The sequence below is a fragment of the Megasphaera sp. NM10 genome, from assembly GCF_000417505.1.
Lineage (GTDB): Bacteria > Bacillota > Negativicutes > Veillonellales > Megasphaeraceae > Megasphaera > Megasphaera intestinihominis.
Genome location: NZ_APHY01000013.1, coordinates 1 through 55,390, shown reverse-complemented (window position 1 = coordinate 55,390; position 55,390 = coordinate 1). Strand labels below are relative to the sequence as shown.

The following is a 55,390-nucleotide window of genomic DNA, read 5'->3' as shown; positions in this document are numbered from 1 at the left end:
GGCACGGCTACACGCTGAACGACCACGGCCGCGGCGGGAACAGAGGAATGTCCGGTGGCATGAGCCTGGGCGGCCTTATCCGACGAGAACGGAGGGACCTCGATTGAAGAAGAAAACCAAGACGGCGCAGTTAGAGGATAAAGTGCGAAATATCGCACAAAGTAAAAAGACGCTCGTCGAAAAGTACAACGCCTATCTACAGCTGAAAGACTCGCAGACGCTCTTAAAACGGCCGCCTAAGGATTTCAAGAGGGGTAAATGGCTGTTCCGGGCTTTATGCGAAAACGTTGTAGACCGTTACCTCGCAGCGCCGGCGGACGCCAAACCGAAGTTCCAGGGCGAATACATCCGTCAGTTGGACCGGGAATTACAGCTTTTCCGGGAACGCTACAACACGGTATTCGATACGCACATTTACGAATACGAGGTATATGAGTTCACCAGCAATTACCGAAGGGCCCGAATTATCAAGCGCTATAACGAATTGCATCCAGACCTTGCGGAAGCGGACGCCCTGCTTCGAAGCCTTACAATTCTACGAAAGACGGGCATCCGAAATGACGCCCTGGAAAAGCGATTCGACGAAGTTACGAACGGCGGTGACGCGATGATCATCGCGAACCTGCCATTCATGGAAGAAATCTATGAACGCTTTTATGGAGACGGCTGATGAAAGACGATGAACGAAACCAAGTAAAAAGCCTGATGTGGCATTTCCTCGAAATGGGAGGCCAGGAGGCGAACATCCCGGCACTGAAGGACGCCGTCATGAAGCTCTGCCAGGCGGTCAGGCAAAACACCGCAGGCCAGCGGGGCAAGAACGGCGACGTCAACTGGGACGAACTTTGGATTTACCAGATGACGGTCATCTGCGAAGCGACCGCCCTGGTATTATCCGGGAAACTTGATGAGCTGGAAGAAGGTGACACACATGATCGATAAGACGAAGGTGATGGCGTACCGCATCATCCTCGGCGGCTGCCTGCTCTGCTGGGCGGTCGTCGGGGCCATCATTGTCGTATTTACGCTTAAATAAGGAGATGAGCTACATGACAACAACCTATAAAGACTCAGAGCTGTACAAAGTTTGCTGTGATTTCTTGGTCTGCGACGGCCTGGCCTATTTCAAGGCGATGGAGGAGAACGACTCCTGCAAGCGGCTGCTGCACAGTCGGTACTTTGCCGAACAGAACATGGCAAAAAGCGTCTTGGCGACTCTGCCGGATTTGACGTTCAGCCAGGCGTGCGACATCGTCAATGCGCTGGATGATAAGATTCTCGACAGCCTGCTTCTCGATGTGTACTGCTACACGAATAAGAGCGGCGAAACATCCGTCACCTGGGCGAAGACCGGTAAAGACGCAAGAGGCTATCTGGACGCACTCACCGGCGGTGATAAAGAGGTTCCGTACCACATGGAACAGATTCCTTGGGCGGACCGAATGTCACTGTACGGCGCAGACAGTGCGCTTTTCAAGGATGCGGCACTCAAGCACGGCTGGAAATATGGCTGCTACTTCTGCGGTGAAATGCAGACGATGGCCGGCGAACCACATATCTTAGACGACGGAACGATTATCTGCAAAGAATGCTACGACAAGCGATACAAAGGAGCTGATGGTGATGAAATTCGATGAAGTAAAGATTGGAATGCTGGTATGCATGAATGACGTGGCTTTTGCCGACGATTTCAGTTCAGGCTACGGCATCGTGACGCGTATCTACGACGACAAGATTAAAGTGGTCTCTGTAAACCCTGTCGTCGAATCATGGACCGGCCCGACGCACCACATCGTCAGCGTCGACGACATCCACCACGTCGACTTCTCGCCGGAACACGTTTCCGGCTGCTACGCACTCAGGGACCTTATCCCGTATGATCCAGAAGTTGGCAGTGCGTTTACGCCGAAGCCTGGCCAGCGCTATTACGCGGTTACGCCAAAAGGCGCTGTAATGGAACGGATGTACACCGACGTTAGTCTTGGCGACCTGCTCAACGTAAAGCTTGGAAACGCGTTTCTGACAAGAGCCGCGGCGACGAAAAACGTGAACACGATGGTAGAAAAGCTCGCGGCGCTCACGGCCCTGGCCGAAACATTGAAACTGGGTGATGACGATGACTAGTCTGCCGCTTAATGACGATCTGGAAATGATGCTTCTTTGTGCGGTCCGCTACGCTATCGGCAGGAGGACCTATATCACCGGCGTTGTCACAAGTTACCTGGCGCCACTGTGTGAAAAGCTCTCGACAAGGACGCTGCTTCTCATGAAAACCGACATCGAAGATGCGGCGAAAACGCCTGGCGGTCTTGGCATGGACGTCGATGAACGTTACTGGACGCGCTTTTTAAACGATATCCGGTTTGAGCTGTCTGAACGAAATGTCGATACGTAAGGAGTTTATCTATGACAGATACTTTAGTTTATTCACGAAAACTCCGCATCGCAACCGGCAGTAAGCGCACGACGAAAGTTTGGCAGAACCGGGAATCGGAGTGGCGCGACATCGTCAAGAGTCTCCAGCGCGTAAGCTACACCGGCGAAACCGTCGCGCAGTACCACGATATGGGAAAGCGCGAAAAAGACGAAAGGAAAGACGTCGGCGGCTTCGTCGGCGGCTACCTGGAGGACGGCCGCAGGCTCACGCAGAAGGTCAAGCTCCGCAGTATGTTGACGCTTGACGCCGACAGTCCGTCGGCCTCGTTTAAGGATGATCTGACGCGTGTCCTCGGGGAAAACGCCTATGCACTGTACTCGACGCACTCATACACGAAGGAAAAGCCGCGGTACCGCGTCGTCGTACCGCTATCAGAAGACGTTGAGCCGGATGCCTACCAGGCCGTCGCGCGGAAAGTTGCGGACGATATCGGGATGCATCACTTCGACCCGACGACCTTCGACACGGCACGGCTGTTTTACTGGCCTTCAGCGCCCACAGGAGGCGATTTCGAGTGTGCGGTGAATGATAAGCCGCTCCTCGAACCAAAACGCGTCCTGGCGGCGTATGTGGATTGGAGGGACTGTACGTCCTGGCCAACCAGTGCCAACGAAACGGCTATCCGGAAGACGGATTTTAAGAAGCTCGGAGAACCGACAGAAAAGCCGGGCCTCATCGGGCTTTTTGCCGGGTGTACACCATCCAGGGAGCCATCGAGAGATATCTCTCTGACGTGTATGAACCGACGGACGACCCCGACCGCTACACCTACGCGGCCGGGACGACGACGGGCGGTCTTGTCATCTACGACGATAAGTTCGCATACAGCCATCACGGCACGGACCCGGTGAGCGGCCTGGACGTCAACGCGTTCGACCTCGTCCGCATCCACCTATTTGGCCTTGAGGACGAAGAGGCGAAAGCAGACACGCCGGTCAATAAGCTGCCGTCCTTCAAGAGCATGACCGAGCTTGCCAAAAACGATGAAAAAGTCCGTCAGGAATGGGACGACGCCGACACGAAAGCGCTCCAGGAATCCTGGGATGACAGCGCGATCACGCCAGAAGGGACGCCGGTAGAAGTCGATAAGTCATGGCTGGCAGAACTCACGCGCGCGAAAAAAGGCGGTTTTGAATCGTCTCCTGAAAACGTGCTGACCATCCTCGGCCACGACATCAACATCAAAGGTCTTCCGGCCTACGACGAATTCAGTCACCGTGTCGTTTCACGCGGCGCACTTCCCTGGCGAAAGGATGCGAAGGATACGATTTGGACGGATGCGGATGACGCGTGCCTGCGGAACTATTTGTTCCGCTATTACAGCATCTCCGGAAAGCAGATGATTGACGATGCGCTCACGGAAACGGTCGTGCACAACGCCTTTCATCCTGTCCGCGATTACCTTGAAAGCCTCGTGTGGGACGGGACGCCGCGCGTCAGAACGCTCTTTACGGACTATCTCGGGGCGGCAAACACGACATACGAACAGGAAGTGACGTGCACATCACTCAAAGCGGCTGTCGCCCGCATCCTGCATCCTGGCATCAAGTTCGATAACTGCACGGTCCTTTACGGCCGGCAGGGCATCGGCAAGTCGACGCTTTTGGCTAAGCTTGGCGGCAGGTGGTTCAACGACTCCATCGCATCGATCCAAAATAAAGACTCCCTGGAACAGCTGCAAGGCTCCTGGCTCATCGAGCTTCAGGAGATGCAGGCCACAAACCGCGCGGGAAACGACCAAATCAAGTCCTTCCTGTCGAAGAGCAGTGATAAATTCCGTGTCGCTTACGGACGACGCACTGAGGAGTACAAGAGGCAGTGCGTGTTCTTTGCAACGACGAACGAAGACATCTGCCTGAAAGACCGCACCGGGGGTCGTCGCTTTTGGATCATCGACTGCACCGGCACGGCTGCCAAATCCGTTTTTGACATCGATGGTTATACACGGGACCAGATTTGGGCGGAGGCCATGGCACTGTATCAGCAGGATGCCAGCTTACGGTTATCGCCGGAATCCGAAGCCAAGGCCCGCGAAATCCAGGAGGCGAAAACAGAAGGATCAGAGCTTGTGGGCATCATCAAGAGCTACCTGAACACACCGGTACCGGCAAACTGGAACAAGATGACCATTGCTGAACGCCATTACTTCGTCGAAAACGGCGAAACCGACGGCGAAGAAGAGACGCAGGAACGGTTCCTAATTGTAAAAACCTGTGCATTGGCCATCTGGTGCGAATGCCTGGGCGGCAACCGGTTGAACTTCAACAACGCGAAAGCGCGGGAAATCAACACGATACTGGCCAACCTTGATGGTTGGGAACGTTATAAAGGTAACAAAAGAGGTGTATTAAAATTCAAAGCTTATGGTGCACAGCGGGCGTACGTACGCATCAAAAAAGACGATAATAAGGCGCCCCAAAAAAGGTAGGCAATTGCCTACCAAAAACCAAAAATGGGAAAAAAACGTATGAAAAATACTCTCATTACTGATTATAAAAAAGGTAGGCAATTATTGGAAAAGGTAGGCAGTTTTTTATGAATTGCCTACCGCCACCATCCGCTTACCTAAGCCATTTATCCCCTAAAGGTAGGTAAGGTAGGCAATTTTTTATTTAATTAATTAGAAAAGGGGAATTAGGCTTATAAGGCCGATTTTAGTAAAATCTTCTTTGAGAATGGTATGAGAAAGTAAAAGCCTAAATGCCATTTTATAAAATGTAAGGGAAAAATTGCCTACTTTGCCTACCAAGGTCTTGGTTCGTAATACGAGGAGTGTGTTTTTTTGAATGGACATTTTAGAAAAAGAGGTCGAAAAGTACCTCGTACAGTATGCACATAAAAATAACATTTTAACGTATAAATTGGTAAGTCCTGGAAATTCCGGGGTGCCGGACCGTATTTTTGTGAATCGCGACGGCACGGTCCGCTTCGTTGAAGTAAAAGCGCCTGGAAAGAAACCGCGGCCGCTTCAGCAGAGCGTGTTTGCAAAGCTTGCAAACCATAATCAGCCGGTCCTTATCATCGACACAAAAGGGGACGCACAGCTTTTCATCGACCAATTCCGGGGTGGCGACGATGCGGTTTAAGCCACACGCGTATCAGCGTAAAGCGATTGAAACGGCACTGGCAACGCCTCGCTGTGGTTTGTTCCTGCCGATGGGCCTTGGTAAGACTGCGGTAACACTAAGCGTCATAAGTAACTTAATCTATGACCGCCTGGAAGTCTCGAAGGTGCTGATCATCGCGCCAAAGAAGGTCGCAGAGTCTACCTGGCAGGACGAAATCGAGAAGTGGGATGACTTTAAAAGCCTGACCTACTCAACGGTCCTGGGCAGTAAGACGCAGCGCGTTAAAGCGCTTCTCCGGAACGTTGATATCTACATCACGAATCGCGAGAACACGGTTTGGCTGATGGAGTTCTTTAATTATCGGCCGCCGTTTGACTTACTCGTCATCGACGAATCGTCGAGCTTTAAGAACTCCCAGGCCAAACGCTTCCGGGCTCTCCGGAAGTGCCGCAGCTGTTTCGACCGGATGATTCTCCTGACTGGGACGCCGTCGCCGAATAACCTGATGGACCTCTGGGCGCAGCTGTATCTCCTCGATGGCGGCGAGCGCCTGGGCCGGACGTTAACGGCATACCGGCATAACTATTTTCGGCCGGATAAAACGAACGGCCTTATCGTCTATAGCTACAAAATCCTTGGCCCGAACGCCGAACAAGAGATCTATCGGCGCATCAGTGACATCTGTATGTCGCTTAAGGGTTCCGTCAACGTGCCGAAGATCATCAACCCGATTCGCATCCCGCTGTCGCCGGCGGAAATGGCACTCTATAAGAAATTTTCGAAAGAGCAGGTTTTAAAGATGGGCGATGAAGAAATTACCGCGCCGAACGCGGCAGCACTCTCGAATAAGCTCTTGCAGCTTTCCGGCGGTGCTATCTACGATGACGATGGCAACACCATCGTCATTCATGACGCAAAGATCCAGCGGCTCCTTGAAATCATCGAGGACAACGCCGGGCATCCGGTCCTGGTCTTTTACCAGTATAAGCATGAACTGGCAAGACTCAAGAAAGCTATCAAGGGCGCAAGAGAGCTAAAGACCTCAGACGACCTTCGGGCCTGGAACCGCGGCGAAATCCCCGTACTGCTGGCGCATCCTGCCAGTGCCGGCTATGGCCTGAACCTCCAGCAGGGCGGTCATATCATCGTCTGGTACAGCCTCACCTGGAGTCTTGAACAGTATCTCCAGGCCAACGCCCGTCTTTGCCGACAGGGCCAGACGGAGACCGTCGTCATCCATCAGCTGATTGCTAAAGGGACCGTCGATGAGGCCGTCGCCCAAGCGCTGAAACGTAAGGAAGCTGGCCAGCAGGCCATGCTGCTTGCGATTCGTAAGACTGTGGAGGAATTACAATGAAACGACATAAAGAACTACTGCCGGAACGGCCCTGCCGCGTAAAGCTGAGTCCGTCCGGCAATCTTATCAAACGCCGCGCCAGTCGCTGTGATGCAGGAAAAGCCCGCGGTGCACGCTTTGAAAAAGAGCACACTGATTATCACCGCGTCGAACTTGATGACGCTATCCGTGAAGCGCGGCGTCTCCGTATCGACTACGGCATCTATATGGCAAAAAAGAAAGCCGGACTTATCTAAGGAGGAGACCCATAACAAAACCAAAGGACTTTCCGGGCTACTACACGCCGGGCGTCGTAAAGACACACAAGATGACAGAAGAAGAAAAGAAGGAATTCGAAGAAGCCCGGAAGCGGCGCCGCAACCGCTTCCCGTGGCGGCAGTCGAAGAAAGCAAAGTCCGACGCGGACTCGTTTACTATTGGCTGTATCTATCAACAAAGAAAGAGGGATGACTAATGTTACTGAGCGGCAACCGCATCAAGCGGGAAATGGCAAAGGGCAGTATCGTAATTACGCCTTTTGAGGACAGGCATATCAATCCGAACAGCGTGAACCTCACGCTGCATAACGAGCTGGTAGTCTACGACGACCAAGTACTGGACATGGCCACAAAAGAACCATCACATAAGGTTGTCATTCCGAAAGAAGGCTATTTGCTTCGGCCAGACAAATTGTATCTTGGCCGTACGAACGAATACACGGAAACGCATGGCTTCGTTCCGATGATTGAAGGCAGGTCTTCCGTCGGTCGCCTCGGCATGATCATCCACGTCACAGCAGGCTTTGGTGACGTCGGCTTTTGTGGCTACTGGACTCTGGAGATCTTTGTGGTGCAGCCGCTGGTGATTTATCCGGACGTCGAGGTTTGCCAAATCTACTATCACGACATCGACCCGGGCGCCGATGAATATCATTCGAGTAAGTACCAGCACAACCACGGCGTCCAGGTAAGCCAGTTGTGGACGGAGTTACAGGATCGTAAGCTGTGGACAGAATTAAAAGACCGTAAGTAGAAAAGGAGCTGATTGATTTGAGCCTTGCAAGAAAGATGAAGCGCGCGGCCAGGGCGCCGCGTATCCCACTAAGCCATGAACCCAGCAGCGGCTACATGTTACAGTCAAGAAGTGCAATAATTGCACCACATCGGCCGACGCTTCATGATAAAGAGCTGATTAACAGAACGTTAGCCAGGTCCGTCGATTACTGGATGACCTGTACGCTGATGGCGCTTCATGATGAATTCGGCTTCGGCGTCGTTCGTCTCCAGCGCGCTTACGATAAGATCTGCGGCATCGCATCGTGCATGCAGGCCGGCACCATCACGCTGACGGACCTCACGCATTTCGTCGGCTGCAACTTCGACGAAGACCGCTACGAAAAGCTTTTCGGGAAAGACAGTAAGATTCCGATTCCGCAAGCCGAAGAACAACTGAAACAACATCTTCCCGTGTCGCTTCCCGAAGGGATGCGTAAAAAGCTTATCGACGCTGCGAACAATCATAATTTGACGTTGAATCAGTACATCTTGAAAGTCCTCAAAGAAGGACTCGCGAAGGAGGGTAAGTAATGGGGGATGCAGAAGCGTATTTAAACAGCGTTCGTGAGCTGAATGTATTGCTGAAGATGAAAGAGCTAGAACGCTCACGTCTTGAAGCAGACATTTGTTCACTGTCTGCAATTGACTACAGTAAGAGTAAGGTATCCGGCGGAGAGCCGGCGGACCTTTCGAATAAGATTGCCAGGCTTGATAAGCTGATCCGCGATGTCGACGCTGACTGGGACCGGCTCATTGACCGGAGAGAAGAAGCAAAGACAATGCTGCTTTTGATGGACGACGAGAAACAGCGGCAGCTACTGACACTGTACTACGTCCGTGACGCCGGCATCGATGACATTGCGGCGGCGATGTGTCTCAGCAGGTCCCAGCTTTTTCGCGAAAAAGATAAAGCGGTCAGAGCTTTTGAGCCGTGCTATGTCAAATATCGAAAAGACAAGGCCCAAAAGTTGGGACTCAATGCGACCAAATGAGAGTCAATGCGACCGAACGAGACTGCGACTAAGTGATATAATATAAACTGTAAGAACTAAGGGAATCAGGTACGCAGGAAACATGGAAAACTCGTCAAGTTTACACCTCCTTATTCTTAGAAAAGTATAACCGCATAAGGGAAAGCCACCAGCCAAGACAGCTCATCCGCCGCTAGTGGCTTTTCTCATGCCGGGATAGCAAGAATAGCGTGTACGCTAGTACGAGACACGAGAGAATTTTAGTAAAACATAAATTATTTGAGAGTTTAAAATTATTAGAAATTAAAAGTTTATTTCATAATAATTTTAGGTTCTTCTGTGAAACAAGCACCGCGCAGGGGTCGGCGCCACCCCGATGATTTTTTAGTTAAAAACTTTTTTGGACATTTGCTTTTCAATAATGGACATTCGTTCAATATGTCCACTACAGGAGGTGGTGGCGGGTGAATGTAACGAAGTGCTGGCGGGATTTGATTATCTCGCAGCGGGAGTTCGCGAAAATCCTGGGGCTGACGCCGCAGCGCGTCTCCCAGCTGGTCCGTGATCAGGAGCTGGTCTGCAACGACGAAGGTAAAATCATGCTCGTGCAGAGCCTGATGTTCTGGCACCGGCAATCGGCGGGGAACGTGGACGGTGGCAAAGGCGTCTCCTACGACGACGAAAAAGCCCTCCACGAAAAAGCGAAACGTGAGATTGCTGAATTGAAGTTAGGGGAGCTCAAAAATGAACTGCATAAAACCTCAGACATCACGTATCTCGTCGGCAACATGGTTGTTGTGTTTCGCCGAACGCTTTTGGCACTGCCTTCCAAAATGGCAACCTCCCTTGCCGGCAAAACGCCGGAAGACATCAATGAGATGTTGACAAAAGAAATCAACCGAGCGTTAAAGGACCTCTCCGAATTCGACGCGGCTAAACTTGAGGATATCGACAGCGGGGATGATGACGATGGTTAAACCAGTCATTCCGCCGAAGACGATACACCTCATGCAGAATATTCTCGCCGAAGTCGCCCCGCCGCCGCTGATGACGGTATCCCAGTGGGCTGACGAATTCCGTCAGATTCCGGCAGAATATGGCGCAGATCCAGGCAAATGGGTATCGAAAAACTACCAGATCCCCATCATGGACGCCTTCACGGCGAAAGGCGTCACGAAAGTCGTGGCGATGCTGGGTGCGCAGCTCGGGAAGTCTGAAATCCTCTTCAACCTCCTCGGCCGCTTCATCCATTTGGACCCCTGTCCGATGTTGATGGTCCAGCCGACTGTTGAAGACTCAAAGGACTTTTCGAAGGAACGTCTTACGCCGACGGTCGCGATGACGCCGGTCCTGGCCGACCGCATCCACGAACAAAAGTCTCGGAATGGCGACAATACCATCCTGAAAAAGCTCTTTCCAGGCGGGTATTTGTCACTTGTCGGCTCTAACGCCCCATCAGGCCTTGCGAAGCGCTCGATTCGTGTCCTAGTTTGCGATGAAGTGGACCGTTTTGCACCGTCAGCTGGCACAGAGGGCGACCCAGTCAACCTGGCTGAAAAGCGTACGTCAAACTTCTGGAACCGCATTATCGGCCTGTTTTCGACGCCAACCGACGTCACCAGCCGCATCATGCGCGAGTATATGCTGGGAAGTCAGGAAGAATGGCGCTATCAGTGTCCAAACTGCGGTGAGTGGCACTGGGTAACTATCTCTGACATGAAATTTGAGTACGATGAGTACGAAAAAGACGGTCAGAAGAGTTACGAAGTCCACGATGTGTGGTGGATTTGCCCTGACTGCGGCTTCAAATACAACGAAGCGCAGGTCAAATCGTTCAAGCAAGGGTACATTTGTTTAAATCCAGGCGTTAAAACGGTTCGATCCTTCCATGTGAACGCCTTTACGTCGCCTTGGGTGCATTGGAACGACATCGTCCGCGAGTATCTCGAAGCCAAAGACGACGAAGAGTCGATGAAAACCTTCGTGAACACGCGTTTGGCGGAAATCTACAATCCCGACAGCGGCATCAAAGACATGGAACCGCTCCTGGCACGGCGTGAAACCTATAAAGCCGAGCTCCCGGACGGTGTTTTGCTCCTTACGGCTGCCGTCGATACGCAGGATGACCGTCTGGAATACGAAATAGCCGGATGGGGACGTGGAGAAGAGCGCTGGGGCATCGAAAAAGGCATCTTGCTTGGCGTTCCGGATGCCAACTCGAACGTCTGGGCCGATTTGGACCGGCTTCTTGCAAGAGAATGGACGTTCGCCGACGGCAGGACGCTTAAAGTGGCCCGGACCTTCATCGATAGCGGCGGTCACTACACCGAAGAAGTTTATCGATACTGTCAGGACCGTCAGTATTTGCAGCGTTTCGCCATTCGAGGCGCTCACGAATTCGGGGTGCCGCTTCTCTATAAGCCGGCAAAGGCTACGAACTTCCCAGGCCTCCTGCTGACGCTCCTCGGCGTCAACGATGGCAAGGAGTATATCCTCCAACGGCTGAAAAACGTCACCGCTGCGGGACCGCAGTACATGCATTTTCCGGATGACGACGAACGAGGCTATGACAGGCGCTATTTCCGTGGTCTTTTAGCTGAAAAGCTAGTCCTAGAAAAGAGTCGCGGCCGCGTCGTCAAAAAGTGGAAGAACGTCGCGCCGGACGGCCGTAATGAACCGATTGACCTTCAGGTCTACAACCTGGCTTGTATGCGCTCGATTCGGCCCGATTGGAATGCCTATGAAGAAGCAATTAACGGGGTACCCGTTGCGGCGCCCCATAAAGTAACACGAAAACAGTATGGCTGTATTCGGAAAGGAGTGGTCGTATGAGCGACACGGTACAGCAGGCCCGCCTGCGGTCGCTCCTGGAAGCGGAAAAGAAAGTACTCACCGCCCAGGAGTGGCAGAACGGGACGATTAAGAACCGTCGGGCTGACTATCAGCAGATCCGCAAGTCGATTGACGAGCTGAGGGCATCCGGTGTGACGCTCCCGGAAGAAACGGCTGCGGGAACCGCAGGTAACGTGGCCGGCTCCCGAACGAAACGGTTCGTCCTACTAGATTGAGAGGTGTGAAATGGGAAAGAAGAAACGTAAGCACAGCAAAATGGCGCGGATGCCGACGGAAAAGAAACTAAATATCACGCGGCAGGCCGTACGCAATTCCGGATACTCGGAAGCCGGTGCCTCTTTCCGCAAAGGCAGCCTCGCCGCCTGGAGTCCTCGTAAATCATCGCCGCAGAGCGATATCGACGCAAATCTTGGCGTTCTACGGGGCCGCTCGTCGGACCTAGCTCTCGGCACTCCGGTTGCGTCGGCGGCCATTAACACCTCCCGCACCAACATCGTCGGTGCCGGCCTTAAGGTGGCACCCAGGCCAAACTATCGACTTCTCGGCCTCAGCGCCGAGCAGGCGGAAGAATGGAGCCGTAACGTAAAAGCCGAGTTTGACCTGTGGGCCTCCAGTACAGAGTGTGATATCTTCGGCCGTAATAATTTTTACGACATGCAGGATATCGCCTATATGGATTATGCCATAGATGGCGATGCCTTCGCACTGTTCAAGTATCGGCCCTCTGGGCCGCTGATGCCATATTCCCTTCGCATCCAGCTGGTAGAAGCAGCCAGGGTGAGCAACCCGTGGGCAATTAGTACCGACGGTATTACGCTTCCCGGCTCTATCGTGATGCATAACAATGATAACGGGAACCGCATCATCAACGGTGTCGAAATCGATGATGACGGCAAGGTCGTTGCCTACTACGTGTCGAACCGTTACAATTACGACCCGGCCAACATGTATAAGTTGCAGACCTGGGCGCGCGTCGAAGCACGCGGCAAACTGTCGGGGATGCCCAATATCCTTCAGATTTGCCACGATGAGCGTGCTGAACAGTATCGCGGTGTACCGAAACTTGCCCCGGTCATCGAAACGATTAAGCAGACCGGGCGCTACACGAATGCCGAATTGACAGCGGCCATCATCAAGGCCTACTTCACCATGTTTATCAAGGAAACGGCGGACCACGAGTCGAGCGACGTTCCGATTTCGGATTTGATGAACGGTACGAATAAGCACCTGCCGGCGCTGGACCCAAACAGTATCGCCATTGGTCCAGGGACGGTCAATATGCTGCCGCAGGGCTATGACGTCGCCGCTGTGGATCCACAACGGTCGCTGTCGACCTTCGAGCCCTTCGTGAAAGAGCTGACGAAGCAAATCGGCGCGTCCCTGGGCATTCCGTACGAAGTCTTAATGAAGAGCTTCAATTCCAGCTACACCGCAAGCCGTGCCGCACTGCTCCAGGCTTGGAGCGAGTTCAAGATGCGGCGGACGTGGTTCTCCCGCGATTTTTGCCAGCCTGTCTATGAGGCATGGCTGACGGAAGCGATTGTCCGCGGCCGCGTTCAGGCGCCGGGCTTTTTCAGCGATCCCGTTAAGCGCGCCGCGTGGTGTAATTCGGAATGGTTCGGCCCGGTCATGGGTGTCCTCGACCCGGTCAAAGAAGCGCAGAGCGCACAGCTTCGTATCCTCTTTGGACTCAGCACCCGTGAAAAAGAAGCGGCTGAAATGACGGGGACCAGCTGGGATGAAAATATTGAGCGTCTGGCGATTGAAAACAGCCGCTTGTCGGCGCACAAACTGCCGACGTATCCGTCGATTAATGGCAACGGACAGACGGCAGCGGATACAGGTCCCGCCGCACCGAATACAGGGCCGGCGAATCCGGCAGAAGGAGGAAATGAACAGTGAAATTCTGGAATTTTGCGTCGAGCGAAACCGAGCCGGATAACGTAGCGCTCCGCATCAGCGGCGACATCGTCGACGATGAACAGGCCTGGCTGTATGAATGGCTCGACCTGCCGTGTGCGTCGCCGAATGCGTTCCGCCAGGAGTTGGCTGACTATGAGGGTAAGAACCTGACGGTCACCATCGACAGCTACGGCGGCAGCGTTTATGCCGGTACCGGCATCTATAACGCGCTGATGGAACACCGCGCGAACGGTGGTCACGTCACAACCGTCGGCGATACGAAAGTCATGAGTGCTGCAACCGTTATTTTTATGGCCGGCGAGGAACGCAAGCTGGCTCCGGGATGCGTTTTTATGGTCCATAATCCGCTTACCGGCGTTAGTGGCTATGCCTCGGACCTGCGGCACACCGCCGACGTTCTTGACGAAATCAAAAACTCTATTTTGAACGCTTATGAACTCAGTACCGGTAAAGACCGTAAAGAGCTGTCGGACCTGATGGACGCAGAAACGTACATGAGCGTACAGACGGCCATCGATAAAGGTTTTGCGACGGGTATGCTCTATACCGACGTACAAAACAGCGCACCGCACTGCGTTGACTTCAATCATCAGCGCTTTGTGAACTTTGCGGTAAACGACGTAAGTGAAATGAAACGTATTTTAGTAAAATACAACAAAGGAGATACGAAAATGGACGATAAGAAAGTAACAGTCGCCGATTTGGAAGCGAATCACGGCGATCAGGTAGCAGAAATCCGTAACGCAGCCATCGCTGGCGAACGTGCTCGCATGAGCGCCCTCGATGCCCTGGACGACGGCTCTGAACAGGTGCATAAAATCGTAATGCACGCCAAAGAAGTTGGCCAGACGGCGGAAGACATTCAGTTCTTCGTCGATACGGCGAAAGAAGCAATCCCCGCTAAGGATCCTGTTAATGCCGGCCAGCAGTTTATGCAGAATCTCATTGACGACAACGTCAACAGCGGCGTCAATGATGTAAAAAGCGGCGCGGTCACCGATAACGGCGCCCAGGACGAGGCAGAACGCAAAGCGTTTCTTGACAAGCTTAATGCTCAGGTAGGAGGTAGAAAATAATGGCTGAATTGGTACAGAACGTAAGCTCGCAGAATTTTGACGGCCTTATCGGCGGCACCTATCCTCATCTTCTGACGGCAGGTGTAACCATTGTTGCCGGTGCTGGTGCTCTTAAGCGCGGTACAGTCCTCGGCAAAGTATCGGCCAGCGGCAAATACACCACGGCAGACAGCTCTAAGACAGACGGTTCGCAGACCGGCTGTGCTATTTTGATTAATGACGTCGACGCTTCCGGCGAAGATGACGTCGTCACCGAAGCTTATGTCGCCGGTATGTTCAACGCCGACAAACTTATCTTTGGCAGCTCCGATACTCGCGCAAAACAGGAAGACAACCTTGTCCTCCACAACATTTACCTTACTGCAAATCACTAGGAGGTTATAGAAAATGGCACTCGACTACACCAATACCTTTGAGCTTCTCCAGGCTATTGACCGTATGTATCGCCCGACTACGCTTTTTCGCGATACGTTCTTTGGCAGTGAACAGACATTTGCCAGCGAATCCGTCTTGATGGATTACCGGAAAGGCTCTCGTAAGATGGCTCCGTTCGTATCTCGTAATGGCGGCGCCGCTAATGTCGCTCGTGACGGCTTTATTACGAAACAGTACACTCCGCCGATGATGGCGCCGGCCCGTGTCACCACGATTGGCGATATCGAAAAACGCGGTTTTGGCGAATCCGTCATCTCGTCCCGTACTCCGGCAGACCGTGAACAGGAACTGGCCGCACGCGATATTTCCGAATTGATGGATATGAACGTACGTCGTATCGAATGGATGGCCGTGCAGACCATGCTGAACGCGGGCTTTACCGTTTCCGGCACGACTGCCGACGGCGCTACCAGCATCATCGACAACGTTTCTTTTGGCGAATTCACGCACAAAAAGACGCTGTCCGGTACCGATATGTGGAGCAACACGGCCGCAGATATTTACGGCTGCCTGAAAGACATGTATGAAACCGTAGCAACCGACAGCGGCTATGCGCCTTCTGTCCTTATCACGACGTCTAAGACTATCAGCTACATGCTGAAAAACGAAGATCTCCTGAAATACCTGCTTCGTCCGTCTGATCAGCTGAAAGTCGCAACGTTTGCACCGCGCATCGAAAGCGAAGCGGTCACGAACGTCGGCGCTTTTCTCGATATGAATGGCCTCCAGGTATACGCATATGACGGCGTGTATGAAGATGAATCCGGTAAACTCCAGAAGTACATTCCGGATGGTTACGTTATCATGGCCCGTAAAAACATCGGTTCTCAGCTCTTTGGTGCTGTTACACAGCTCGAAACGGACGGGGCTTTCCACACCTATGAAGGCGCTTATGTACCGAAGGTCTGGGACGACGTCAACAGCGACACGAAGAAAATCCGTCTCGCTACTCGCTGCGTCGTGAAACCGGACTGCGTCGACGACTGGTACACGCTGAAAGCATACTAAGTACAGTGAGGGTGTCGTGAATCGCGATGCCATTTCCTTTTTGGGAGGACATTATGGATTTACTCGTTAAAAAATTTACACTTCGCTATAACGGCACGGATTACGGTCCAGGCACACTCGTCAAAGGCGTATCGGCTGCGGAAGGCGAAGAAATTCTTCGCGTAGCAGACGGCGACGTTGTCCGCCTTGACACGGTAGCAGACGGCGACGTTGTCCGCCTTGACACGGAAGTGGAAGCAGGCGGTGCAAAACATGCTACCGCTGCGAAAAAGGGCCTGCCTCCGGTCGACCCGAAAGCGACGGTCGGCCGTCGTAAGTAATGAGCCTTGAAGATTGGATGAAGGACGATATCGGTGATTTATTCGATGATGTCAGTGAAGCGGCCGTGTATAAGACGCAAGGCAGGCAGCTGAATATACAGGTTATCGCTGAAATCGGTACGAACGATACATCCCGTAACGCGCATGACAAAAGCCGCAGTTACGGCGATGCGTCCTTTACCGTCCTTGACGATGCGGAAAAAGGCGTCACGGATCCGCACGCGGGTGATGAAATCGTATATCACGGTACAACGTATACGTTTATGAGCATCGAGCAGCATAATCCTGGCGCTGTCTGGCGTCTGCGGTTCCTGATGCACGAATCGGCAATTGACTACGGAAATATGTGGGGGTGATGACCTTGGATATCCGGATTGAATATGACGATATGGCGACGCCGTTTTTGAAATATGTTGCCGAGAATCATCCGAAATGGGTGTCTTCGGCGCTGAAATCTGCGGCATATCAGTCCCAGAAAGCCATTAAAGAGGGTATCCGGTCTCAGGCTCCTGGCGGCCAGGCTTACGCTAAGCACGTGCTGGACGATTGGCATTATGCTAAGCTGGAACGCGCTCTAAACGGCTCAAATAAGAGCAGTTATCCTATTATGGGTAAACTGCGGCAGGCGGTCGGATACGATAAGAGCCAGGCTGACGCTGGCGTTGTTACGGTTGGCTGGCTCAGTCAGTCCGCTGCGCGCTTAGGCGGTAAGCAGCAAGAAGGGTATGAGACGCCGATGACGGAACGGATGCGAAAAGCGTTTTTCGCTGCCGGGATGCACCCGTCAAAGAATAAGCTGATGCTGGACACAAGGTCTCGTCAGACTATGGCACCGATGGTGCCGCGCGTCCATGAAATCGCATCGGCAACGATGCAGCAGAAAATCCTGTCGTACCTTAACGGTAACGGCGCTCGTTCGGCCGCATCCTCCGGCCGAGTTTATCGTGTCTTTAAATAGGAGGCTGTCATGGAATACACATTGCCTTTGCAGACGATAACCGACGCCTGGATGAAGGCCCTGAAAGACAGCGACAGCATCCAGCAGTACTGCAAAGATCATTACGGTAAGGCACCGGTCCTCATCAACGGCGGTAATCCTCGGGAAGCTCCAGACGGAGATTATTGCCCGTATATCGTCGTCATGAACGGCTCGAAAATCGAAGGAGCAGACCAGAGTACACTGTCCTATACAATAGGTGTCGGCTGGGTCGTGAAGAACAACAACCTCACTGTTGATGGTAAAGTCGTGCAGAACGCTTACTATCCGGACGCTAAAGAAATCCAGCTGACAGGGGCTGTCGAGTGCGACGAATTAGGCCAGCTCATCTATGAAACCTTGCAGACATTTGCGTCCGACAGAGACTGGCCGATTTCCCGTGTCGATTATGACGTTACACCATCCGCCACCTATCCTCAGTTTATGGGGACGATGGTTTGTATCACTGAAATTACGCCCTCGATGGGTGAAACATTAACTTATTAGGAGGTTACAAAATGGCAAAACAGGCTAAAGGGATGAAGTCCGTAACGAACCTCATCTTTGAAACAACGTATGGTACGATGCCGTCTACAGGTACCTGGTACCGTCAGCCGATTAATAAAAACGCACTGACTAGCAAGCAGAACCTCATCACCACAAATACGATTACTGGCCGCCGCGATATGACGGAGCCGGGCATCGGTGAAATGGATGCATCTGGTCAGCTGGAGCTGCCGCTTGACGTCCGTAACATCGGCAACATCTTAAAAGGCCTCTTCGGCGCTCCGACAACAACGGCTGGCACGAAAGAAGGTACGTATCAGCACGTCTTTAAGGTCGGCGATGAAATCCCGTCGCTTACCGTCGAAAAAGGTTTTCCGGATATTGGCCTTTTCTTCCAGTACGTCGGTACGAAATTCAATAAATTCTCGCTGACGGCCCAGGTCGGCAACAACGAAACGACTTATACGGTAGATACGATGGCCAGCAATGAAGTGGAAGCCACGAAAACGGCCGCATCCGCACCTACAACGCTGAACTTGACGCGCTTTAATAACGTCAATGCCTCCGTCAAAGAGGGCGGTACTGCGCTTGCTACCTGCCGTAAAATGCAGTTGGATATCAACAACAACTTGGACGGCGACACGTACTGCCTCAACGGTTCCAGTATCCGTCCGTCCATCAATGAAGGTCAGTGCGAAATCACAGGGAATATCGAAACGCTTTTTGAAGATGATGCACAGCTGAAAAAAGCGATGGCCAGCACGGAAACCTCCCTGGAACTTGCTTTTACTCGTGATGATTTCAGTCTGACGTTCACAATCCCGGAAGTCATTCTCGAACGTGCTACACCGAGCATCAGCGGTCCGAAAGGTATTACGCAGACGCTTAACTATCGCGGTTATTATGCGGATGACAAGGGAAACAGCATCATCACGGTCACACTTATCAACGATGTGGCTTCGTACTAAGGAGACTGATGTAGATGGCAGATAAGAAAGTAATGACCAAAGAAGAAATCCAGAAGGAAGCGCAGGCTCGCCATGACCGCATCGTAGCGGACATCATGAAGATGGTCAAAGAAGGCAAGCTTCCGGAAATCCGCTGCCTGACGCGAAAACAGCGCCGGGAATTGGATAAACAGAAATTGAACTATTTGAAAACGGTCTTTCAGACGAAGGAAACCGCTATCGGGATGCAGGAAAAATGCTATGACTGGATCCTCGACAACGTGTATCCGGACTTTGACTTCGATGAACTTCCGAATAACATCTGCTTTTTCTTCGGGGAAGCGGTTTATAACGCAACGTATTCGGATGAATTCAGCGAAAAAAACTGATTGACGTCTGGGACTGGGCAGTCAATAAAGCTGAGTACTGCCAGACGTGTAAAGATCTGAAGAAAGACGACGACTGCGAGTCGTGCGACTATCGGATGCCCGAGCTGTCGCCTCTCAACGTCGTCGCTTATACGTTATGGGCTCATGTCTACACACAGTGGCGCTACGGCAGCGTAGGCGGCATGGGCGGCAGTGTACCGATGCCGATGGGCCTCGATTACAGTGCTGTGAAAGTGGCGGCAGATATGCTTGATATCGACCCATCGCCAGGAGATTTTGTGAAGATCCAGAAGCTGGAACGCTTTGAGTTAAACCGCATGAGGGAGATGATGAGAAATGGCGAACACTGATGTACAAATCAGAATTGTAGGGAAAGACGACGCTACGACCGCGTTTCAAAACGTCGCCCGTGAAGCGGAAACAACCCGGAAACAGGTAGAAGCGTTCGGCAACAGCATGTTGTCGATGCAAAGTGTTATCCGGAATACCGCCGCGTATGCGTCGGCCATCGCCGGCGTTAACGGTATCGCTGACGCGATGCACTCCGCTGTCGACTCGGCCGTCGAGTTTTACACGACGATGCAGACCGGGGCTATCAGCATGTCGGGTACCCTGATGTCCATGGCTCAGATTAACGGGAAAAACATCGAGTGGAATCAGGCGCTCACGATGTCTCGTGCCCTCATGCAGGAATTGTCGGACCAGGCCTTAGTCACAGGGGCCAGCACGAAGGAAATCAGTGAAGTCTTCCGTGCGATGCTCCCGTCGGCGTTAAACGCCAACATGACTATCGAGCAGACGCTAAAATTGGCCGGCGCTTTGACGACAGCCGGTAAAGCTATGGGTATCAGCGGAGATAACCTCTCGCGCGATATCCGTGACGTCATCAACGGTAAGAACGTTGAGCGTACTATCTTAGGCCAGCAGTTAGGTCTTACTAGCGAAGACATCAATCAAGCTAAGTCTTCTGCTGACGGACTTTTTAATTTCCTGAATGAACGTCTTCGCGGCGAAATTGAAGCGAACGGCCACTATCTTGATACACTGGAAGGCCGCTGGAATCACTTTAAAGAAGCCATTTCCCGTATCACTGGCACCGCGCTGACGCCGGCGCTCGAAAGCGCCACGCAGGAACTGAGCACTATCGCCGATAAGCTTGTCCGCGTCGATGTCGGTAAAGGGGAAGTCGTCGGTATCAATGGCGACGCCATTGAAGCGCTTCAGAACGCCACGATTGTCGTGGAACACTTCGGCAGCGGTATCGTTGAGGTCGGTCGTGACATCTCGACTATTCTTTCGCCGGCACTGTCTGCGGCGGTGTCACTCATTGAAGTCGCGGCGCAGCATACGGCAGCACTTACGGAAACGCTTTTGACGCTCTGGGTCGGGCGCAAGCTTAGCTACTACATTACCGATTTCCGGAATGCGATTACCGGCGCTGCAACCGCCCAGACGACTCTCGGCAGAGCGGCCGAAGCGGCCCGGACGCAGATCGTTGCTGAAAACGAAGCTATCGAAGCACAGACGGCGGCACAGCGCAGAGCGGCTCTCTCGAAAGCGCAGAGCAGTATGTCTGCTCTGGCCAGCGCGTCGGCAGGTGTGTCGAATAACGCGGAAACTGCCGCTATCGCTCGTCAGGTAGAGCTTGAGGCTGCCCTCGGCAACCAGATTCGTCAGAATATCGCGCTGGAAGCAGAACGCGCCTCTGCGATGACGATTGCCCGGACATCGTTTGAAGGTGCCCTGGCCGCGATGCAGGCCGGTGAAATGGACCTCGCCGCACAAATCCTTGAAACGACGACTGCCCTCGAAGGTCAGGGTTCCGCTGCCGAAATTATGGCCGCGAGAGCTAACGCCGCCATCGACCTCGTGCGAGCCGGGGAAGCGGACCTTGCCGAACAAATTGTCTCGACAACGCTTGCCAATGAACTCCAGGGTGAAACGAGCCTTACCGCTGGCACCCAGGGCGTCGAAGGCGCAGCTATGGCCAGTGAAGCGCAGACTGCATTGAGAGCCCGTACGGTAGAAACCAACGTCGCAACAGCAGCCACTGGTGCCGCCGCCGCGGCCAGCGGTGAAAAAGTCGTCCGTATGGGCGCCGTTGCAGGCTCCGCTATTAAGAACCTGACAAGCCTTGCCTGGGGCCTTGTTGGCGGCTGGCTCGGCGTTGCCGCCGCTATCGGGATGGCCTTATACAAGCTGTATGAGTACGCCAGTGCAGAACGTGACTGGGAAGAAAACCACAGCTATTGGTATAAGGGTGCTACCTGGGTTGTTGACCGCAACGGTAAAGTCACGCGCCGCGACTCCGGTGCCCCGACCGTTATGGACTGGACCGGTGTCGGCGCCGATTGGGGCGAAGAAGACCCGAACGATGTTGAAGAAGTCCGCAAGATGAATGAAGAGCACCAGAAGGAGCTCGAACAGCAGCAGCGGGAAGAAGAAGAAGCCAAGATGGCCGCCGACATGGAAAAACAGCAGCAGATCATGGCCAATCTCCAGAAGAAGCGGCCGGACCTCTTCGCTGGTGTTACCGGGAAATACGCAGGTGGCGGTGAAGGTGGTGTCGGAGGCGGTGGTGGTTCTGCAGCCAGCGGAGCGACGAAGGCGACGCAGGATGCGGCGAAAGCTCAGCGTGAGGCCGCCCAGGCGGCGCGTGACCAGGCGAACGCCAATAAGGAATACGCGCAGATCATCCAGGAAAACTCCCGGAAGATTGCCCAGGCCAACGAGCGCGTCGAAAACATCATCTCGAACCTGAACGAAAAGATGCTCGAAATGACGGGTACTCAGGCCGAAGTCGAGTTTGAAAAGCTTCACCGTGAAATTCAGCAGACGAATAAAGAACTCGCATCCTCTATCGTCACGCTGAAAACCTTTACGCCAAAAGCAGGGGCTGCCACGACGACGGACGGTACCTTTAGCATCGAAAAGAACTGGAAAGAACAACTTCTTTCCGGTGATGATGCGATTACGACGCTGACAGCACAAAAGCTCCACCTGCTTGCAGAAAAGTATTATGAACTGACCGGTGAACAGCCGACGGTCACTAGTATGCACCGCTACGGCAACGGTAATTCGTGGCACGACAGCGGCCAAGCTTTTGACCTTTCGGATGACAATCTTGAAAATAATCCGGACTTGCGCCACCAACTCGAAGCGTACGGCCGTCAAATCGGCTTGGTACCGCTCGACGAATATGAAACGCAATACGGGCCGAACGGCGAGTATTACGGCTCCTATAACGTCCATTTCAGCGACCACGGGGGCGCAATTCCCGGCGGCTTTGCGCCGCAGCAGACGGCACAGCCGGCCGCGCCGGTACAGCCAACTATCACACAGGATTCGGTTACTATCCCACAGACCGATGTCATTCAAACCATCGAAGAAGTCGCGCAGGAAATGAATTTTCCGTACCTGAAACTTCTTCTCGCTCTTGGTACCTATGAGTCCGGCGACCAACATAACGTCGCCACCATCGGTTCGAACAACTATAATCCGTCGTCTGGTGCCGCTGGTCCTTTCCAGATTATCCCGGGCCAGGATTATCTCGGGGAAGACGGCGAACGTCACGCAATCCCCGATGACTATGCCAGCAGTGTTCGGCAGAACACCATCGCCGCGATTGACATGTTCATGGGTAAACTCCGTGAAAATAATGGTGATATTTGGGCTACCGTTAAGCACTACGGCGAAGGCACAGATGAATATGTAGCCGGCGTACGTGCGATTTATGATTCCATCGGCGGCGACGGAACAAACCTTGCACCGACGTCGACGGCATCGGTCGGCAGTACGATTTATAAGTCGCCGTTCCTGCCGGATGCTTACAAAAAGCTCAGCGAGTACCAAAAACTGAAAATCGCGAAAATCCGTAAGGATGAAGCGGACAGATACGCGAAAGTCCAGTGGGAAATGGGCATTACCGCCGATGAAGCGGGAATTGCCGATGATGGGGATGACCGCGCCTGGGCAATTAAGCGGAAGTATTTAAAGAGCTATGACGAACTGTCCGATAAGGAAACGGATATCTATAAGCAGACCGGCTCCCGGTCGCTCGCTAGTCAGTACACGTCGGTCATGATGCAGAAGGCAAAGCTCGAAGAACTGGCCAGCTTGCGGGATTTGATGAAGACGGAACACGACGAACGTCTGACGCACTACAAGGGCCTTGAGTACTTGCAGGACGAATTTACCGTCAACATCAATAAAGATCAGCAGGCAGAGCTTGAAAGCTTTGTCGAGTACCAGCAAAAGCAGCTCCAGGAAGCAAAGCTTACCAACGAGCAGCGCATTAAGCTGGAACAGGAGCTGGCCAACAACATCAAAGAGCTGCGTGACCTAGAAGCGAAAACTGATTGGGGCGGCGGTCTCGTCAAGCTCGGTCAGAGCATGAAGGAGTACACGCAGGATATCGGCTCGGCCATGGCCAGTGGCTGGAGCTCGATTACGGATACTATCGAAGGTACGTTCGATAATATGTTGACGAAAAACGAATCTTTCGCGGAACGGATGCGCGACATGTACGTCTCGGTGGCCAACACCATCTTGAACACGATGATGAAGATCATCATGCAGGGCCTCATCATGAACACGGTCATGAAAGCCTTCGGCTTTGGTACCGGTGCGATGTCGACGGACCTCATTAGCGGCACCACAGGCAGTCTTCTTGGCTCGCTGAACGTCGGCGGCACCGGCCTTGCCAGCGCTTATTCGTATCATCACTCGCTTACGGGCTTTGCCAGCGGCGGCGTCGTTTCGCCGGGGTACTTTATTGCTGGCGAAGAGGGCAAGGAGCTCGTCGAAATGAGCGGCAATGGTTACGTTCATAACGCCCGCGAAACGGCGGAAATTCTCGGCAATAATAATGAGTCGACCGGCAGCGGCATCGAAAACGTCGAAGTCCGTATCGTCAATCAGTCCGGCCAGCCGGTGAAGTCGACGCAGGCAAACGCGCAGATTGACGGCAAAAAGCTCATCGTCACGACGATGCTGGAAGCCGTCGCCACGGACTATATGGGAAGTCGTACGATGCTGAAAGGAGCGCTGGGATAAATGGCAGATACGCTTACCTGGCCAAGCATTACAGCACCGGCTTACGGTACGACGGAGGACGTAGAGGATACGTCCCTCCGCTCTACCTTTGAAGACGGTACGACGCAGGCCAGACGGAAATTTACGAAGTCACGGAAAACGTGGGTGCTAAAGTGGGATAGTCTTCCTTACAAAGAGTACAACACGCTGATGGACTTTTTGCAGAATAAGACCTATTTTTCGGCGAAACCTTTTATTTTCAAATCCCCGATTGATGAGAAGACGTATACCTGCCGCTTCGTTGAAAAAGAGGCGTTTGAAACGGTTGCCGTGAACATGATGAGCGGCAGTGTAACGATTCGGGAAGATTAGGGGTGATAGGATGCTGTCATTATCGGCGATTGCAAAGTCAGAAAAGAATAAGCTCGACACAGATGGCGTTTTTGTCCTTCTCTTAGAGCTGAACCTTCCAATGAAGGATGTAGATCCTATCCGGGTGTGCCGGAACACTGAGGATATCAGCTGGAACGGCCACACCTGGCAGGCGTTTCCTTTTGAACTTGGGAAAGTCTCTGAGGATAAGAGCGGAAGCATCCCGTCATTTGAAATCCGTATCGACAACACCAGCCAGGCGCTGACATACTATGTCGAAGCGTCAAACGGGGCCAATAACGGGGAAGTCGTCTTTTACATCGTCAACACGAAGGCCCTGACGGAAACGACAGCGGAAGTCGAAGAGCATTACCGCATCACGAAGCTCACGGTAACGGAACATTGGGTAACGGCAACGGTCGGCACGTCCTACAATCCGCATTCCCGCCGTCCGGAAGGGAAGTACGTCAAGAACAGCTGCCGCTACAAAGAGTTCGCAGGGCCTGAGTGCGGCTACACCGGTACCGCGTATACATCATGCAACCGGACACTCTCAGACTGCCGCGCTCGCGGATGCAGTAAGCGCTTCGGCGGTTTCCCGGGTGTTGACCAGGGAGGTATTTACGTATGATTGACTACGAAGACCTTATCGGCATCCCTTTCATTAACCACGGCCGCGACCGTAATGTCGGTTTTGACTGTTACGGCCTTGTCATGGAAGTGTATCGGCGCTTTGGCATCGAACTTCCGGAGTTTACGGCCGACTGGGATGACGAAGATAAGATAAACCGTATCGTGCAGCGGGAAGCCGGTTCTTCTGCCTGGAGACGGGTAACAGCGCCGCTTCCGGTCCCGTGCTTAGTGGCGCTACGCATGGGTACGCCTCCCGGCATTGTGAATCATACGGGCGTGTACCTTGGAAACGGCAAATTCATCCACACACGGGCCAAAATAGGCGTCTGTATCAGCCGCATCGACTCACCTGCCTGGCGTGGCGTTATTGAAGGCTTTTATGAGTACGTAGGGGGCAAGAAATGATTACCGTCGTTTTCGTAAAAAACCCATTTGAACCACAAAAGAACAGAGAAGTACGCACGCTGCCTTACGTAAAAGGGAAAGATGTCAGCTACTATGTGCAGCAGTGTACAAAGGACCTGACGCTGCCGGATATGGTGATTTCCCGCAACAGTTACACCATCAACGGCACCCAGGCGGTACAGGATAAAGACTTTATCGTCTTTTCGCCGGTCGTCGGTAAAGGGCATGGCAAGAATCCGCTGCTGATCATCGCGACCGTCGCTCTGTCCGTTACCGCCATGAGCGTCGGTGGTCTTGTTGCCGCCGGTAGTTTCAGCGGTGCCGCCCTGGCAAGTGCTACGGGTTTTGCCGCGATTGGCGGGTATCTCGCCGCTGCAGCCGTCATGTTTATCGGCGGTTCGCTTATTCAGCGTGCGTTCGGTACCGCGAACACCAGCGGCTTTAAGGATACGTCTGAAAACCCGACCTACTCTTGGACAGGGATTACGACCACGAACGGCCAGAACAACCCGATTCCAATTACCTATGGCACGGTCCGCAGCGGCGGTCAGACCATCGGGAAGTACATTAACAGCGACTCGGATAAGCAGTATCTCAATTGGCTCGTCTGCGCCGGCTACGGCCCTTTGAAAATCTATGACGTGCAGCTGAATGACAACCCGATTGAAAACTATAAGGACGTCAAACTGGATACGCGAGAAGGCCTCAACGTCCAGGACATCATCCCGAACTTTAATGACACCATCAGCACGAAGACGCTTAGTTACGAAATCCTCGACAATGAATGGCGTACCGACCTTGTCACGGGATCTGCGACCCAGGGCCTCATCATCTACGTGGAGTGCTCGAACGGCTTGTACTACGCGAACGATAAAGGCGGTCTCGACGAAACGTATGTCACTATTGAGGCGCAGTATGCCAAAGAAGGTACCGGAGATTGGAAAGAGCTTGCGACAAATGCGAAGATTACCGGCAGTAAGTCTTCGGCTATCCGGAAACAGTACCGTGTCGATAATCTTGAAGCGGGTCAGTACTACGTCCGCGTTAAAGTCGTTTCCCGCGGCTATCCGACCACCTCGACTCGTGCCTGTACCCGCATCTGGTGGACTGGTGTCAGCGGCATCGTTTACGACGATTTTAGTTATCCCGGTATGGCTCTTATCGGCATCCGGGCGATGGCGACGGACCAGCTGTCTGGGTCGCCAACCCTGAAATTCATGAAACAGCGTTCGACTGTCTACGTCTGGAACCCGAATACCAACGCCTATGAAGAAAAGGCGGCGACGAATCCTGCCTGGGCGGCTTATGATATGGTACATCGGGCCAACAAGATTACCGACGCCCGTAACGGCAGCACCGTCTTCGTCCACCACGGCGCCGACGCGTCGTTGATGATGTACAACCAGTTTTCGGAATGGGCTGCATACTGCGACCAGTTCAACCTCAAAATCAATATCGAAATCAACACGTCTGGTGAAATGCTGGACGTCGTAAACCGTTACATCGCCCCGGTCGGCCGCGGCATTGTCGAGCTTTTCGGCACAAAATACGGTTGCGTCTGGGATGGGCCAAAGGAAGCGGTCCAAATGTTTGGTATGGGGAATATCATCTCCGGCACTTTCTCGGAAACATTCCTCCAGACGTCAGACCGTGCCAATGCCGTTGAGCTGACCTTCACAAATGCCCAGAAAGACTACGAACGGGATACAGTCAAAGTCTTTGGACCCACATTTGATACCGACGAATATGATACCACAAGTCAGCTGACGTATGACGGCATTACTGATTACGAACAGGCGTACCGGGAAGCGAAATTCCAGCTCTACTGTAACGCCTACATGGTCCGGACCGTCTCTTTCCAGGCGTCTATTGACGCCATAGCCTGTACAGTCGGGGACGTCATCTACGTCGCGCACGATGTGCCGATGTGGCAGACCAGCGGCCGTATCGCCTCCGTAAACGGCACAACGGTCGTCGTCAACGAGGTCATGAAGTCCTATGACAGTACGAAGACCTATACGTTTGCCTATCGGTCCTCTGCCGATGATACGCGCTATGAAGTCGGCTGTAAGTCGATTGCGGTCGGCGACTCGACAACGACAGTTGTTCTTGCCAGTACGCCGGCGACAGCTCCCGCTGCGGGTGACATCTTTGATATTGCCGAAGTCAGCAAAGGAACGAAGAAATTCGTCGTGCGGTCTATCAGCCGTACCGAAGACCTTGTCCGCGAAATCGAAGCGCTTGAGTATAACGAAAACTGCTTCCTTGAAAACTATACAATCCCGACACCGAACAACAGCGAATCCGACGTCAGCACTGTCCAGAACGTAACCAATCTCGTAGGTCGGCAGTCGCTCTGGAAGGACAGCGCCGGTCAGGTACACTCGAAGATGTATCTTTCCTGGCAATATCCTGCGGACCGGGTATATCAGTACTTCTCCGTATTTGTTTCGACGGACAACAAGAACTTTGTATCTCTCGGGACGGCCATCAGCAAGTACTTTGAAGTTGAAGTCAACGTCGATACGACGTACTACGTTAAAGTCTTTACAGTCAACCAGTTCCAGAAGTCGTCGGGGACGATGATTACTGTCGCTCCTGGTGCCGTTCAATCGGCGACGACGCCGACGGAAATCGTTGTAAATCCTGTATACCGGAAACTCCTCGACGGGACAGATTGCTATGATCTGCGCGTAACCTGGGGGCCGAGTGGCCTTTCCGGGCGTGTTTATTACAAGCCAAATCATGCACCGATTGAAAATCTTACTATCAAAGACGGCGTATCTGCCGACGAGCTCGGCTATTACAGCTCGTGGATTTACGCTGGCGAAGGCGTCAACAAACTCATGATTCCGCAGTGTGTATCCGGTGATACATATCGTATTGCAATTTGCACGGCCAACGCGCTCGGAGAATACGTACTGCCAGACAACGCGCCACACGTCGACCAGCTCTGCGCGCCAAGAACGACTATCCCGAACACACCGAGCAACCTGTCTATTGTTTTTAACAAGAGCCGGTGTACCGTCTCTTGGAGCGCGGTCACGAACGCAGATATCGCGTACTACGAAGTACGTACGGATTTACACGCGGGGACGAAAGACGATGCGCTTTTACTCCGCACGAATAGTCTCCAGGCCGACGTCAAACTGACGGAACGTACCGGTAACGTGTACGTCTATGCCTGCGGCACGGACGGCAAGTATAGCGCCGCTGCATCTGTCATTTACTCGAAGGCAGCGCCGAAAGCGCCGTCTCCGCCTACGGTTACAGATAAACTGGGTGGTATGAGTATCGTCGCCGTGGCACTTCCGGATGATTGTGTTGGCATGAACATCTACATCAATGACCTTTGCGTCTATTCCGTCAATAACGTCGTGACCTACACCTGCGCGGCGGGTATTTATGATGTTAGTGTCGCGTATGTTGATTACTTCGGCGAAGGTGAACGTTCGGCGACCACTCGATGCACCGTCAAAGAGCTCGTCGATACGTCGCTTCTCGCCGATCAGGCAGTGACCCGGCAGAAGGTCGACGCCATCATTGACAAGGCTGTGCAGGATACGCAGACGACGCTGCCGAGTTTGATTCAATCCACACAGGAGGACGTCAATAAAGCACGGTCCGAAGCGACAACGGCCATCAACGGCGTCATCGATGAGCTCAACAAATCGCCGGGCGACAGCAGCTATAAGTCCATCTCAAGCTTGAAGACGACGACAGACAGCATCTCTGCAACCGTCGCCAGCAATAAAACGGCGCAGGACGGCACTAACTCGACGATGCTCAGTAAAATCGAAACGAACGCCTCCGGCATCAGCACGGTCGTGGCTAACCTGAATAAAGCGCCGGGGCAAACGGGCTACACCGCTTTTACGACGCTCCAGCAGACGGCAGACAGCCTTACCGTCACCGTCAACAGTAACAAGTCGGCGCAGGATACGACCAACCAAAATCTGCTGACAAAAATCGAGGCCAACACTTCGGGAATCAATACCGTCGTCGCGAACCTCAACAACACAGATGCCAGTAAAACCGGCTACAAGGCCATCTCAGCGCTGAAACAGCAGTCGGACAGCATCTCCTCCACGGTGTCGTCGAATAAAGCGGCGCAGGACAAAATCAATGCCGCTCAGAACGAGACGAACGCATCGCTGACGTCACAGATTACACAGACGTCGTCGGCGGTCACATCCGTCGTCACGAACCTTAACGATGCGACAAAAGCGAAGACATATTCGGCCATTGCGCAAATGGCTGACAGCATCGCTACGAAAATCTCGCAGGGCGACATGACGAGCTACCTCCAGCAGGACCATACCGGCTTCTACATCAAGGGCAGTCTCATCAACATCGATGGCACGACCAAAATCGGCGATAACGTCATCACAAAGGACATGATTCAATCTAAGGCCGTGACCGCAGAGAAAATGGACGTCGAATCGCTATCGGCAATTACCGCGACGATTGGTACGTTTCAGTCGGCAACTTCCGGACGTCGTGTAGTAATTAAAGACAGTGTTACGGAAGTATACAACGATAAAAACGTTTTGGTTATGAGATGGGGGGTATGGTAGGTGCCTGTTGGTTTTGAGATTTACGACAATAGTGGCGTGAAGATTTTTGATAACCAGCAATTAACTGCGAGAATTATCGGGTCTTTTAAAATAACAAGTGGTGCTGGAAGCAAAAAAGTCAATGTTGATACTGGGTGCCGATTATTTATTTATACATATGAGAACCCGGGTACTAATGCTTATCGCCGGAATGTCTGGATTACAAATGGAAACACCATAAACTGGGATAACAGCACCGATTCAAGTGCAAAAAGCCACTATAACACCACAGTAGTTTATGGAGAATATTAAACATGGACAATTTTATTGAAATTACAAATGATAATGGGAAAGTGTTAGTAAATAGTGCGTGGCATAACCTTTCACTTTCGAGAAAATACACTCTCAACGGCAGAAAATCTTATACAGTCCCGGTATCACCAAACGAATTAATTGCAATACAAATTAACGGCAGTAATATGTGGGCTTACGTAGATAGAGACCCTAATTATGCATATATTTTGATGGATGGAAATCCCCTGTCAAGCGAAATCCGTAATCCCGCAACGTCCCTTACATGTACTGTTTATATCTTTGGCGAAAATAAAGGCACATCGAACTGTGGTTTAGAAATTTATAATGACGCTGGAGAACAAATTTTTTCGAGTGCTTTAAAATATCTGAAACCTGTTGACTGCGTGGGCTTATCGCAAGGTGATAAAAAGGTATATGGCGTGCCTATCGCGATTGTTTGCGGTGCACCATGGGAGGAAGATACAAATGGTGAGGTTTTTGACCGATGGGGGTACAAAATGGATAATGTTTATACCGTCAAATGCATTGATTTAGGTGGAACCATTGATGAGGAAGACATGCACTACCCAGCAGGAGATTTTGGCGATTGTGATCTTTTAATTATCGACGTTACAAATTTTTAGGAGGAATGAATCATGAAAAAAGAATTCAAGGTAAATGGTAAGGTTACATATCCGCAGGGGATTACGTCGCGTACGACGTACACGTTCATCGATGATGCAGGTAATATGATCACGCTGAACGCTGACACGGACACAGATTTCGACTATGGCGACGCTGTCGTCATGGACCTTGAAAAGAAAAACACTTTGACCGCCGCAGAAACAACCACAGACACGACGACTACAACAACCGACACGGATACTACGAAAGAGGCTGACTGATGAAAAAGCAAACCTATCAACCGCCGGAGCTCAGAGATGCCAGCAATAATATCGTGCAGGCCGGCACGTACGGGCGCTATACACCCCTGGCCAACGCGGACAATACCGGCGTCCTTGACTACATCAATAACAATTTAGAGGCGCTCTACGATATGATAAACGCCCACAAAAACTACGTCGCTAGCAAAACCGACCTGCCGGCGACGGGCGATGCGGGCACCATCTACGTCGCATCAGACACCGGTATCTGGTACGGCTGGGACGCTGTAAAAAAAGCTTATGTCGCCTACAGCGACCCCCGGACCGCGGCCGACGAGGCAAAGGCCAGCGAGACAGCAGCCAAAGCCTCAGAGACGGCGGCAGCCGCCTCGCAGAAAGCAGCGGCCACGTCCGAGACAAACGCCAGCAAGTCAGCAACCGATGCGGCCAACGCCAGCGCCTCGGCCGGTACATCGGCCACCAGCGCCGCATCCTCAGCGTCGACAGCGTCGGCAAAGCTTGACGCCGTGAACAGCGCATCAAAGATCGCGACCGATACGCTGGCGCAGGCGCAAAAATTAACGACAGCAAACGGCGGCCTCTCCGTCTACGTAGACAGCGATGGCCACCTCTGCTACAGAATCATCGCAACAGCATAAAAGGAGGAATCAGCATGAGCGATACAACAGACACGGTAGTCGCCCAGGGCGTCCTGCCGTCCCTCAAAGGACAGACAGAGACGAACGAACACCTTAAAGGCATCCAGACAGCTCTCGAAGACATCGCCAAGTCGCAGGCCATTGCAAATAGCGAGACACTCGACCCGTACGTACTCGCCTGCATCGACGGCACGGCAACCGGTTTCAAACGGGCTATGAAACTGTATTTTCAACTGCACAAAGTCGTGAATACGGCGGCCGATGACGGCACAGTGACCTACCCAACGGCGGCGGCAATTACAGCATGCGCAACGAATTTTTATAACTTACTGCAAAGCAGCTTTTCGTGGGACGGCGGTACAAAATTTAGCGATCCGGCCGTATCGAGCGTCAGTACCGGCACAAAATTCGGCGATAACACCAAGCTGACATGCACGCCGAGCACCGCGGACGTTGCCGGGCAGGATGACTACGCGGGGCTGCCGCTTTTTGCTTGCATCGACTGCAACTGGATTATCAATCAAGACACGCTCGATGTACAAATCACTGCAATCGAGGGTGTTACCGGCAATTTCAAGCGCTATGATAAGGACGTGTATGTCGGCGTCTTGCAAATGACGGGGTATCACTACTACACAAACCCCTGCGAAAATTCAAGCCAGGAATACACTGAAGGTTATCGCATCGGCTACGACGCGTCAAAGCCGCATTGCCAGCCTCTGCCGGAGTCCGTCCGGCTTGACGGCACGGTGCGCCCGTGGGTCGTACACGGCAAATATGCGGCCGGTGTCAATACAGCAGGGGGCTATTCGTGCTGCTCGGGCGCCGTGCCGGCCCATGATGTATCGCATAACTCGGCACACACGTCGGCAGCATTGAATGGCAAAGGGTATGCAGGTGAATGTTCTACGGATAACTCGTTTTTGCAGCTTATGACTCACGTCATCCTGGGGTCGCTGACGCTGGATGGCATCTTGAACGGCTGCTACTCGTACTATACAGAATGCGAAAATCTCGTGGCTGAAACTAATACGCACCGCTTACTTACAAAAGCGTCTGACTACGATATTTTCGTGGTCGGGTCAGTGCTGAAGTTGCATAATCAGACCGGCAGCGATAATCACGACGGCGTTTGTCAGGGGACGAGCAGCATCAGCGGCAAAGATGGCTACGTCATCAAAAACGTGGAAAAAGTTACCATCAGCGGCACCGAGTACACCGCCATTTATTTTGATGAAACTTTTAATACTGCGGTACGCGCGGCATCCGGCGCTCAAAAAGGCGCGACGGTAGGGTATACGTATTTTTGGCGGACCGGGTCCTGCGATAACGTGCTCGGAAATACGGGGTCCTTGAACCCTACGGATGCAAAGCACCCGTGCAAATTGCAGGGCATTGAATTCGGGTGGGGGCAATGGCAGGTTGTTGCGGACACGATTCTGAACGGCTTCCAAGACAGTGGCGACACAACGAATTATTATTGGACACCTTATATTTGTAAGAACGCGACGAAATACTCGACGGCTATCACATCTGATTACAAAGCCACAGATATTAAATATCTCGGCACAGAATCATGGCAGTACATCAAAGCGAATAAGTACAGTGATGGTATTTACTATCCGGACAGTGTCGGCGCTTCATCCTCCACGTTCACATGTGACGCCGTTTATACGAACAAAGCAACGGATCTTCGCGCCTTGTTCCGGTCCGGCGGTCTCGGCGACGGGCTGCCGCTTTGTGGCTTGTCCTCCGCCTATTGCGCCTACGGCCTGGGCGCCTCGTGGTGGCGCGACGGTTCGCGCCTTTCTGCTGCGGGCTGTAGGGGTGAATGGACGGCGTAAGCCGGCCAGAGGGGCTTTGCCCCTAGGGTGATGCAATCAAACTTCGTGCCTTGTTCCGGTCCGGCAATCTCAACAACGGGCTGCCGATTTGTGGCTTGTCCTACGCCAATTGCGACAACGGCCTGGGCAACTCGTGGTGGAACAACGGTTCGCGCTTTTCTTGATTCATTTTTATGGTTGTATTATCCCCGCTGCGGCGAAAATTGATAAAGTCACCGCTCGGCTAGTAAGATATGAAAGCCGGGGATTATCAAGAAAGAGAAAACCAATATGAAAAAGTGTTGTAAAAGCATAAACATAACAAATCCCGAAACTATTGCGCCGTTCATCGCAGACTGCTTGCGACGTCATAAACGGCGCCGGGATTTCAAACGTGAAATTTTACAAAACGGGACAACAACAGAAGAGTATGAGAAGCTTTTAGAGGGTGCATCAATCGACGATGTGGCCATGCTATTTGCAAAACAGATTGCGCATGCTATAAAAACGCACAACATACCGAAATTCAAAGTACGTGCATCCGAAAAATATGATGCTGTATCAGAAAAGACGCGGCTCATCGGAAACGAAAGCTGCTTACAGCGTTTGTACGACTATGTAGCTGTGTATTCTTGCATGGAGCTGTGGGAAAGGAAAATGGTGGACCAACAGTGCTCATCAATGGTTGGCCGCGGTCAACTTTACGGCGTACGCATGATTCAGCGGTACACGCGCAAAAACAATTGCCACATCGATTATTGCAAACGACACGGCATAAAATATACCGACAAGATGCGCTATTTTGTAAAGCTTGATATTTACCACTGCTTTCCAAGCATGGATAGAGAGCTTATAAAACAGCGTCTGTCGCACGACGTAGGAAATAACGACTTGCTCTATTTATGGGGAGTGCTGCTCGATTCTTATGCACCGGTAACTGACGGCATTTTGATAGGCGCACTGCCTAGCCAGTGGATAAGCCAGTATATGTTATCGTCTTTGTATCGTCAGGCGATGGCCGGCGGCGGCGTGTCGTACATGATTATGTATATGGATGACATGCTGCTTTTCTCGCACAGCAAAAGCAAACTCAAAAAAGCCGTTCTTTCGCTGTGCGAATACGCAAAAAACGAGCTGCATCTCACCGTTAAGCCGAACTGGCACATCAAGCGGTACGATGTCGAACCTATAGACATGATGGGGTACGTCATTCACCGGAACGGTAAAATACGTATCCGCGCCAAGACATTCATCCATGCGCGGCGCATGGCACTCCGTATAAAGCGGACCGCCTTTGCTACACTGACGCAGGCACAAAGGCTTGTGTCATATAAAGGGTGTTTTTTACACTCAGACTGCCACAAAGCATGGCAGAAATACAACCTCGAAAAGGCCTTCGCATCAGCTCAAAACGTTGTCTCGAACCATGAAAGGAGCAAGACACATGTTAGTTTACTACGACAGCGAACCCGAAAAGATTAAATACGAAGCCCTGCCAGACGGCACGGCCAATGTCTATCTCAGGCAGAATATCAAGCAGGTAGACCACACGCAGATCGGCACCGATGGCGCAGAGACAACCGCGAAAGTCTGGACTGCTGACGAAAAAAATATCCAGACAACACTAACGGAAGTGCAGGTGGAGGCGCAGTTTGACACGCTTATCCTCGACGGCGACAGCACACCGACGCTGACCCAGCGTGTCGCAGCACTTGAGGATGCCATCTCGGCACTTGCCGACATGCTGACGTCCACGGAAACGTAAGGAGGCGGAGATATGATTACGTACTATGTGTATCGAGTAAGGATGAAGAAAATCGACATTAAAGATGTCCCGGAAAAGTACCGCGATGAGGTACGGAAATACTTAGAGGCCTGGGATTGACATTAGGAGGCACATAGCATTGGACAACATCATCAGCCTGCTTGCGAACGCTTTTATCAATTACGCCCTGCCGGCCGCGACCGTCACCGCGCTTGGCTGGCTGGTAAAGTCGATAAAAGCCGACCGGGCAAGGCAGGAGGCGTTTGAGGAGGGGCTTAAGTGCTTACTCCGTGACCGCATCATCGCCGCACACCGGCGGCACATCATCGAAGGCCAGGCGGTAACGCACGAGGAGTACAACAGTATGCAGGACATGATTAAAAGTTACTTAGCTCTAAAGGGCAGTAACGGCTATATTGAGCGTATCGCGAAAGAATATACGGATGCGCCCGTCACTGCCGATGCGCATTAGGAGGCGTCTATGAAGGATAAGATCATCGCATTGGGCACCTGGGGGCAGCAGAACTGGTTGCCACTTATCATCATCCTCAGCTGTATCATGATGGTCTTCTTGGTGGCCGTCATGGTCAGCTGGCTCATCGGCTACTGGTGCAACGCGCTTCGTGGCACGCACTTTGAACTGGCCAGCTGCTGGAGTGGCATCAGCGTCGTCGTGACCGGCATGGCCGGCGTGGCGTCGCTTGCCGGGGCGTGCTGGACAAAATATCACACTGATTCTAAATTCAATACGCCGGCGGGACTGCCGCCGATTCTGAAAAACAATAGAGGAGGGAACGCAAATGATGGAAGGAATTGATGTTTCGTATTGTCAGGCAGGAATGGATTTTGACGCCGCTGCGGCAGCGGGGAAAGAATTCTGCATCGTCCGCATCGGCCGCACCCGCGGCGACGGGCAGCAGGAGCTCGACGACTTTTTTGTTGATAACATCAACGGCGCGAAAGCCGCGAGAATGAAGCTGGGTATTTATTTTTATTCCAAGGCAACAACCGAAGCCGAAGCGCAGCAGGAGGCACAGTGGCTTCTCGACACGATGCACGAATACCTGGACGGCGTCGACCTCGAAGCGGGCATCTGGTACGACGTCGAAGACGCGGTTCAGATGAACGACCTTTCTCCGGAAGTATTGACATCAGTCGTCATGGCCTGGGTGAACACGATGAACGCTGCGGGCGTGTACTGCGGCATCTACTCGTATTACTCGATGCTGACGAACAACTTCATCCTCGACAACATCCCGGCCTACGTGCCGATTTGGGTTGCAAACTATTCGAGTGTAAATTATCTCAAAGCGGAACAGCCAAGTCTCAACATCCCGTGCTGGCAGTACTCGGACAAGGGATTTGTCGGCGGTGTCGACGTCGACCTAGACGTTTGGTACTAAGAGGGTGGTCTGATGCCCGACGAAGACCGTAAAGCGAGAATCAAAACATTTGTTCAAGAAAACTGGAAATTTTGCCTTTCTGTATGCCTCTGTGTCGTGTTTTTCGTCATCGCTATGACAGTTTATATACACAAAGAAGAAAAACGCGATACACGGCCCGTCATCGTGAAATATGACGATTCGACCGATTCTGACAAAATTTCAAAAGAAATTCACGTCTCTCCGACGGCCGCGAAGGAAATCACGCACGAAATCGAACGGATCCACGACGGAAATGTCGCTCCGAGCGCCTCATACTACATTGAAGCGCCGACGATTGAAAAAGCGGCCGAAGAAACGGCGACGGCCATCGAGAAAAAGGACCCGGACCTGCCGGTGGCAGCCGTTGCGAAATCGGACCGCACGGTCGTGACACCGAACCCGGTCAAGCAAAAAGTCGACGTCTACAAAATCAACCTGAAGGACAATCACAAAATCAAAGCAGGCATGATGAGTGCTGATGGCAAGCCGTATTTCGGCATAGGCTACCAGGCCGGCCGGGTGGAAGGGATGCTCTACACCCGCACCGGCCGGACCGTCGATGCCGCCAGCTTAACGTATACAATTAAACAGTGGTGACACGAAAAGCCTCTCAAAAATTTGAGGGGCTTTTTTACTTTTTCAGTATTTATAACACTTTGTTCCCGAAATTCATTTCGGCCGCAAAACTAACGAAATCGTCAGAAATCACAAGATAATCATCAGAATCGTAAGACGAAATTACGAAATCGTCAGAAATCACAAGATAATCATCAGAATCGTAAGACGAAATTACGAAATCGTCTTAAAAAAGAGGTAAATTTAAGTTTTCGTCGTTCGAATTTCACAAAGAAATAGAAAAGCAGCCGTCCTACGACAGCTGCTTTTCACAGCACTCAGATGTGAGGTCAATACAAAAAGTTTTGGTTTTTCCGTCCGTCAGTCATGAATTCATACCGCATCAACTCGGGCAGTCCAGTTGGCATCTACGTTTTCTCAGTTACCGTTTCCGTCATTTTTTCCGTCTTCGGTGCTTTCACGACGCATAAAAGCATAGAGAAGCATAGATAAAAATAAAAGTGTGGTTACTCGATAAACCGCATAATTTAGCGGATAACTAGAGAAACATAGAGACACATAAAGACGCATATTATATTACTTACGATAATTTAACGTTAAACTCAGTTCGGCTTAACCATGCCGTTTATCGGCATTCTTCCCAAAAAACTTCCCACTTTCGGCGTGAAAGTGGGAAGTTTTTAAATTAGAAGACTTTGTCGATGAGTTCGACGACTTCTTTTTCTCTTTTATCGGTGATGGCGTCGTAGAATTTTGCCGTAGTGTACATGCTGGAGTGCCCGAGGCGAGCGGCGATGTAATCGAGGCCGACGCCTTGTTCGCGCAACATGGTGGCGTGAGTGTGACGCAGACAGTGGAAAGAACCACTGCCAAATTCTTTTTTGCACCACATTCCAAACCATTTCATACTGTTGGATGTCATGACCCCTCCGTCGCCGCGATCACATACAAATCCACCGTTTGGACCTGCTATATAAAATTGGCCAGCTTGGCATTGAGCCTGCTTCTGCTGCCAACGTTTCATAAGCAGCTCTTTTTTTAACTTATTGCCGAACGTAATTGTCCTAATAGAATGACGGCTTTTTGGAGTTTTGGAGAGGATGGGGAGGCCTTGGTGGTCATATAACGTTGAGGTAATGGTCAATGTACCAGCTGTCAGGTCTACATTATCCCAAGTCAGTGCTAGACATTCGCCGAGACGTAGACCAGCATAGTATGCAAGGGCAATTGGCAAGTGATAGCGATGGCCGGATGGCCATTTAGCGAATATAGCTGACATTTCATCTGCTGTGAAAACACGGATCGACTTAGGGATTTCATCCATTTTAGGCATTGTTACATCAATCATTGGATTTTCTGCTAGGTACTTCCTGTTTTTAACAAGCCAATTGAAAGCGGCACGCAGGACTGCATAACAGGAATGAACCGTAGAGCGGCTATAATGGACGCGCTGATTATTCAGCCAGTCTTGCAGTACACTTGTAGTAATTTTCTTCAGTGGAATCGACTGTATTGTATTAGGAAGATGATTCCGGATGATGGAACTGTATGTGTCATAAGTGGATTCTTTGCTGTTGATAGACACTTCCTTTTCCAACCACTCGTTAAGGGCATCCCCGAATTGAAGTGATGCTGTTTTCCTCAGTTCTCCACGACGCTGGATTTCAACCATGGCTTCACGCCATGCCTGAAGACATTCTGTTTTAGTCTTGCCGCCGGCCCGTTCAACATGATGAGTGCCTTCTTCATCGGTCCAGGTAACACGATAGTACCAGCGATTCCCTTTTTTTCGGCAATGTGTCATATATCTTTCCCCTTTCCGAATAATTTAAAATGTCAGTCGTATATTACCTGGCTCATTATAATTTTTTCGTCGGTGACGTCAAGATGAAGGATGCATCTGCCGGATACTTGGCCTTGCAAGACGGATAGTTACTGCAGGTCCAGTATTCCTGGTGCCCCAGGGTGCGTTTATGGAGATAGCCGTTATGGCAATCGGGGCAGGTGATGATGACCGGTTCGCCGTCTTTATCGGTGAAGTCGGCTTTGCACTGTGGATTTTCACAGCGCCAGTAGGTTCCGAACTTACCCGTTTTCTGTTGCAGTTTGGAATGGCATTTCGGACACTGATATTCAGCTTCCGGAAGCACTTCGCTGGGGGCTGTCAGTTCCGGAGCTGGCTGAGAGAAGGAAACCGGGGCTGTCTGGGAGGCTTCTTCCTGATTTTTCCCCATGTTATATTCAGCCGCTTTGAAGCCGAACAGCGGAGCCAGGATGCAATAGGGGATTTGGCTGCGGATCATCTGATATTGACCGACGGCATTATTGTATTCCTGACGGCTGCTTTGGATGCTTCCTTCCAAGTTTTCGACACTGTGCATAAGTGACAGGTACGTCTGGTTCGATTTCAGCTCCGGATAAGCAGCTGCCAAAGCCTGGAAATTAGAGCCGTTGCGGGACATATTGGCCAGGGTAGTCTGCATATGGATGTTCCGTTCCTGCTGGCTGAAGTGCTCTGCGATTTCGTACAGCCGCTGGAGCGTAGCCTGTTCCTGATCTTTATACGTGTCAATGTCGGCCCGTGTTTTCCGGACTGGCTCCCGGTAGCAGCCCAGGACGTTATATTTTTGGATGATATAGCGAATGACCAAAATTGCGATGATGATTTCAACGATTGTTTTGAATGTGTCCATAATTAACCCCTCTATTCACCATTAGTCATCAGAATGGAAACTACTTTATGATTCTTGATACCGAAAACATAGCAGTACGGGGAATGATACCCCGAATACTGGTAGCAGGTGATGCCGTCCTCATTTACGAAGGTATCGAAGTTATCACCATATATTTCACGTAATTTGGATTCATCCATACCGACGGTAGCCCCTTGTTCCGTAGCCCAGCCGTTATTGGCTGTGACAGTGATCATGAAGACACCACTAGCATCTGTAATAGGGAAACGACCTACCAGACCAGCATAATCAATAGAAACTGAATTGCCATAGTTTTCGATATAATCAATCCGTGTTGTCCTGTAAGGTGTATCCGTATATTGAGTCCGTGTACTATCTGGCTGTCCATATATAGTATGGACATACCCTTTAGAAGCTCCGAGAGCAAGTCCACCCAGCTTGAATTGATTTGCCATCAGATAATTCTGTGCAAATACCGATGGGATTGCGAAAAGACAGGTTGCTGACAGACCGAGGAACATCTTTTTCAATTTCATGATGAGCCGCCTCCTAAGTTATTTCTTATCTTTGAAATCAACCAATATTAGATTGCCTCGTCGTTCGACTTCACTTTATACTTATCGGCTTTTAACATTCCCTTGATTTCACCTTTTATCTCGATTTGATCTTCAATATCTAATTGATTGAATAAAGATAGTAACTCTCTGGTCATCTTTAAGTTATCTGTATCATGTTTTACAGTAAAATCTTGAATCCCATTTTTTATCATAGTCGCAATTATTTTTTGTTCATTCTCAGATAACTTTTGATAATGCGCCAATAAATCCCAATTTCCTTTTTTCTCAACTATGCTTGAAGAAACAGGCTTTTTTGGCTCATCATATCCCATTAGCCATCCAGGATTTACAGATAATGCATCTGCGATCAATGCAATTTTATCTTGTTTAGGTTGATATTTCCCAGATAAATAGTCCGAAATAGATGATGCCCTGATTCCTGTAATTCTAGCAAGATCAGCTTGTGTTATATTACGAATTTGCATCATTTGCTTAATCCGTTGAATCAAAATTGGCTCCATATAGCGACCTCCAATCGATTACTTTACCTACATTATATACGGAAAAACGAACAATTACAACTGTAAATAATTCACCTTTACGGAAAACCGTTGACAAGATGGGATATCGGCCTTATAATTTAATTACGGAAAACCGTATAAAAGTAGAAGGGAGGAAAAAATATGGTTCAAGATATGGAATTTAATTATGCGCAGCTGAGGGGGTTTATTATTGAACACTTTGGCAACATTCGCAACTTTTCTAAATTTTTAGGCATTGGGACAACTGCCGTATATGAACGTTTAGGGAATAAGGTTCCTTTTACGCAACGAGAAATTGATAAGGTAGCTAATCAAGCTATCGATCGACCTTTAACAGCTGACGAAGTATCTGCTCTTTTTTTTACCCATAAAGTACGGAAAACCGTATAAAAATTTTTCAAAGAAGCAACAATAAAGAAGGATGTGATTAATATGGCAAACATTCCGGACATCAAAGTCAAAATCGTTTATGACAGTATGCCTGAACTGATTACGGTTCCCGAACTCGCAAAGAAGCTGAAAACATCTCAGGGATTTGTTCACAAGTTGATTCAGCTGAAAATGTTGCCAGCTATTAATTTTGGGCGCTATCCCAGAGTGAGCAAATTCAAGCTAAATGAATTTTTAGAGTACTACGAAGGAAAGGATCTTGTCGCACTTGTAAAGGCCGCAGAAAGGAATACAGACAATGAAAACAAAGACTGATAAGTTTACGATCAACCTTGAAATCAACGGCCGGAAGATTGTCCTTACGAATGTGGTATGGAACAACAAGACCGGCCAGTACATCGGCTACGATTCGGATGCCGAAAATATTGTCACCTGTGGGATTCATCCCAAACACTACGATATTTCCATTACGACGAACCAGGCAATTCCGCCATATACGGAACAGGCGTAATGGTGAAAGAAGGTATTTATGAGTAAGAACAAGCGTTGGTATTTCATTAAGCTGCCAGAGGATTTCCTGGAAAGCGATCCCATCGAATGGCTGCTGACTCAGGACGAAGGTGGTAATTACTTTTCCATGTATATCCTACTGTGCAAAATCGCACTGAATACAGAAGGAAGGCTGGTTCGGCTGTTGGGAGATGTAGAAGTCCCTTATACGCCGGAAGACCTTTCCCACAAGGTAAGGATGTCCAGTTCAACCGTTAAAGTTGGCGTTGATACATTGCTGAAAGCAGGGCTGCTGTCCTGGATTGAGCCGCAAATCCTGTACATCACTCACTTTGAAATGCTCGTAGGCAGTGAAACGGACAGTGCCAGGCGGATGCGAAAACAACGCCATAATGCTTCCAGCCGGGCTAGCATGAGAAAGCTGCGTGCCCAACAGCGGAAATCATTACCGCCAGGACAGAAATAATTTCATTCATTGATATGAAATAAAATTCGCTAAAAGCGGCTTATTTTGATTAAAAATACAGAAAAGTCAACATTTGTGAATAGGAAATCAACAGCCTGTCAACATGCAATCAACATGCAATCAACATACCTGTCAACATCGGCACGATAAAATATTTCAAAAACAGCGGGAAGTGGCAATGTTAAGCCATTTATAGGGGCGTCACATTGTGCGCCAGATGTGACACCGATGTGCGCCAAATGTGCAAAAATGTGACAACAGCCTGTCAACAGGTCATGCCTAGTGAAATCAACAGGGGTGTCAACATCGGTACGATAAAGTGTTTCAAAAACAGGAAATTATAGCAATACTAAGCCATTTATAAGGGCGTCACATTGTGCGCCAAATGTGACGCGACTGTGCGCACAATGTGACGCTAGAGATTAAGAGATTAGAGTATATACACAGTATGTATGTGTAGGGAAGGAGCCAGTCATGCAATCAAAAGGAAGAACAGTGAAGGAAGACCAGAAAAAGGAAAAGACGATTTATCCATTCTGTATCCACGACAACTGCCGGGAAGCCGAATCCATTTTAGTAGCTCCCTTGGCAAAGCTTCGGAGAATCGAAAAGGATGTGGAACGGGAAGCTGCCAAACTCCGTTACCTGGACCGCCGGGTTGTGGAAGAAACAGAGAAAGGGAACCGTTACGGGGCTACGAGAGCGGCCGCGCAATGGTGGAACCGCCTGGAAAAGCTCGATGCTTACTTGAAGGAACACCACATCGAACGGGAACCAGCCCGCAGGAATCAGCCTTTGATCCAGGAAGACGGCAGAAAGGAAGACCTGTCTGTGGAAATCGGCTTCGATGACGATGATACGGATGACCAGGAAATGCTGCTGGCGTCGGGCCTCACGAAGAACGAGAAGCAGTACATCCTCGATGAAAGCCGGGAACTCCGCTATATCGATGCCCAAATCAAGGACGACATGAGCGCCGGCAACCAGGATGATGTGGACTTCTGGCAGCAGCAGTACCGGGGCCGTCTGGAATCGCTGCGCTGGTACATGGACAAGAAAGGAATCACCTATTCCCTGGATAAGAAGAAAGACATGACCGAAGAAAAGGCCATCACCCATGAGAACCACGAAAAGAAATGCACCCTGTGCCAGAAACGCCACGTGACCGTCATGCGGAGCAAAGGCCAGGACAGAAGCAGGGAGCGCCAGCGGGAAATGCCCTGAAATCGTCACAGAATCGTTTGTAAAACGTTTTCTTCCTGCGAATGATTCATTTATCGCAGATAAAACAAAAAGCCGTGTAAACGGCTTGTGAGTAGGCAAAACAGGTATAACAGAATCGAGGTGAGTCCATGCAGCCACGTTCCCATGAAGATTATTTTTCACATTGGCTTCAGAAAGGGATGGAGCCAATCTTAGAAAAGGCTTTTTATGAAGAAGTGCTGCCCAAGGTATTCCAAAATCACTGCACGCAGGAAGAACTCAAAAAAATCCATATTGAAGCCGAACGAAAAAAAACAAAATGAACGATATTTCCCTGTGCAGTTCTGTTTTTGGATTATGAGCCAACTTGATTTCATTGATTATTGGGGAGCCGTTATGCGTGAGCAAAATCCGCTTTGGCGGTATCGCATAATGAGGCGATTGTTCCATAAGCCCGATGATTACTACAAAGATTACATTTTGTGATTTGAGGAAAGGAGGGATTGTGATGGCACAGCCATCTTTGGCAGCGCTGTACAAGCGCTTCATGAAGGGGCAGGACATCACTGGGATGGAAGCACAGCGCGAGGCAGATATACGTTTCCTGCGCATGACCATGCCGGGGATGCAATATTCACCGTTGAAGCTGGCCCAGGTATTGCAGAAGTACAGTCCGAACCGGGTCATCAGCCACTATGGCAAGAAGCTGGTCCGGGAAGTCAGTCATCAGCCGGAATACCAGAAACGTCGGGAGGAGATGATAAACAGGCTCTATCCGTATAATATCGAGAACCGTTTCAAGTTGTAGGAAGGAGAATCCATATGGAAAAAGCAGATAAGCGTTTTGAAGAAAAGTACGGCGGCATGGATCCGCGCGATGCTGACCTGCTCACAGATGAAGAAAAGCAGGAACTGGAAAATGAATCGGAAGAAGACAATGCCAAGCGCACGAAATAGGAAGGAGCTGATCATATGCCATTACCACCGAAAATCCAAGAAGAACGGGAAGCCCTGGCAAAGCGTGTCGTAGAGGACATCCGTTTGGGCAAGCCCTTTTTCTGGGACAGCGGCCATTATGGCCATCCTCACCGCAACCTTGTAGCCGACCTGCAGGGCAAGGATATGAAGTACCACGGCATCAACAACATGATGCTCACTGTCGCTGCCGACCAATTTGATTTCAAGGACACCCGCTGGGCTACCTTCAACCAGGTGAAGTCTTTGCAGAAAGCAGGGCTTCCCTTTGAAAAGCAGCCTCATATCAAGAAGGGGGCCAAGGGTATCCCAATCGAATACTGGCAGTACACGAAGACCCTCATGGAAAAAGACCCGAAGACGGGGAAGCTGGTGCCGAAGATAGAACCCGACCCGGAAACAGGCCGGATGAGACCCGCTGTAAGACGGCTGAATCCGCCGCTGGTCCGGCGCTACATCGTCTTCAACGGCGACCAGATTGCCAACATCCCGCCGGAAAGGCCTCATGACATCACCATTGATGAAAAGGACCGGAACGCGGCCATGGAAGCCATGATTGCCAACAGTGAAGCCAAGGTCCGGTTCGACCAGACAGACCAGAATTTCTACCGAGTCAATGAAGACTGTGTACATGTCATGCCAAGGGAAGAATTCAAGTCCCTAGGGGCCTTTTATGGGACCGTAGCCCATGAAATCGCCCACTCTACGGGAGCTGAAAGCCGGATGAACCGGGAAGGCATCACCAATTCTGATGGGTTCGGCGGCCCGATTTATGCCAAGGAGGAACTGCGGGCTGAAATGACGTCCATGTTCCTGGGGCAGGAATATGGCGTAGCCCCAGGCAAGGAACACTATGAGAATCATGTGGCCTATCTGCAGAGCTGGGCTGAGGTCATCGAAAAGGATCCGGACGAGCTTTTCCGGGCGGCTGCTGAAGCACAGAAGATAACGGACTACATCAAGGAACACATGATCGAGCGTGACATGCAGAAGGTGCAGACGAAGAACGATGAGCACGTTGCCGAAATGGCTGCAAGGACTGTAGAACCGGCGCCTCAGCCAGAGCCGGAAAAGGCGAAGAAACGGGATTTCAAGCCCATCCACCGGTCCATCACCATCCCGGACAAGCCGAAACGGAAACGCCGCGTCGCTGTCCGGCGCACGACGACGGACAAGACAAAGGGCATGAGCCGATAAGAAAGGAGCTGATTTGAATGAATGAAATCGACATGAAATTAAGGAAACGGTTCAGTGACTTCCTGAACGATATTGATTCGATGAACCTGAACTGCATCATCTGTGCCAGGCCAAAGCAGGGGCCGGAGCGATTCTTAATGGCAGCCAATGTGGCGCCGGAAGAAGCCATGTGCACATTAGGGAACGCTATGCCACTGCTGTTCCATCCGGAATGGCCGGGCCTGCCGTGGGATACGCACAGCCTGGAACTGATGAAGGCTATGGCCAAGGGCCTGATGGAACAGGTGGACTTGCTGGTATCGGAAATGATGATTTGTTTCTCCCTGGCAGGAGACGCCAGTCGGGGCGGATACCTCGTCCATGCCGGCGGCATGGTGGAAGCCCTGGACTGCATCAATGCGATAACCGTACAGATGACCAGCGTTTTGAAAGCACAGATTAGTCAGTAATTGGAGGAGAATATTATGAGCCAGGATATGTATGAAGAAATCTCTCAGGAAGAACTCGATGCCTGGGAAGCCCAGTTCTATCAGGAATCAACACAGGAAATGGCAAAGACGGAAAAGGTCGTGCCGGAAAAGGACTTGAAGCCAGTCAAGGAAGCCGCCAAGAACATGACGACACAGATGAAAGGTTACCGGCAGATGGAACAGGACTGCGGCCACTCCCAGCCGGAAGTCTGGAAGGAACATGCCAAGAAGCAGAAAACCATCAACCAGAACCTGTCGGACTGCCGGGAAGCCTATGAACAGGAAAAGCCGCAGGCTGTCAAGCAGACGGCTATCCAAAAGGCGCGGGATTCCTTTGATGAAGCTGGCAAGGCCTTCAAGGAACAGATCCAGAAGCTGAACCAGATGTATGCAAAGGAGCTGGAAGCGCAGCGCGAAGCGAACCGCCGGATGCAGGCCCAGATGGTCCAGATGCAGGAAACCATCAAGGAACTGCGGGAAGCCTCACGGACGACGCTGACACCGGAACAGCTCATGGTCACGGCAGAAGCCTTCCGTATCTTCCAGGAAACGGTCAAACAGAACCAGAAGCACCCTCTCAAGGAAATCCGTGATACTGTATCCCACACGGTACAGGACACGTACCATGCGATTTCCGAAGCGCCGCGCCGGGTCCGGAACGCCATCAAAGCTAAGGCCTATCATGCCGTTGAAAGCGTCCTGTCGAGGACGACAGCCCGGCTGAACGAAGCGAGCCGCCAAATCGAACAGAGCCGCCAGCGGGCCGAAGCCCAGGAAAAGCAGGCCATCGCCCGGTCCAAGGCGACACCGGCTAAATGGCGCCGCCAGGAAACCGAAAAGACGGTTGAAAAGGCAGAAGAAAAGACCATCGAAAAGGCACCGGCCAAACGCCGTGTCACCGTCCGCAGACCACAGGAAAACGCGAAGTCACGCGGCATGGAACGCTAGCGTAAAGGAGGCAGTACGATGATACCAAGAGCATTGAGGGAATGTGCACAGTGGGTCGTCTGGAAGACATTCATCAAACGTCAGGGCAAAAAGGTGAAGAAAGTGAAGATGCCCTACGACCCGAAGACAGGGAAACCGGCCCAGGTCAACAATCCCCTTACGTGGGGGACGTATTCGGAAGCCTGCCGGGCTGCCTATCGCTATGACGGGCTGGGCTTTGTCTTTACAGCCGATGACCCCTTTGTGGGCATCGACATCGACCACTGCATCGATGAAGGCGGCCATATCCAGAAAGATGCACAGGAACTGGTGGACCGGTTCGATTCATACTGTGAAAAGAGCCCGTCCGGGACGGGACTGCACATCATCATTGCCGGACGCTTCAAAAACGGGCAGCGGGGCATCCGCAAGGATGCCATCGAGGTCTATGCACAGGACCGATACTTCACTGTGACCGGCAACGCCATCCTCGATGCGCCGATACGGAACGGTCAGGCTGCGCTGGATGAACTGGTATCCCGTATTGCCCCTGCCGTAAAGGAAGAGAAGAAGCCGGCCGCCCGGAAGAAGGCAGAACCAGCGGTATTGAAAGGCAGTGATGAAAAGCTGCTGGAAGCCCTGTTCAAGCAGAAGAACGGCCGTATCCTGCAGGCCCTGTACAACGGCGAAGACGCCTGGACAGGCGACCGGAGCCGGGATGACCTCTATTTCTGCTGGAACGTCAATTTCCGCAATGGCAACGACCTGGACCAGACTGACCGTATCTTCCGGGCATCGGGCCGGATGCGCGATAAATGGGATGAAGTCCATTGGAGCGACGGTACGACATACGGCCAGCGGACACTGGCCCGCAGCTATAACAAGAGGTGAACGTTTTGGATTTGTTTTTCCTGATTATGACGACGCTGTTCCTGATCCTGGTCATCCTGCTGCTGGCAGCAGGATGCCAGGGCCAGGATCCGCTCAGACACTGAAACTGGAAAGGAGAAATGACTTATGGGTTATGAAGAAGTACAGAAATTACATGAAAAGGAACTGCTGGCTATGGGCATCAGCCAGGATGAAGCCAAGGAAATCATGACAGCCGAAGAAGAATACGGCGTCAGCTTCCGGGATACGTGGGAACTGGAACTGGACAATCCGTCAGCTATCCGGCAGATGCTCGATGATGACAAGAACAGTGGTTTTGATTATGAAGGGTAGCGAGGACCATGAAGAAAAGGAAGTACAAGCAGCGCAATTATGCGTACTATAAAGACCGTATCCAGGAATACTGCATGGGCAACCTGCCCCAGGACAGCAAGGCCCCGGCAGGTTCCCGCTATTACGGACGGCGCTTCTTTTCGCCGGACCAGTGCCGGTTCGGCAGCATGAAGGGCCGTGGGAAGCTCTCCATCTTCGATTCGGAGAACCCGGCGTCCGGCACGAACTACAACATGTTCAAGGACTGGGAAACAGGCAAGTCCGGCGACATCTACATGCTGGTCATGTGGAACGAAGGCATCCAGACACGCTATGAAGCCTATGACCGTATCGAAGACCTGATGGGGAAGGCCCCGGAGAAGGAACAGAGCCGTACCAAGGCCGTCCGCTACCGGAACAAGACGGCCCGTCAGGCCCGGAAGGAAGGCGGCTTCAAGCGGACGAAGGAATTCTTCGATAATGAAGAAGCGACCTGCCTGAGCCGGCGCCGTACCATTGAGAACCAGCTGATAAGCAACCTGCATGAGACAGGGGCCTTCTTCAAAAGCATGGATAAGATTCCCTGCCAGATAAAGATTGACCAGGATGGCAAGTCTGTGCAGAAAGAGATGACCTGTGCCAATTACCTCAAGGCCATGATCCTCGATGAGCCGGACCCACGGTACATGTGCAAGACAGATATTGACAAGGCAGGCTGGAAACTCCGGGAAGGGGCCAAGCCGGAAACCTTTGAATACCTGGTCAATAAGGACAAGAAGTACCATCTGGTCACGTGGAGGCTGTATAACGCCAAGGACATTGAAGGCATCCCACCCTATGAAAAAGGACAGAATCTGTCACCGGAAGAAATCACGGACCGGATAAAGACAATGCTCAAAGACAATGGCGTCGAAATGAAGGATGAAGCCTTGTTCAAGGACCCGCTGGAAGGCATCAAGGCCCTGCGCAAGCTGGCCGGGGAGAACACCTGGCATGAAGCCCGGCTGCCGGCCCAGCGGGCGCTGGAACGGGAATATGCCATGACCAAGCTGCTCCAGCACGCCGGGGCGACGAAGCCGTACAAGATAAAGGATGGCGCCCTGATCACGGAATATCTCGAACACGATGCCACGACGAAGATACTGTACAAGAGTGCCTATCGAGGCGATACGGCGTCCCAGAAAATCAATGGGGCCTTTGAAAAAGCCGAATTGAAACGGGTCGCCCAGCAGGCCCGTGAACTGGAAGCCATGATGAAAGACCCTTTGCAGCAGCTGGAAGTCACGATGAACCAGGACTACCAGATGAAGGATACGCTCATCCCTAAAGGGGCACAGCTCAAGGGCGATGACGCTTATAAAGTCCTGTTCCATATCGTACAGGAAGACCGGCATCTCTTCGAGGACATCGACAATCCCGACTACCGGAAAAGCGTCTCCTTCAAGATACAGTTCAAGGACTGGCAGCAGGACATTTCCCTGGAACAGGGCCTGCTCCAGACGGGAAACAAGGGGACGCTCACAGAAAGCCTGAAATATGCAGCCCTCCGTCCGCTGCGGGAACAGGCTTTCGATGAGGTACGACGGGAGGAAGCCATTGTGGAACGGATGAAGCTGAAACTGTTCAATGGCAGCGATGAATTCAAGGAAGCCTGGGAAGCCAGCCCGGAAACGCTGAAAGCTGCCGAAGCCCGGCTTATGGTACAGGAATACCAGAAAGCAGACTTGAAACTATCACAGGCCATGGAACCACTGCTGCAGAGCGAAAGCCGCTATCTGTCATCACACCCGGCGTACAAAAAAATCGAAGACCGGGTCGACACGTATCTCTACCGGATACCAGCCAATGAAAATATCACGGATGAAATCGACGTGCGCCGGAAATACAGCGAAATGGCCCTCGATGTGAAGACACCGGAATTCTATGGACGAAAGGAAGACGGCCTGGTCATCGAGCTGAAACATTCCCTTGTTCCCGACTATGACGGCCATTTCATGGCGCCTGGCATGGAAGAAGAACCATTGCCGGTGAAACCCTTCATCAAGGAAATCGAGCAGCACCATGTACAGGAATTCGAGGATAAGTTCGCTGTATCCCTGGAAACAGACGCAGGGAAGGAATCCTACAAGGGCGATGAAGCCCGCCAGTTCGTCTATGCCCTGATGCAGGACGACCGGGACATGTTCACGCATGAACAGAGCGGCATGAAGCCAGTGGAATACTCCGGCTGGCGCAAGCTCACCGTATCTTATGATGAGGTCCCTGTCCTCAGCCGGGAATACTATGACGGCCAGATGAAGATCGGCAATGCCCGGTTCGCGAAAGACCTCATCAACAGTGAAAAAGATGGCCTGGACGACCGTGGGCGAGCTGCCTTGAATGATTTGAACAAAGGCTTACGGGTCCTTGAAAAATATACGGATAATCAGGTGCAGCTGGAATCGGCTGTCGAATTCGAGCGGCCGAAGCCGGAAGAAATCGAGGCTGTCATCCAGCGCGGCTTCGAGCCGGAGAACATGGAAGAACATCGGCCCAAGATTGGCCGGAAGGTGGCCCAGGTCATGCCGTGGTATGAAGCTAAGGCCATCGTCAATTACTGCCATACAGACAAGGAAAAGGCGGACTACATGGTGGCCGAACTGGCAAAGAAATACAAAGCTGATACGATTGAACGCTGGATTGGGAATTACCTGCCGAAGTATAAGAAATACGTCAAGGAAAGCCTGGAACGGCCGGACATCAAGAAAACTATCGAAAACCAGCCGAAACGAACCCGGGTACAGGAAAAATCCCAAAGCACAGAGCGGCGGGCCTAAAAAAGCCTTAATAAAATGCAGAAAAACGAGGCCTTCCGCCTTGTTAGTTTAGCATAGTGCCGGCCGCGGGCAAGGGTAAACGGTGCTGCGCCTGCGGCTGGCCCTTGCCCGCAACCGGCACTATGCTTTTTATACGCAGCGGAAAGCGCAGGGGGGAACAGGAAAGGCCCCATATTCATGTAAAGGAAGATGATACTTTGTTGAAACGAGGAATATTGCTGATGCTGGCCATGGCCGTGACGACCGTACAGGCGGCTTCGCCTGATGAAATGGTCTATGAACAGGTCAGCCAGTATGTCAGTGAACCGGAAGCCGGCATCATTGCCCAGGACATCTGTGATGCCTCCTATGAATACGATGTCGACCCCATCCTGGCGGCGGCTGTCTTTACGGCAGAAAGCCATTTCGACAACTCAGCTGTATCCGGTGCCGGAGCTATCGGCATTGCCCAGCTCATGCCGGACACGGCAGCCAGTCTTGGTGTCAATCCGTACAACGAGGAGGATAATATCTATGGCGGCGTCGCCTATCTGGGACAGATGCTGTCGCGCTACCGGAACTGGGATGATCCCTATATCTACGCGGAAGCCGCATACAACGCAGGCCCTGGGGCAGTCGATGAAGCCGGCGGTATCCCGAACTATGCGGAAACCATCAACTACGTCGACACCGTCGAAGGGATACGCCAGGACATCTGGGATAAGTTCGGCGACGGCAGCTATGCCGGTTATGACGCTGATGATGGTGTGTATGACACCGGAAGCGAAGATGCTGAAGTTCCTCAGAATGTGAACGCACAGGCAACGCCTGCCAAAGCCAAAAAGCAGCCGAAGCAGGCCGAAGTGCCGGATACAATCCGTGTCTGGCCGCCAATAACAGCCAACAAGGCTAAGTAATAAAGAAAGGAGAATTGGAGGATGGCAATGCTGAAAACATGGGAAAAATATGTGAAAACAGGAAAATGCAGCCTATTTGAAGAATGGGCCGCATATACGGGTGTTACGGAGAAAGACTTCCTCGATGGCCTGGACTGGCTCTTTAAGGATTCTCGGGACGATAAGTTTGCATCGGGAAAGCCTACCAGAGAGCTCGTGTGTACTTTGGATGGTAGGTTACACCATTACCGTAGGCTTTATTACGATGATGGCAGTTTTAAAGATTTTGTTCCATTTGAAGGCACAGGCCTAAAGCGCACGGGTCTTCCTCAGAGAGTAGTGCGTATGAACGTGGATGACCCGCTGGACGCTTGTACAGAGACTCAACGAGCCACTATCCGGGAAGAAGCTAAAGCCAGAAAAAAGGCTGCTCAAATTTGGGAACTGAAAAAATGATTAAAAGACACTAATAGGGTCTAATAGGACTTATTAAGACTTATTCGTTCCTATTAAGAACTATTAGACCCTATAGATTTCTATGAGAAGAGGTATGCAATGATGAAAGCTCCTTGGAAGATTTTACTCAATGTGTGCACAGATAACCGCACTTTCTATATCGGGAACCGCTATATCTACGCCTATGATGTAAAGCAGCACCATCGGATGAAGTATAAGCTGGACGATAACTGGAAAGTGGCCCTGACGGCTTTAGGACAGAGTGAAGCCATGGTCAAAGATCAAGCCCAGGTCATGTCCACCGTTTTGAAGTTCTTTCACTGTGTAGACAAGAACGGCAGTTTTGATCCCCGTGATTATTTCACAGACGATGACCTAGAAGATGCCAGGAATATCATCGACGATTATACTAAGGTCCACGTCAAGGCATTAGAAGCGTCTACAAGATATAGAGAAAATCATAAGCACTATTAAGCATTATTAAGACCTATTAGACACTATTAGGAACTATTAAGCCCGCATATGTGTAATGATACAGGGGGAATAATCTATGAAATATGACATTGTTTATGCATGTGGTCACGCAGGGGTTATTCAAGTATACGGCAAAAGCGCAGACCGGGACCGGAAAATCAAGTGGATGGAAACGAATTGCCTGTGTCCGAACTGTCAAGCCAATGAAAACAAAAAGAGAACCGAAATAGCCATCAAGGAAACGGCAGGTCTGAACCTGCCGACGCTCACCGGCAGTCAGAAACAGATTGATTGGGCTGTAGTCATCCGCGCCAAACGGATTGAAGAAGCAAAAATCTTCCTGGCTACGAATCTTCCGCCGGAAGTACGGGAAAAGGCTCGAAAGTTCTATGCCTGGTATACAGGACAGACTCAGGCTGCCTGGTGGATCGACCATCGGGACGAACACCCAAAGGCGACCTGCCGACTGGAACGGAAGTCCTGGGATAAGTAAAAGATAAGCAAAACAAAGAAGAAAGGGTAGATATAGATGAACACGATGAAGATTTATAAATGTTACCAGGTATACGGATATAAGGAAGCCTTTTTCTGGCAGCCTTTGAAGACGCATCCGTATAACTGGGATGAAATCACGGTACAGCTTCCGGAAGGGGCTGAACTAGTCAAGACAGAATTCGGCAGCCATGCCGTTAAATTGGCCAATGGACATCTCTGCACGCATCTCTTCACGGACTGGCAGAAAGACTGTGTCGTTCCGTATCTGGTCGATACGGACCCAACCAATCCGAAAAAAGTACATCGGATTTTACTGGACATCGTACAAGAAGGGGATACCGATGAAATGGATTAATCATAAGATTGTTACGGGCCTTACAGTCATGGTCATCACCGGGAACCCGGTCTATGGTATCGTAGCCGCTGCGGCGGCTACCTTGCCCGACCTGATGGAAACGCCGCCGTGGAAGTTCAATAAGGACTATGAATATAAGCGGCAGCATCGGCAATGGAGCCATTGGTTCGTCCCCTGGCTGGTCGTCCTGATCCTGGCCGGGGCTGTCATGTATGGTCGGCCCATATCCTGGAACCTTCATTATCTGACATCGACGCTGTTATACAATCCGGTCAAAGCCCAGCTGCTTCCCAATATCGCCGTCATCATCGCCTTGATTGCAGCCGGCGGGCTATTCCATATCGTCGAAGACGGGTTATGTGGGACCGTACCGAACTACAAGATGAGAGGGAAGCGATGGGGAAAACGATTTTTCCGAGTCAATTCCGCAAAAGAGCATACCGGCGTCTGCCTTTATAGTATGGCCATGATGATTCTATATGTCGTGATATGGAGATGATTTAGGATGACTAATGACCAACGATATGGCTTCAATTTTTCTAATAATCTAAAGTTGCTGCGCGAAACATATTGTTTATCAACTACTGAGTTAGCCCATGCATTAGGGTTTAAGTATAACAGTACAATCAGTGAGTTTGAAAGAGGGAAAAATACGCCTTCCTTTGCGACTCTGATTAACCTGGCTAATTTCTTTGGTGTTACGATTGATTGTAAGCGGAAAATAAATCGGTGGATTTAATCTCCTGGCTGTTTGTGAGACAATAGGCTCATCAAACAGGATGAATTAGACCAATTAGAGTTTCTCCCATTTTGTCTAAAAACTCTAATTTATCCTATTCAGTAAGGAGGATGTTTTTGGATACTCAAAAAATTACACACGAAATAAGAATGAAACACTGGATGCAGATCATCGCGCAGCGCCAGCAGAGTGGCTTAACGGTGAAGGAATTCTGTGCGCAGCAGGATATCCCTATCAAGCAGTATTACTACTGGCAACATAAACTCCGTATTCGTTTCGCACCGGCACAGGCGCCGGAAACTAAAAAGGAAGAAGTCCCCA

At 51.3% G+C, this 55,390-nt stretch carries 72 protein-coding genes (1 of these 72 cut by a window edge); 68 read left to right on the top strand and 4 right to left on the bottom strand.

The annotated features are described in order from the left end of the window. The 46 genes from NM10_RS03225 to NM10_RS03020 all read left to right on the top strand — a co-directional run. Positions 1-107: the 3' portion of a hypothetical protein gene (locus NM10_RS03225; RefSeq protein WP_020310175.1), read on the top strand. It extends 259 nt beyond the left edge of the window; the window shows 107 of its 366 coding nt (coding positions 260-366); its start codon lies off the left edge, out of view; the stop codon is at positions 105-107. Continuing rightward, positions 104-670: a hypothetical protein gene (locus NM10_RS03220; RefSeq protein ID WP_020310174.1), complete on the top strand. Its 567-nt coding sequence runs from the start codon at positions 104-106 to the stop codon at positions 668-670. The genes NM10_RS03225 and NM10_RS03220 overlap by 4 nt, the downstream gene beginning before the upstream one ends. Continuing rightward, entirely contained in the window at positions 670-942 is a 273-nt protein-coding gene (locus tag NM10_RS03215) for a hypothetical protein (protein ID WP_020310173.1), read from the top strand. Before NM10_RS03220 ends, NM10_RS03215 begins: the two co-directional genes overlap by 1 nt. 107 nt (positions 943-1,049) lie before the next feature. Beyond that, positions 1,050-1,637, top strand: a complete 588-nt coding sequence (locus NM10_RS03210; protein WP_020310172.1) for a hypothetical protein — start codon at positions 1,050-1,052, stop codon at positions 1,635-1,637. Beyond that, positions 1,624-2,124 carry a hypothetical protein gene (locus NM10_RS03205; RefSeq protein ID WP_020310171.1) on the top strand — a complete coding sequence of 167 codons (501 nt, stop codon included), beginning with the start codon at positions 1,624-1,626 and terminating at the stop codon, positions 2,122-2,124. The genes NM10_RS03210 and NM10_RS03205 overlap by 14 nt, the downstream gene beginning before the upstream one ends. Further along, positions 2,117-2,395 carry a hypothetical protein gene (locus NM10_RS13755; RefSeq protein WP_147675852.1) on the top strand — a complete coding sequence of 93 codons (279 nt, stop codon included), beginning with the start codon at positions 2,117-2,119 and terminating at the stop codon, positions 2,393-2,395. The genes NM10_RS03205 and NM10_RS13755 overlap by 8 nt, the downstream gene beginning before the upstream one ends. Before the next feature lie 11 nt (positions 2,396-2,406). After that, the gene (locus NM10_RS13515; RefSeq protein WP_020310170.1) at positions 2,407-3,288 is read left to right on the top strand and encodes a hypothetical protein; all 882 of its coding nucleotides are present in this window, start codon (positions 2,407-2,409) and stop codon (positions 3,286-3,288) included. After that, the gene (locus NM10_RS13510) at positions 3,171-4,865 is read left to right on the top strand and encodes a virulence-associated E family protein (protein ID WP_147675851.1); all 1,695 of its coding nucleotides are present in this window, start codon (positions 3,171-3,173) and stop codon (positions 4,863-4,865) included. The genes NM10_RS13515 and NM10_RS13510 overlap by 118 nt, the downstream gene beginning before the upstream one ends. Before the next feature lie 358 nt (positions 4,866-5,223). After that, complete coding sequence (locus tag NM10_RS03195; RefSeq protein ID WP_020310168.1) at positions 5,224-5,523, top strand: VRR-NUC domain-containing protein; 300 nt, start codon at positions 5,224-5,226, stop codon at positions 5,521-5,523. After that, positions 5,513-6,862, top strand: a complete 1,350-nt coding sequence (locus NM10_RS03190) for an SNF2-related protein (RefSeq protein WP_071601823.1) — start codon at positions 5,513-5,515, stop codon at positions 6,860-6,862. Before NM10_RS03195 ends, NM10_RS03190 begins: the two co-directional genes overlap by 11 nt. Then, positions 6,859-7,098 (top strand): hypothetical protein, encoded by a 240-nt coding sequence (locus NM10_RS03185; RefSeq protein ID WP_020310166.1) that lies wholly within the window; start codon positions 6,859-6,861, stop codon positions 7,096-7,098. The genes NM10_RS03190 and NM10_RS03185 overlap by 4 nt, the downstream gene beginning before the upstream one ends. A gap of 71 nt (positions 7,099-7,169) precedes the next feature. Then, on the top strand, positions 7,170-7,316 hold the full coding sequence (locus NM10_RS13980) for a hypothetical protein (RefSeq protein ID WP_192813539.1): 147 nt from the start codon (positions 7,170-7,172) through the stop codon (positions 7,314-7,316). Next, the gene (dcd, locus tag NM10_RS03180; protein WP_020310165.1) at positions 7,316-7,873 is read left to right on the top strand and encodes a dCTP deaminase; all 558 of its coding nucleotides are present in this window, start codon (positions 7,316-7,318) and stop codon (positions 7,871-7,873) included. Before NM10_RS13980 ends, dcd begins: the two co-directional genes overlap by 1 nt. A 194-nt stretch (positions 7,874-8,067) precedes the next feature. Continuing rightward, positions 8,068-8,427 carry a hypothetical protein gene (locus NM10_RS03175; protein WP_239639577.1) on the top strand — a complete coding sequence of 120 codons (360 nt, stop codon included), beginning with the start codon at positions 8,068-8,070 and terminating at the stop codon, positions 8,425-8,427. Then, a complete protein-coding gene (locus tag NM10_RS03170) occupies positions 8,427-8,888 on the top strand; it encodes a DUF1492 domain-containing protein (protein WP_020310163.1) in 462 nt (153 codons plus the stop codon). The genes NM10_RS03175 and NM10_RS03170 overlap by 1 nt, the downstream gene beginning before the upstream one ends. A gap of 443 nt (positions 8,889-9,331) precedes the next feature. Then, the gene (locus NM10_RS03165; protein WP_020310162.1) at positions 9,332-9,844 is read left to right on the top strand and encodes a hypothetical protein; all 513 of its coding nucleotides are present in this window, start codon (positions 9,332-9,334) and stop codon (positions 9,842-9,844) included. After that, on the top strand, positions 9,837-11,699 hold the full coding sequence (locus NM10_RS03160) for a phage terminase large subunit family protein (RefSeq protein ID WP_239639576.1): 1,863 nt from the start codon (positions 9,837-9,839) through the stop codon (positions 11,697-11,699). The genes NM10_RS03165 and NM10_RS03160 overlap by 8 nt, the downstream gene beginning before the upstream one ends. Beyond that, on the top strand, positions 11,696-11,935 hold the full coding sequence (locus NM10_RS03155; RefSeq protein ID WP_020310160.1) for a hypothetical protein: 240 nt from the start codon (positions 11,696-11,698) through the stop codon (positions 11,933-11,935). The genes NM10_RS03160 and NM10_RS03155 overlap by 4 nt, the downstream gene beginning before the upstream one ends. Positions 11,936-11,945: 10 nt before the next feature. Then, positions 11,946-13,622, top strand: coding sequence for a phage portal protein (locus NM10_RS03150; protein ID WP_020310159.1), 1,677 nt, complete (start codon positions 11,946-11,948; stop codon positions 13,620-13,622). Further along, positions 13,619-14,719, top strand: a complete 1,101-nt coding sequence (locus NM10_RS03145) for a head maturation protease, ClpP-related (protein WP_020310158.1) — start codon at positions 13,619-13,621, stop codon at positions 14,717-14,719. Before NM10_RS03150 ends, NM10_RS03145 begins: the two co-directional genes overlap by 4 nt. Beyond that, positions 14,719-15,093, top strand: a complete 375-nt coding sequence (locus NM10_RS03140; RefSeq protein ID WP_020310157.1) for a head decoration protein — start codon at positions 14,719-14,721, stop codon at positions 15,091-15,093. Before NM10_RS03145 ends, NM10_RS03140 begins: the two co-directional genes overlap by 1 nt. A gap of 13 nt (positions 15,094-15,106) precedes the next feature. Then, the gene (locus NM10_RS03135) at positions 15,107-16,162 is read left to right on the top strand and encodes a major capsid protein (protein ID WP_020310156.1); all 1,056 of its coding nucleotides are present in this window, start codon (positions 15,107-15,109) and stop codon (positions 16,160-16,162) included. A 53-nt stretch (positions 16,163-16,215) separates the two neighbouring features. Next, a complete protein-coding gene (locus NM10_RS03130; RefSeq protein ID WP_020310155.1) occupies positions 16,216-16,482 on the top strand; it encodes a hypothetical protein in 267 nt (88 codons plus the stop codon). Further along, positions 16,482-16,838 (top strand): head-tail joining protein, encoded by a 357-nt coding sequence (locus tag NM10_RS03125; RefSeq protein WP_020723702.1) that lies wholly within the window; start codon positions 16,482-16,484, stop codon positions 16,836-16,838. Before NM10_RS03130 ends, NM10_RS03125 begins: the two co-directional genes overlap by 1 nt. Then, entirely contained in the window at positions 16,838-17,440 is a 603-nt protein-coding gene (locus tag NM10_RS03120) for a hypothetical protein (protein WP_020310153.1), read from the top strand. Before NM10_RS03125 ends, NM10_RS03120 begins: the two co-directional genes overlap by 1 nt. A gap of 9 nt (positions 17,441-17,449) precedes the next feature. After that, positions 17,450-17,965: a hypothetical protein gene (locus tag NM10_RS03115; protein ID WP_020310152.1), complete on the top strand. Its 516-nt coding sequence runs from the start codon at positions 17,450-17,452 to the stop codon at positions 17,963-17,965. 11 nt (positions 17,966-17,976) lie between these two features. Continuing rightward, on the top strand, positions 17,977-18,933 hold the full coding sequence (locus NM10_RS03110) for a phage tail tube protein (RefSeq protein ID WP_020310151.1): 957 nt from the start codon (positions 17,977-17,979) through the stop codon (positions 18,931-18,933). 14 nt (positions 18,934-18,947) lie between these two features. Beyond that, complete coding sequence (locus NM10_RS03105) at positions 18,948-19,301, top strand: hypothetical protein (protein ID WP_020310150.1); 354 nt, start codon at positions 18,948-18,950, stop codon at positions 19,299-19,301. A gap of 95 nt (positions 19,302-19,396) precedes the next feature. Continuing rightward, on the top strand, positions 19,397-19,651 hold the full coding sequence (locus NM10_RS03100) for a DUF1799 domain-containing protein (protein WP_020310149.1): 255 nt from the start codon (positions 19,397-19,399) through the stop codon (positions 19,649-19,651). After that, a complete protein-coding gene (locus tag NM10_RS03095; RefSeq protein ID WP_020310148.1) occupies positions 19,638-24,356 on the top strand; it encodes a hypothetical protein in 4,719 nt (1,572 codons plus the stop codon). The genes NM10_RS03100 and NM10_RS03095 overlap by 14 nt, the downstream gene beginning before the upstream one ends. Next, complete coding sequence (locus NM10_RS03090; RefSeq protein ID WP_020310147.1) at positions 24,357-24,707, top strand: hypothetical protein; 351 nt, start codon at positions 24,357-24,359, stop codon at positions 24,705-24,707. It begins immediately after the preceding gene. A gap of 100 nt (positions 24,708-24,807) precedes the next feature. Further along, positions 24,808-25,338: a DUF1833 family protein gene (locus NM10_RS03085; RefSeq protein ID WP_239639575.1), complete on the top strand. Its 531-nt coding sequence runs from the start codon at positions 24,808-24,810 to the stop codon at positions 25,336-25,338. Continuing rightward, a complete protein-coding gene (locus tag NM10_RS03080) occupies positions 25,335-25,745 on the top strand; it encodes a C40 family peptidase (protein ID WP_020310145.1) in 411 nt (136 codons plus the stop codon). Before NM10_RS03085 ends, NM10_RS03080 begins: the two co-directional genes overlap by 4 nt. 95 nt (positions 25,746-25,840) lie before the next feature. Continuing rightward, the gene (locus NM10_RS12950; RefSeq protein WP_192813538.1) at positions 25,841-30,322 is read left to right on the top strand and encodes a host specificity factor TipJ family phage tail protein; all 4,482 of its coding nucleotides are present in this window, start codon (positions 25,841-25,843) and stop codon (positions 30,320-30,322) included. Next, the gene (locus NM10_RS03070) at positions 30,323-30,613 is read left to right on the top strand and encodes a hypothetical protein (protein ID WP_036200561.1); all 291 of its coding nucleotides are present in this window, start codon (positions 30,323-30,325) and stop codon (positions 30,611-30,613) included. It abuts the gene before it with no gap. A 2-nt stretch (positions 30,614-30,615) separates the two neighbouring features. Next, on the top strand, positions 30,616-31,239 hold the full coding sequence (locus NM10_RS03065; RefSeq protein ID WP_020310143.1) for a hypothetical protein: 624 nt from the start codon (positions 30,616-30,618) through the stop codon (positions 31,237-31,239). 12 nt (positions 31,240-31,251) lie between these two features. Continuing rightward, positions 31,252-31,500: a hypothetical protein gene (locus NM10_RS03060; protein ID WP_020310142.1), complete on the top strand. Its 249-nt coding sequence runs from the start codon at positions 31,252-31,254 to the stop codon at positions 31,498-31,500. Next, the gene (locus NM10_RS03055) at positions 31,500-32,138 is read left to right on the top strand and encodes a hypothetical protein (protein WP_020310141.1); all 639 of its coding nucleotides are present in this window, start codon (positions 31,500-31,502) and stop codon (positions 32,136-32,138) included. Before NM10_RS03060 ends, NM10_RS03055 begins: the two co-directional genes overlap by 1 nt. A 14-nt stretch (positions 32,139-32,152) precedes the next feature. Continuing rightward, on the top strand, positions 32,153-33,982 hold the full coding sequence (locus NM10_RS03050) for a hypothetical protein (RefSeq protein ID WP_020310140.1): 1,830 nt from the start codon (positions 32,153-32,155) through the stop codon (positions 33,980-33,982). Between the two features lie 270 nt (positions 33,983-34,252). Then, positions 34,253-35,443 (top strand): reverse transcriptase domain-containing protein, encoded by a 1,191-nt coding sequence (locus tag NM10_RS03045; protein WP_020310139.1) that lies wholly within the window; start codon positions 34,253-34,255, stop codon positions 35,441-35,443. After that, entirely contained in the window at positions 35,406-35,726 is a 321-nt protein-coding gene (locus NM10_RS03040) for a hypothetical protein (RefSeq protein ID WP_020310138.1), read from the top strand. The genes NM10_RS03045 and NM10_RS03040 overlap by 38 nt, the downstream gene beginning before the upstream one ends. Positions 35,727-35,738: 12 nt before the next feature. Then, complete coding sequence (locus NM10_RS14915) at positions 35,739-35,846, top strand: CD1375 family protein (protein ID WP_256378949.1); 108 nt, start codon at positions 35,739-35,741, stop codon at positions 35,844-35,846. 19 nt (positions 35,847-35,865) lie between these two features. Further along, complete coding sequence (locus tag NM10_RS03035; RefSeq protein ID WP_020310137.1) at positions 35,866-36,198, top strand: hypothetical protein; 333 nt, start codon at positions 35,866-35,868, stop codon at positions 36,196-36,198. Between the two features lie 9 nt (positions 36,199-36,207). Further along, positions 36,208-36,543, top strand: coding sequence for a hypothetical protein (locus NM10_RS03030; RefSeq protein ID WP_020310136.1), 336 nt, complete (start codon positions 36,208-36,210; stop codon positions 36,541-36,543). After that, positions 36,527-37,129, top strand: a complete 603-nt coding sequence (locus NM10_RS03025) for a GH25 family lysozyme (RefSeq protein ID WP_020310135.1) — start codon at positions 36,527-36,529, stop codon at positions 37,127-37,129. Before NM10_RS03030 ends, NM10_RS03025 begins: the two co-directional genes overlap by 17 nt. Positions 37,130-37,243: 114 nt before the next feature. Next, positions 37,244-37,747, top strand: coding sequence for a hypothetical protein (locus tag NM10_RS03020; RefSeq protein ID WP_239639574.1), 504 nt, complete (start codon positions 37,244-37,246; stop codon positions 37,745-37,747). Positions 37,748-38,411: 664 nt separating this feature from the next. Here the strand turns inward: NM10_RS03020 and NM10_RS03015 are convergent. From NM10_RS03015 to NM10_RS03000, 4 genes are read right to left on the bottom strand one after another with little or no spacing between them, the layout of a single operon-like run. Then, the gene (locus NM10_RS03015) at positions 38,412-39,530 is read right to left on the bottom strand and encodes a tyrosine-type recombinase/integrase (RefSeq protein ID WP_020310133.1); all 1,119 of its coding nucleotides are present in this window, start codon (positions 39,528-39,530) and stop codon (positions 38,412-38,414) included. Positions 39,531-39,585: 55 nt separating this feature from the next. After that, a complete protein-coding gene (locus NM10_RS03010; RefSeq protein WP_020310132.1) occupies positions 39,586-40,419 on the bottom strand; it encodes a LemA family protein in 834 nt (277 codons plus the stop codon). 11 nt (positions 40,420-40,430) lie between these two features. After that, positions 40,431-40,955 (bottom strand): hypothetical protein, encoded by a 525-nt coding sequence (locus tag NM10_RS03005; RefSeq protein ID WP_020310131.1) that lies wholly within the window; start codon positions 40,953-40,955, stop codon positions 40,431-40,433. A gap of 47 nt (positions 40,956-41,002) precedes the next feature. Next, complete coding sequence (locus NM10_RS03000) at positions 41,003-41,497, bottom strand: transcriptional regulator (protein WP_020310130.1); 495 nt, start codon at positions 41,495-41,497, stop codon at positions 41,003-41,005. Positions 41,498-41,659: 162 nt separating this feature from the next. Between NM10_RS03000 and NM10_RS02995 the strand changes: the two genes are divergently transcribed. From NM10_RS02995 to tnpA, 22 genes are all read left to right on the top strand, one after another. Beyond that, the gene (locus NM10_RS02995; protein WP_020310129.1) at positions 41,660-41,908 is read left to right on the top strand and encodes a DUF739 family protein; all 249 of its coding nucleotides are present in this window, start codon (positions 41,660-41,662) and stop codon (positions 41,906-41,908) included. Between the two features lie 42 nt (positions 41,909-41,950). Beyond that, positions 41,951-42,223, top strand: a complete 273-nt coding sequence (locus NM10_RS02990; protein ID WP_020310128.1) for a helix-turn-helix domain-containing protein — start codon at positions 41,951-41,953, stop codon at positions 42,221-42,223. Further along, a complete protein-coding gene (locus tag NM10_RS02985; protein ID WP_020310127.1) occupies positions 42,207-42,419 on the top strand; it encodes a hypothetical protein in 213 nt (70 codons plus the stop codon). The genes NM10_RS02990 and NM10_RS02985 overlap by 17 nt, the downstream gene beginning before the upstream one ends. Before the next feature lie 18 nt (positions 42,420-42,437). After that, positions 42,438-42,884, top strand: a complete 447-nt coding sequence (locus NM10_RS02980; protein WP_020310126.1) for a phage replisome organizer N-terminal domain-containing protein — start codon at positions 42,438-42,440, stop codon at positions 42,882-42,884. 474 nt (positions 42,885-43,358) lie between these two features. Then, positions 43,359-44,108, top strand: coding sequence for a hypothetical protein (locus NM10_RS02975; RefSeq protein ID WP_239639573.1), 750 nt, complete (start codon positions 43,359-43,361; stop codon positions 44,106-44,108). Between the two features lie 128 nt (positions 44,109-44,236). Further along, positions 44,237-44,410, top strand: a complete 174-nt coding sequence (locus tag NM10_RS13975) for a hypothetical protein (RefSeq protein WP_192813537.1) — start codon at positions 44,237-44,239, stop codon at positions 44,408-44,410. Between the two features lie 185 nt (positions 44,411-44,595). Beyond that, positions 44,596-44,895 (top strand): hypothetical protein, encoded by a 300-nt coding sequence (locus tag NM10_RS02970; RefSeq protein WP_020310124.1) that lies wholly within the window; start codon positions 44,596-44,598, stop codon positions 44,893-44,895. Positions 44,896-44,909: 14 nt separating this feature from the next. Beyond that, on the top strand, positions 44,910-45,044 hold the full coding sequence (locus NM10_RS14910; protein ID WP_256378948.1) for a hypothetical protein: 135 nt from the start codon (positions 44,910-44,912) through the stop codon (positions 45,042-45,044). A gap of 15 nt (positions 45,045-45,059) precedes the next feature. Further along, positions 45,060-46,259: an ArdC family protein gene (locus tag NM10_RS02965; RefSeq protein WP_020310123.1), complete on the top strand. Its 1,200-nt coding sequence runs from the start codon at positions 45,060-45,062 to the stop codon at positions 46,257-46,259. Between the two features lie 17 nt (positions 46,260-46,276). Beyond that, a complete protein-coding gene (locus tag NM10_RS02960) occupies positions 46,277-46,708 on the top strand; it encodes a hypothetical protein (protein WP_020310122.1) in 432 nt (143 codons plus the stop codon). A 15-nt stretch (positions 46,709-46,723) separates the two neighbouring features. Beyond that, positions 46,724-47,677, top strand: a complete 954-nt coding sequence (locus tag NM10_RS02955; protein WP_020310121.1) for a hypothetical protein — start codon at positions 46,724-46,726, stop codon at positions 47,675-47,677. A gap of 18 nt (positions 47,678-47,695) precedes the next feature. Further along, a complete protein-coding gene (locus tag NM10_RS02950) occupies positions 47,696-48,547 on the top strand; it encodes a phage NrS-1 polymerase family protein (protein ID WP_239639572.1) in 852 nt (283 codons plus the stop codon). Between the two features lie 126 nt (positions 48,548-48,673). Then, positions 48,674-48,880 carry a hypothetical protein gene (locus NM10_RS02945; RefSeq protein WP_020310119.1) on the top strand — a complete coding sequence of 69 codons (207 nt, stop codon included), beginning with the start codon at positions 48,674-48,676 and terminating at the stop codon, positions 48,878-48,880. An 8-nt stretch (positions 48,881-48,888) separates the two neighbouring features. Next, complete coding sequence (locus NM10_RS02940; RefSeq protein WP_020310118.1) at positions 48,889-51,675, top strand: hypothetical protein; 2,787 nt, start codon at positions 48,889-48,891, stop codon at positions 51,673-51,675. Positions 51,676-51,872: 197 nt separating this feature from the next. Next, positions 51,873-52,571 (top strand): lytic transglycosylase domain-containing protein, encoded by a 699-nt coding sequence (locus NM10_RS02935; protein ID WP_239639571.1) that lies wholly within the window; start codon positions 51,873-51,875, stop codon positions 52,569-52,571. A gap of 21 nt (positions 52,572-52,592) precedes the next feature. Then, positions 52,593-53,006: a hypothetical protein gene (locus tag NM10_RS02930; RefSeq protein WP_020310116.1), complete on the top strand. Its 414-nt coding sequence runs from the start codon at positions 52,593-52,595 to the stop codon at positions 53,004-53,006. A gap of 99 nt (positions 53,007-53,105) precedes the next feature. Further along, entirely contained in the window at positions 53,106-53,480 is a 375-nt protein-coding gene (locus NM10_RS02925; protein WP_020723706.1) for a hypothetical protein, read from the top strand. 76 nt (positions 53,481-53,556) lie between these two features. Further along, positions 53,557-53,973 (top strand): hypothetical protein, encoded by a 417-nt coding sequence (locus NM10_RS02920; protein WP_020310114.1) that lies wholly within the window; start codon positions 53,557-53,559, stop codon positions 53,971-53,973. A 45-nt stretch (positions 53,974-54,018) separates the two neighbouring features. Beyond that, the gene (locus NM10_RS02915; protein ID WP_239639570.1) at positions 54,019-54,330 is read left to right on the top strand and encodes a hypothetical protein; all 312 of its coding nucleotides are present in this window, start codon (positions 54,019-54,021) and stop codon (positions 54,328-54,330) included. Further along, the gene (locus NM10_RS02910) at positions 54,317-54,829 is read left to right on the top strand and encodes a metal-dependent hydrolase (RefSeq protein ID WP_020310112.1); all 513 of its coding nucleotides are present in this window, start codon (positions 54,317-54,319) and stop codon (positions 54,827-54,829) included. Before NM10_RS02915 ends, NM10_RS02910 begins: the two co-directional genes overlap by 14 nt. 6 nt (positions 54,830-54,835) lie before the next feature. Then, the gene (locus tag NM10_RS13185) at positions 54,836-55,069 is read left to right on the top strand and encodes a helix-turn-helix domain-containing protein (protein ID WP_020310111.1); all 234 of its coding nucleotides are present in this window, start codon (positions 54,836-54,838) and stop codon (positions 55,067-55,069) included. Between the two features lie 110 nt (positions 55,070-55,179). After that, a partial coding sequence (gene tnpA, locus NM10_RS15230) for an IS66 family insertion sequence element accessory protein TnpA (protein WP_442852353.1) occupies positions 55,180-55,390 on the top strand: 211 nt, incomplete at its 3' end.

What these genes read in the sequence shown, in the direction of transcription:
- NM10_RS03025 (WP_020310135.1), top strand. Translation starts at nt 36,527, where the DNA reads ATGATGGAAGGAATTGATGTTTCGTATTGTCAGGCAGGAATGGATTTT.
- NM10_RS02910 (WP_020310112.1), top strand. Translation starts at nt 54,317, where the DNA reads ATGAAATGGATTAATCATAAGATTGTTACGGGCCTTACAGTCATGGTC.
- NM10_RS03000 (WP_020310130.1), bottom strand. Translation starts at nt 41,497, where the DNA reads ATGGAGCCAATTTTGATTCAACGGATTAAGCAAATGATGCAAATTCGT.
- NM10_RS03115 (WP_020310152.1), top strand. Translation starts at nt 17,450, where the DNA reads ATGGAATACACATTGCCTTTGCAGACGATAACCGACGCCTGGATGAAG.
- NM10_RS03080 (WP_020310145.1), top strand. Translation starts at nt 25,335, where the DNA reads ATGATTGACTACGAAGACCTTATCGGCATCCCTTTCATTAACCACGGC.
- NM10_RS13975 (WP_192813537.1), top strand. Translation starts at nt 44,237, where the DNA reads ATGCAGCCACGTTCCCATGAAGATTATTTTTCACATTGGCTTCAGAAA.
- NM10_RS02945 (WP_020310119.1), top strand. Translation starts at nt 48,674, where the DNA reads ATGGGTTATGAAGAAGTACAGAAATTACATGAAAAGGAACTGCTGGCT.
- NM10_RS13185 (WP_020310111.1), top strand. Translation starts at nt 54,836, where the DNA reads ATGACTAATGACCAACGATATGGCTTCAATTTTTCTAATAATCTAAAG.
- NM10_RS03100 (WP_020310149.1), top strand. Translation starts at nt 19,397, where the DNA reads ATGCCCGAGCTGTCGCCTCTCAACGTCGTCGCTTATACGTTATGGGCT.
- NM10_RS03085 (WP_239639575.1), top strand. Translation starts at nt 24,808, where the DNA reads ATGAAGGATGTAGATCCTATCCGGGTGTGCCGGAACACTGAGGATATC.
- NM10_RS02965 (WP_020310123.1), top strand. Translation starts at nt 45,060, where the DNA reads ATGCCATTACCACCGAAAATCCAAGAAGAACGGGAAGCCCTGGCAAAG.
- NM10_RS02985 (WP_020310127.1), top strand. Translation starts at nt 42,207, where the DNA reads ATGAAAACAAAGACTGATAAGTTTACGATCAACCTTGAAATCAACGGC.
- NM10_RS02950 (WP_239639572.1), top strand. Translation starts at nt 47,696, where the DNA reads ATGATACCAAGAGCATTGAGGGAATGTGCACAGTGGGTCGTCTGGAAG.
- NM10_RS14915 (WP_256378949.1), top strand. Translation starts at nt 35,739, where the DNA reads ATGATTACGTACTATGTGTATCGAGTAAGGATGAAGAAAATCGACATT.
- NM10_RS13755 (WP_147675852.1), top strand. Translation starts at nt 2,117, where the DNA reads ATGACTAGTCTGCCGCTTAATGACGATCTGGAAATGATGCTTCTTTGT.
- NM10_RS03205 (WP_020310171.1), top strand. Translation starts at nt 1,624, where the DNA reads ATGAAATTCGATGAAGTAAAGATTGGAATGCTGGTATGCATGAATGAC.
- NM10_RS03150 (WP_020310159.1), top strand. Translation starts at nt 11,946, where the DNA reads ATGGGAAAGAAGAAACGTAAGCACAGCAAAATGGCGCGGATGCCGACG.
- NM10_RS03015 (WP_020310133.1), bottom strand. Translation starts at nt 39,530, where the DNA reads ATGACACATTGCCGAAAAAAAGGGAATCGCTGGTACTATCGTGTTACC.
- NM10_RS02980 (WP_020310126.1), top strand. Translation starts at nt 42,438, where the DNA reads ATGAGTAAGAACAAGCGTTGGTATTTCATTAAGCTGCCAGAGGATTTC.
- NM10_RS03175 (WP_239639577.1), top strand. Translation starts at nt 8,068, where the DNA reads ATGACCTGTACGCTGATGGCGCTTCATGATGAATTCGGCTTCGGCGTC.
- NM10_RS03140 (WP_020310157.1), top strand. Translation starts at nt 14,719, where the DNA reads ATGGCTGAATTGGTACAGAACGTAAGCTCGCAGAATTTTGACGGCCTT.
- NM10_RS02955 (WP_020310121.1), top strand. Translation starts at nt 46,724, where the DNA reads ATGAGCCAGGATATGTATGAAGAAATCTCTCAGGAAGAACTCGATGCC.
- NM10_RS03195 (WP_020310168.1), top strand. Translation starts at nt 5,224, where the DNA reads ATGGACATTTTAGAAAAAGAGGTCGAAAAGTACCTCGTACAGTATGCA.
- NM10_RS03090 (WP_020310147.1), top strand. Translation starts at nt 24,357, where the DNA reads ATGGCAGATACGCTTACCTGGCCAAGCATTACAGCACCGGCTTACGGT.
- NM10_RS02995 (WP_020310129.1), top strand. Translation starts at nt 41,660, where the DNA reads ATGGTTCAAGATATGGAATTTAATTATGCGCAGCTGAGGGGGTTTATT.
- NM10_RS03185 (WP_020310166.1), top strand. Translation starts at nt 6,859, where the DNA reads ATGAAACGACATAAAGAACTACTGCCGGAACGGCCCTGCCGCGTAAAG.
- NM10_RS02915 (WP_239639570.1), top strand. Translation starts at nt 54,019, where the DNA reads ATGAAGATTTATAAATGTTACCAGGTATACGGATATAAGGAAGCCTTT.
- NM10_RS02960 (WP_020310122.1), top strand. Translation starts at nt 46,277, where the DNA reads ATGAATGAAATCGACATGAAATTAAGGAAACGGTTCAGTGACTTCCTG.
- NM10_RS13980 (WP_192813539.1), top strand. Translation starts at nt 7,170, where the DNA reads ATGACAGAAGAAGAAAAGAAGGAATTCGAAGAAGCCCGGAAGCGGCGC.
- NM10_RS03050 (WP_020310140.1), top strand. Translation starts at nt 32,153, where the DNA reads ATGAGCGATACAACAGACACGGTAGTCGCCCAGGGCGTCCTGCCGTCC.
- NM10_RS03135 (WP_020310156.1), top strand. Translation starts at nt 15,107, where the DNA reads ATGGCACTCGACTACACCAATACCTTTGAGCTTCTCCAGGCTATTGAC.
- NM10_RS02920 (WP_020310114.1), top strand. Translation starts at nt 53,557, where the DNA reads ATGAAATATGACATTGTTTATGCATGTGGTCACGCAGGGGTTATTCAA.
- NM10_RS03020 (WP_239639574.1), top strand. Translation starts at nt 37,244, where the DNA reads ATGACAGTTTATATACACAAAGAAGAAAAACGCGATACACGGCCCGTC.
- NM10_RS02925 (WP_020723706.1), top strand. Translation starts at nt 53,106, where the DNA reads ATGATGAAAGCTCCTTGGAAGATTTTACTCAATGTGTGCACAGATAAC.
- NM10_RS03210 (WP_020310172.1), top strand. Translation starts at nt 1,050, where the DNA reads ATGACAACAACCTATAAAGACTCAGAGCTGTACAAAGTTTGCTGTGAT.
- NM10_RS02990 (WP_020310128.1), top strand. Translation starts at nt 41,951, where the DNA reads ATGGCAAACATTCCGGACATCAAAGTCAAAATCGTTTATGACAGTATG.
- NM10_RS03125 (WP_020723702.1), top strand. Translation starts at nt 16,482, where the DNA reads ATGAGCCTTGAAGATTGGATGAAGGACGATATCGGTGATTTATTCGAT.
- NM10_RS03065 (WP_020310143.1), top strand. Translation starts at nt 30,616, where the DNA reads ATGGACAATTTTATTGAAATTACAAATGATAATGGGAAAGTGTTAGTA.
- NM10_RS02970 (WP_020310124.1), top strand. Translation starts at nt 44,596, where the DNA reads ATGGCACAGCCATCTTTGGCAGCGCTGTACAAGCGCTTCATGAAGGGG.
- NM10_RS03005 (WP_020310131.1), bottom strand. Translation starts at nt 40,955, where the DNA reads ATGAAATTGAAAAAGATGTTCCTCGGTCTGTCAGCAACCTGTCTTTTC.
- NM10_RS13515 (WP_020310170.1), top strand. Translation starts at nt 2,407, where the DNA reads ATGACAGATACTTTAGTTTATTCACGAAAACTCCGCATCGCAACCGGC.
- NM10_RS03190 (WP_071601823.1), top strand. Translation starts at nt 5,513, where the DNA reads ATGCGGTTTAAGCCACACGCGTATCAGCGTAAAGCGATTGAAACGGCA.
- NM10_RS03170 (WP_020310163.1), top strand. Translation starts at nt 8,427, where the DNA reads ATGGGGGATGCAGAAGCGTATTTAAACAGCGTTCGTGAGCTGAATGTA.
- NM10_RS03130 (WP_020310155.1), top strand. Translation starts at nt 16,216, where the DNA reads ATGGATTTACTCGTTAAAAAATTTACACTTCGCTATAACGGCACGGAT.
- NM10_RS02940 (WP_020310118.1), top strand. Translation starts at nt 48,889, where the DNA reads ATGAAGAAAAGGAAGTACAAGCAGCGCAATTATGCGTACTATAAAGAC.
- NM10_RS14910 (WP_256378948.1), top strand. Translation starts at nt 44,910, where the DNA reads ATGGAAAAAGCAGATAAGCGTTTTGAAGAAAAGTACGGCGGCATGGAT.
- NM10_RS03030 (WP_020310136.1), top strand. Translation starts at nt 36,208, where the DNA reads ATGAAGGATAAGATCATCGCATTGGGCACCTGGGGGCAGCAGAACTGG.
- NM10_RS03105 (WP_020310150.1), top strand. Translation starts at nt 18,948, where the DNA reads ATGGCAGATAAGAAAGTAATGACCAAAGAAGAAATCCAGAAGGAAGCG.
- NM10_RS03120 (WP_020310153.1), top strand. Translation starts at nt 16,838, where the DNA reads ATGACCTTGGATATCCGGATTGAATATGACGATATGGCGACGCCGTTT.
- NM10_RS03155 (WP_020310160.1), top strand. Translation starts at nt 11,696, where the DNA reads ATGAGCGACACGGTACAGCAGGCCCGCCTGCGGTCGCTCCTGGAAGCG.
- NM10_RS03160 (WP_239639576.1), top strand. Translation starts at nt 9,837, where the DNA reads ATGGTTAAACCAGTCATTCCGCCGAAGACGATACACCTCATGCAGAAT.
- NM10_RS03095 (WP_020310148.1), top strand. Translation starts at nt 19,638, where the DNA reads ATGGCGAACACTGATGTACAAATCAGAATTGTAGGGAAAGACGACGCT.
- NM10_RS02930 (WP_020310116.1), top strand. Translation starts at nt 52,593, where the DNA reads ATGGCAATGCTGAAAACATGGGAAAAATATGTGAAAACAGGAAAATGC.
- NM10_RS02975 (WP_239639573.1), top strand. Translation starts at nt 43,359, where the DNA reads ATGCAATCAAAAGGAAGAACAGTGAAGGAAGACCAGAAAAAGGAAAAG.
- NM10_RS03045 (WP_020310139.1), top strand. Translation starts at nt 34,253, where the DNA reads ATGAAAAAGTGTTGTAAAAGCATAAACATAACAAATCCCGAAACTATT.
- dcd (WP_020310165.1), top strand. Translation starts at nt 7,316, where the DNA reads ATGTTACTGAGCGGCAACCGCATCAAGCGGGAAATGGCAAAGGGCAGT.
- NM10_RS03010 (WP_020310132.1), bottom strand. Translation starts at nt 40,419, where the DNA reads ATGGACACATTCAAAACAATCGTTGAAATCATCATCGCAATTTTGGTC.
- NM10_RS03060 (WP_020310142.1), top strand. Translation starts at nt 31,252, where the DNA reads ATGAAAAAAGAATTCAAGGTAAATGGTAAGGTTACATATCCGCAGGGG.
- NM10_RS03055 (WP_020310141.1), top strand. Translation starts at nt 31,500, where the DNA reads ATGAAAAAGCAAACCTATCAACCGCCGGAGCTCAGAGATGCCAGCAAT.
- NM10_RS03040 (WP_020310138.1), top strand. Translation starts at nt 35,406, where the DNA reads ATGTTAGTTTACTACGACAGCGAACCCGAAAAGATTAAATACGAAGCC.
- NM10_RS03110 (WP_020310151.1), top strand. Translation starts at nt 17,977, where the DNA reads ATGGCAAAACAGGCTAAAGGGATGAAGTCCGTAACGAACCTCATCTTT.
- NM10_RS03215 (WP_020310173.1), top strand. Translation starts at nt 670, where the DNA reads ATGAAAGACGATGAACGAAACCAAGTAAAAAGCCTGATGTGGCATTTC.